54 protein-coding genes and 3 tRNA genes (2 of these 57 cut by a window edge) are annotated in these 55,477 nt (G+C 67.3%); 26 read left to right on the forward strand and 31 right to left on the reverse strand.

All coding sequences use genetic code 11. The annotated features are described in order from the left end of the window. Positions 1–182 carry the 5' portion of a GNAT family N-acetyltransferase gene (locus tag BM297_RS01955; protein WP_092427754.1) on the reverse strand. Its footprint begins 244 nt before the window's first position, so 182 of the gene's 426 nt are visible here — the first part of the coding sequence; it begins with the start codon at positions 180–182; the stop codon falls past the left edge of the window. Positions 183–282: 100 nt separating this feature from the next. Between BM297_RS01955 and BM297_RS01960 the strand changes: the two genes are divergently transcribed. The 3 genes from BM297_RS01960 (at position 283) to BM297_RS01970 (ending at position 2,522) form a co-directional block, all read left to right on the forward strand. Beyond that, positions 283–912, forward strand: a complete 630-nt coding sequence (locus tag BM297_RS01960; RefSeq protein WP_092427756.1) for a DUF1780 domain-containing protein — start codon at positions 283–285, stop codon at positions 910–912. 77 nt (positions 913–989) lie between these two features. After that, a complete protein-coding gene (locus tag BM297_RS01965; RefSeq protein ID WP_090305185.1) occupies positions 990–1,163 on the forward strand; it encodes a DUF3094 family protein in 174 nt (57 codons plus the stop codon). Positions 1,164–1,223: 60 nt separating this feature from the next. Then, positions 1,224–2,522 (forward strand): NAD(P)/FAD-dependent oxidoreductase, encoded by a 1,299-nt coding sequence (locus BM297_RS01970; RefSeq protein WP_092427758.1) that lies wholly within the window; start codon positions 1,224–1,226, stop codon positions 2,520–2,522. A 166-nt stretch (positions 2,523–2,688) separates the two neighbouring features. Here BM297_RS01970 and BM297_RS01975 read toward each other — a convergent pair. The 3 genes from BM297_RS01975 to BM297_RS01985 all read right to left on the reverse strand — a co-directional run bounded on the left by BM297_RS01975 (position 2,689) and on the right by BM297_RS01985 (position 2,930). Further along, a tRNA-Lys gene (locus BM297_RS01975) sits at positions 2,689–2,763 on the reverse strand. Positions 2,764–2,768: 5 nt separating this feature from the next. Further along, positions 2,769–2,845, reverse strand: a tRNA-Pro gene (locus BM297_RS01980). A gap of 9 nt (positions 2,846–2,854) precedes the next feature. Next, positions 2,855–2,930, reverse strand: a tRNA-Asn gene (locus tag BM297_RS01985). A 193-nt stretch (positions 2,931–3,123) separates the two neighbouring features. Between BM297_RS01985 and BM297_RS01990 the strand changes: the two genes are divergently transcribed. Continuing rightward, positions 3,124–5,493: a DUF1631 domain-containing protein gene (locus tag BM297_RS01990; protein ID WP_092427760.1), complete on the forward strand. Its 2,370-nt coding sequence runs from the start codon at positions 3,124–3,126 to the stop codon at positions 5,491–5,493. 108 nt (positions 5,494–5,601) lie between these two features. Here BM297_RS01990 and clpB read toward each other — a convergent pair whose 3' ends face one another. The 3 genes from clpB to rluD form a co-directional block, all read right to left on the reverse strand. Next, a complete protein-coding gene (clpB, locus tag BM297_RS01995) occupies positions 5,602–8,166 on the reverse strand; it encodes an ATP-dependent chaperone ClpB (protein WP_092427762.1) in 2,565 nt (854 codons plus the stop codon). A 210-nt stretch (positions 8,167–8,376) separates the two neighbouring features. Next, positions 8,377–9,126, reverse strand: a complete 750-nt coding sequence (pgeF, locus tag BM297_RS02000; protein WP_092427764.1) for a peptidoglycan editing factor PgeF — start codon at positions 9,124–9,126, stop codon at positions 8,377–8,379. After that, complete coding sequence (rluD, locus tag BM297_RS02005; RefSeq protein ID WP_092427913.1) at positions 9,123–10,085, reverse strand: 23S rRNA pseudouridine(1911/1915/1917) synthase RluD; 963 nt, start codon at positions 10,083–10,085, stop codon at positions 9,123–9,125. The genes pgeF and rluD overlap by 4 nt, the downstream gene beginning before the upstream one ends. A 146-nt stretch (positions 10,086–10,231) precedes the next feature. Here rluD and BM297_RS02010 point away from each other — a divergent pair, with 146 nt between their 5' ends. Continuing rightward, on the forward strand, positions 10,232–11,245 hold the full coding sequence (locus BM297_RS02010; protein WP_092427766.1) for an outer membrane protein assembly factor BamD: 1,014 nt from the start codon (positions 10,232–10,234) through the stop codon (positions 11,243–11,245). Positions 11,246–11,425: 180 nt separating this feature from the next. Here the strand turns inward: BM297_RS02010 and BM297_RS02015 are convergent, their stop codons facing one another. Next, a complete protein-coding gene (locus tag BM297_RS02015) occupies positions 11,426–13,060 on the reverse strand; it encodes an NAD+ synthase (RefSeq protein WP_092427768.1) in 1,635 nt (544 codons plus the stop codon). Positions 13,061–13,245: 185 nt separating this feature from the next. On the opposite strand from BM297_RS02015, the gene BM297_RS02020 reads away from it, so the two are divergent. From BM297_RS02020 to BM297_RS02040, 5 genes are all read left to right on the forward strand, one after another. After that, entirely contained in the window at positions 13,246–13,476 is a 231-nt protein-coding gene (locus BM297_RS02020) for a PP0621 family protein (protein ID WP_092427770.1), read from the forward strand. Beyond that, positions 13,463–15,055: a sensor histidine kinase gene (locus BM297_RS02025; protein ID WP_245768183.1), complete on the forward strand. Its 1,593-nt coding sequence runs from the start codon at positions 13,463–13,465 to the stop codon at positions 15,053–15,055. Before BM297_RS02020 ends, BM297_RS02025 begins: the two co-directional genes overlap by 14 nt. Before the next feature lie 2 nt (positions 15,056–15,057). Beyond that, positions 15,058–16,401, forward strand: a complete 1,344-nt coding sequence (locus tag BM297_RS02030; RefSeq protein ID WP_092427772.1) for a sigma-54-dependent transcriptional regulator — start codon at positions 15,058–15,060, stop codon at positions 16,399–16,401. A gap of 331 nt (positions 16,402–16,732) precedes the next feature. Further along, on the forward strand, positions 16,733–18,070 hold the full coding sequence (gene gdhA, locus BM297_RS02035) for an NADP-specific glutamate dehydrogenase (protein ID WP_092427774.1): 1,338 nt from the start codon (positions 16,733–16,735) through the stop codon (positions 18,068–18,070). A gap of 190 nt (positions 18,071–18,260) precedes the next feature. Continuing rightward, positions 18,261–19,115: a response regulator transcription factor gene (locus BM297_RS02040; protein WP_092427776.1), complete on the forward strand. Its 855-nt coding sequence runs from the start codon at positions 18,261–18,263 to the stop codon at positions 19,113–19,115. 207 nt (positions 19,116–19,322) lie between these two features. Here the strand turns inward: BM297_RS02040 and BM297_RS02045 are convergent, their stop codons facing one another. The 15 genes from BM297_RS02045 to BM297_RS22250 all read right to left on the reverse strand — a co-directional run bounded on the left by BM297_RS02045 (position 19,323) and on the right by BM297_RS22250 (position 32,563). Then, positions 19,323–20,369 carry a tetratricopeptide repeat protein gene (locus BM297_RS02045; protein WP_245768178.1) on the reverse strand — a complete coding sequence of 349 codons (1,047 nt, stop codon included), beginning with the start codon at positions 20,367–20,369 and terminating at the stop codon, positions 19,323–19,325. Between the two features lie 19 nt (positions 20,370–20,388). Continuing rightward, positions 20,389–21,351 carry a type II secretion system F family protein gene (locus BM297_RS02050; RefSeq protein WP_092427780.1) on the reverse strand — a complete coding sequence of 321 codons (963 nt, stop codon included), beginning with the start codon at positions 21,349–21,351 and terminating at the stop codon, positions 20,389–20,391. Between the two features lie 31 nt (positions 21,352–21,382). After that, a complete protein-coding gene (locus tag BM297_RS02055) occupies positions 21,383–22,369 on the reverse strand; it encodes a type II secretion system F family protein (RefSeq protein ID WP_092427782.1) in 987 nt (328 codons plus the stop codon). Between the two features lie 2 nt (positions 22,370–22,371). Beyond that, entirely contained in the window at positions 22,372–23,802 is a 1,431-nt protein-coding gene (locus BM297_RS02060) for a TadA family conjugal transfer-associated ATPase (protein WP_092427784.1), read from the reverse strand. Further along, positions 23,792–25,030 carry an AAA family ATPase gene (locus BM297_RS02065; RefSeq protein WP_092427786.1) on the reverse strand — a complete coding sequence of 413 codons (1,239 nt, stop codon included), beginning with the start codon at positions 25,028–25,030 and terminating at the stop codon, positions 23,792–23,794. Before BM297_RS02065 ends, BM297_RS02060 begins: the two co-directional genes overlap by 11 nt. After that, positions 25,024–25,545: a TadE/TadG family type IV pilus assembly protein gene (locus BM297_RS02070; RefSeq protein WP_092427788.1), complete on the reverse strand. Its 522-nt coding sequence runs from the start codon at positions 25,543–25,545 to the stop codon at positions 25,024–25,026. The genes BM297_RS02065 and BM297_RS02070 overlap by 7 nt, the downstream gene beginning before the upstream one ends. Next, a complete protein-coding gene (locus BM297_RS02075) occupies positions 25,545–26,012 on the reverse strand; it encodes a TadE/TadG family type IV pilus assembly protein (protein WP_092427790.1) in 468 nt (155 codons plus the stop codon). Before BM297_RS02075 ends, BM297_RS02070 begins: the two co-directional genes overlap by 1 nt. A 52-nt stretch (positions 26,013–26,064) precedes the next feature. After that, positions 26,065–27,420, reverse strand: coding sequence for a pilus assembly protein TadG-related protein (locus tag BM297_RS02080; RefSeq protein WP_092427792.1), 1,356 nt, complete (start codon positions 27,418–27,420; stop codon positions 26,065–26,067). A 31-nt stretch (positions 27,421–27,451) separates the two neighbouring features. After that, positions 27,452–27,721, reverse strand: coding sequence for a hypothetical protein (locus BM297_RS02085; RefSeq protein ID WP_092427794.1), 270 nt, complete (start codon positions 27,719–27,721; stop codon positions 27,452–27,454). Positions 27,722–27,735: 14 nt separating this feature from the next. Beyond that, a complete protein-coding gene (locus tag BM297_RS02090; RefSeq protein ID WP_092427796.1) occupies positions 27,736–29,247 on the reverse strand; it encodes a type II and III secretion system protein family protein in 1,512 nt (503 codons plus the stop codon). A gap of 82 nt (positions 29,248–29,329) precedes the next feature. Continuing rightward, entirely contained in the window at positions 29,330–30,139 is an 810-nt protein-coding gene (cpaB, locus tag BM297_RS02095; RefSeq protein WP_092427798.1) for a Flp pilus assembly protein CpaB, read from the reverse strand. Next, positions 30,136–31,488, reverse strand: coding sequence for an AAA family ATPase (locus tag BM297_RS02100; protein ID WP_245768179.1), 1,353 nt, complete (start codon positions 31,486–31,488; stop codon positions 30,136–30,138). The genes cpaB and BM297_RS02100 overlap by 4 nt, the downstream gene beginning before the upstream one ends. 37 nt (positions 31,489–31,525) lie before the next feature. Next, entirely contained in the window at positions 31,526–32,020 is a 495-nt protein-coding gene (locus BM297_RS02105) for an A24 family peptidase (protein WP_092427800.1), read from the reverse strand. A gap of 59 nt (positions 32,021–32,079) precedes the next feature. After that, a complete protein-coding gene (locus BM297_RS02110) occupies positions 32,080–32,271 on the reverse strand; it encodes a Flp family type IVb pilin (RefSeq protein WP_092427802.1) in 192 nt (63 codons plus the stop codon). Between the two features lie 160 nt (positions 32,272–32,431). Then, on the reverse strand, positions 32,432–32,563 hold the full coding sequence (locus BM297_RS22250) for a hypothetical protein (RefSeq protein ID WP_281250231.1): 132 nt from the start codon (positions 32,561–32,563) through the stop codon (positions 32,432–32,434). 195 nt (positions 32,564–32,758) lie between these two features. Between BM297_RS22250 and cueR the strand changes: the two genes are divergently transcribed. Beyond that, positions 32,759–33,172 carry a Cu(I)-responsive transcriptional regulator gene (gene cueR, locus BM297_RS02115; protein ID WP_092427804.1) on the forward strand — a complete coding sequence of 138 codons (414 nt, stop codon included), beginning with the start codon at positions 32,759–32,761 and terminating at the stop codon, positions 33,170–33,172. 139 nt (positions 33,173–33,311) lie between these two features. Further along, complete coding sequence (locus BM297_RS02120) at positions 33,312–34,634, forward strand: lytic murein transglycosylase (protein ID WP_092427806.1); 1,323 nt, start codon at positions 33,312–33,314, stop codon at positions 34,632–34,634. Positions 34,635–34,814: 180 nt separating this feature from the next. Here the strand turns inward: BM297_RS02120 and hemH are convergent, their stop codons facing one another. Further along, positions 34,815–35,840 carry a ferrochelatase gene (gene hemH / locus BM297_RS02125; RefSeq protein WP_092427808.1) on the reverse strand — a complete coding sequence of 342 codons (1,026 nt, stop codon included), beginning with the start codon at positions 35,838–35,840 and terminating at the stop codon, positions 34,815–34,817. Positions 35,841–35,852: 12 nt separating this feature from the next. Next, complete coding sequence (locus BM297_RS02130; protein ID WP_092427810.1) at positions 35,853–36,755, reverse strand: TIGR01777 family oxidoreductase; 903 nt, start codon at positions 36,753–36,755, stop codon at positions 35,853–35,855. A gap of 195 nt (positions 36,756–36,950) precedes the next feature. Here BM297_RS02130 and BM297_RS02135 point away from each other — a divergent pair, with 195 nt between their 5' ends. The 11 genes from BM297_RS02135 (at position 36,951) to BM297_RS02185 (ending at position 46,933) form a co-directional block, all read left to right on the forward strand. Continuing rightward, positions 36,951–37,946, forward strand: coding sequence for an NAD(P)/FAD-dependent oxidoreductase (locus tag BM297_RS02135; RefSeq protein ID WP_092427812.1), 996 nt, complete (start codon positions 36,951–36,953; stop codon positions 37,944–37,946). Between the two features lie 7 nt (positions 37,947–37,953). Continuing rightward, complete coding sequence (locus BM297_RS02140; protein WP_092427814.1) at positions 37,954–38,169, forward strand: TIGR02450 family Trp-rich protein; 216 nt, start codon at positions 37,954–37,956, stop codon at positions 38,167–38,169. Between the two features lie 162 nt (positions 38,170–38,331). Beyond that, positions 38,332–39,291 (forward strand): YbgA family protein, encoded by a 960-nt coding sequence (locus BM297_RS02145; protein ID WP_092427816.1) that lies wholly within the window; start codon positions 38,332–38,334, stop codon positions 39,289–39,291. A 14-nt stretch (positions 39,292–39,305) separates the two neighbouring features. Further along, on the forward strand, positions 39,306–40,271 hold the full coding sequence (locus BM297_RS02150) for a MerR family transcriptional regulator (protein ID WP_092427818.1): 966 nt from the start codon (positions 39,306–39,308) through the stop codon (positions 40,269–40,271). A 12-nt stretch (positions 40,272–40,283) separates the two neighbouring features. Beyond that, positions 40,284–41,720, forward strand: a complete 1,437-nt coding sequence (gene phrB, locus BM297_RS02155) for a deoxyribodipyrimidine photo-lyase (RefSeq protein WP_092427820.1) — start codon at positions 40,284–40,286, stop codon at positions 41,718–41,720. Positions 41,721–41,736: 16 nt separating this feature from the next. After that, a complete protein-coding gene (locus BM297_RS02160; RefSeq protein ID WP_092427822.1) occupies positions 41,737–42,174 on the forward strand; it encodes a nuclear transport factor 2 family protein in 438 nt (145 codons plus the stop codon). Continuing rightward, positions 42,171–42,956 (forward strand): SDR family NAD(P)-dependent oxidoreductase, encoded by a 786-nt coding sequence (locus BM297_RS02165; RefSeq protein ID WP_092427824.1) that lies wholly within the window; start codon positions 42,171–42,173, stop codon positions 42,954–42,956. Before BM297_RS02160 ends, BM297_RS02165 begins: the two co-directional genes overlap by 4 nt. After that, complete coding sequence (locus BM297_RS02170) at positions 42,953–44,200, forward strand: NAD(P)/FAD-dependent oxidoreductase (RefSeq protein WP_092427826.1); 1,248 nt, start codon at positions 42,953–42,955, stop codon at positions 44,198–44,200. The genes BM297_RS02165 and BM297_RS02170 overlap by 4 nt, the downstream gene beginning before the upstream one ends. Continuing rightward, on the forward strand, positions 44,197–44,994 hold the full coding sequence (locus BM297_RS02175) for a DUF1365 domain-containing protein (protein ID WP_092427828.1): 798 nt from the start codon (positions 44,197–44,199) through the stop codon (positions 44,992–44,994). Before BM297_RS02170 ends, BM297_RS02175 begins: the two co-directional genes overlap by 4 nt. Further along, positions 44,981–46,255 (forward strand): SAM-dependent methyltransferase, encoded by a 1,275-nt coding sequence (locus BM297_RS02180; RefSeq protein ID WP_092427830.1) that lies wholly within the window; start codon positions 44,981–44,983, stop codon positions 46,253–46,255. The genes BM297_RS02175 and BM297_RS02180 overlap by 14 nt, the downstream gene beginning before the upstream one ends. Before the next feature lie 156 nt (positions 46,256–46,411). Continuing rightward, positions 46,412–46,933: a DUF2878 domain-containing protein gene (locus tag BM297_RS02185; RefSeq protein ID WP_092427832.1), complete on the forward strand. Its 522-nt coding sequence runs from the start codon at positions 46,412–46,414 to the stop codon at positions 46,931–46,933. Between the two features lie 90 nt (positions 46,934–47,023). Here BM297_RS02185 and BM297_RS02190 read toward each other — a convergent pair whose 3' ends face one another. The 6 genes from BM297_RS02190 to hemA form a co-directional block, all read right to left on the reverse strand. Next, positions 47,024–47,539 carry an acyloxyacyl hydrolase gene (locus tag BM297_RS02190; protein WP_092427834.1) on the reverse strand — a complete coding sequence of 172 codons (516 nt, stop codon included), beginning with the start codon at positions 47,537–47,539 and terminating at the stop codon, positions 47,024–47,026. A gap of 131 nt (positions 47,540–47,670) precedes the next feature. Then, positions 47,671–48,465, reverse strand: a complete 795-nt coding sequence (murI, locus tag BM297_RS02195; RefSeq protein WP_092427836.1) for a glutamate racemase — start codon at positions 48,463–48,465, stop codon at positions 47,671–47,673. After that, positions 48,455–49,213 carry a molybdopterin-synthase adenylyltransferase MoeB gene (locus BM297_RS02200; RefSeq protein ID WP_092427838.1) on the reverse strand — a complete coding sequence of 253 codons (759 nt, stop codon included), beginning with the start codon at positions 49,211–49,213 and terminating at the stop codon, positions 48,455–48,457. The genes murI and BM297_RS02200 overlap by 11 nt, the downstream gene beginning before the upstream one ends. Beyond that, on the reverse strand, positions 49,203–50,063 hold the full coding sequence (gene prmC, locus BM297_RS02205; protein ID WP_092427840.1) for a peptide chain release factor N(5)-glutamine methyltransferase: 861 nt from the start codon (positions 50,061–50,063) through the stop codon (positions 49,203–49,205). The genes BM297_RS02200 and prmC overlap by 11 nt, the downstream gene beginning before the upstream one ends. A gap of 149 nt (positions 50,064–50,212) precedes the next feature. Further along, positions 50,213–51,295 carry a peptide chain release factor 1 gene (prfA, locus tag BM297_RS02210; RefSeq protein WP_092427842.1) on the reverse strand — a complete coding sequence of 361 codons (1,083 nt, stop codon included), beginning with the start codon at positions 51,293–51,295 and terminating at the stop codon, positions 50,213–50,215. Between the two features lie 58 nt (positions 51,296–51,353). Next, positions 51,354–52,622, reverse strand: coding sequence for a glutamyl-tRNA reductase (hemA, locus tag BM297_RS02215; RefSeq protein WP_092427844.1), 1,269 nt, complete (start codon positions 52,620–52,622; stop codon positions 51,354–51,356). Positions 52,623–52,798: 176 nt separating this feature from the next. Here hemA and BM297_RS02220 point away from each other — a divergent pair, with 176 nt between their 5' ends. The 3 genes in view from BM297_RS02220 to ispE are tightly spaced (at most 23 nt apart) and all read left to right on the forward strand, a layout consistent with a single transcriptional unit that may run on beyond the window. Then, positions 52,799–54,532, forward strand: coding sequence for a tetratricopeptide repeat protein (locus tag BM297_RS02220; RefSeq protein ID WP_092427917.1), 1,734 nt, complete (start codon positions 52,799–52,801; stop codon positions 54,530–54,532). Further along, positions 54,529–55,146, forward strand: coding sequence for a lipoprotein insertase outer membrane protein LolB (gene lolB, locus BM297_RS02225; RefSeq protein WP_092427846.1), 618 nt, complete (start codon positions 54,529–54,531; stop codon positions 55,144–55,146). Before BM297_RS02220 ends, lolB begins: the two co-directional genes overlap by 4 nt. Before the next feature lie 23 nt (positions 55,147–55,169). Continuing rightward, on the forward strand, positions 55,170–55,477 hold the start of the coding sequence (gene ispE, locus BM297_RS02230; RefSeq protein ID WP_092427919.1) for a 4-(cytidine 5'-diphospho)-2-C-methyl-D-erythritol kinase. Its footprint extends 559 nt past the window's final position; only the first 308 of its 867 coding nucleotides appear in the window; its start codon is at positions 55,170–55,172; its stop codon lies off the right edge, out of view.

Raw genomic sequence — 55,477 nt, forward strand, 5'->3', positions numbered from 1 at the left:
GCCAGCAGGCAGCCGACAATGCGGCCGTCCGTCTCGGCGACCAGGCTGAGGCCGGGGTTGCGCGCCAGATAGGCGCAGAACGGCGCACAGGCGTCCTCGTCGCGCAGCTGGATGCCCGGGGTCCCGGCCCAGAGCGCATGGAGGGCGGCATGGTCGGCAGGGGTGGCTTCGCGCAGGTGCATGGCTACTCCGAGGGTCGGCACGCATCAGTCTACACCGCCGGTACGCATCCCAGAGCGACCGGCACTGCCGAAGAGGAGAGGCGCCGACTACACTTGGGGCATGGACGAGCGCGACTTCCTGCACCATCTGGTGCGCCAGGCCGAGGCGGCCACCGACTTTCTCTCCAACGGCCGCAAGTGGGAACGCGAGCGCTGGGTCTGTCAGCGCCTGTTGCAGGCGCTGAACATCACCCATCGCCAGGAGGACTTCACCAGCCCGGCGCAGCAGCCGCCTGACGTGCTGTACCGCGACGCCAGCTTCGAGGTGTTCTTCGTCATCGACGAGGGCCGCCGCCTGAACGACGAGTGGCGCGAGGAGCTGGAGCGCCGCCGCGCCGCCCGCAGCCTTGCCCAGTTGCAGCGTCGCGAGCCGAAGCCGCGACGCATACCCTTGGCCGAAGTGCAGCAGCGCCTTGGCGCGACCCTGCGCAAGAAGGCGCACAACTACAACGAGCGCGGCATCGACCTCGGCGAGCTGGACCTGCTGGCCTACGTCAGTTTCAAGCGCGAGGTCCCCGACTTCAACAGCACCTTCCCGCCGCCCAGCGAGTACCTGCGCCAGGGCTGGCGCTCGCTGTCGATCGTCGGCCCCAACTATGCCCGCGTGCTGTTCGCCCATGCCGACGCGCCGGCCTTCCTGCGTGACAACCAGGCGCGAACCCTGCTGTTCGACGTGGAAATGGGCTTCTGAGCGCCTTGCGCCCCTGCGGCATTGAGCCGCAGGGGGAGCCGAGCATAGAATGGCCCACTCCTTATTCCGAGACTGCCATGTCCAGCCGTCTGAACCCCGAAGACCAGCGCCGGGTCGAGCACTACCTCAGCTCCCCGCAGCATCAGGTCAAGCGCCAGCCGTTCCGGCCGTGGCGGCTGATGCTCGCCCTGCTGGCCGTGGTCATCGGCCTGGGCCTGCTGAGCCGCCTGCTGAGTTCGCTGGTCACATGATCGCACCCGTACGCCGCCGCCAGTCTCCCCCGGTTTTTCCAAGCCTTGAGAGACATCCTCATGACCCACCACATCGTGATTGTCGGCGGCGGCGCCGGCGGGATCGAACTGGCCACCCGCCTGGGCCGCAACCTGGGCAAGCGTGGCCAGGCACGCATCACCCTGGTTGACGCCAACCTCACCCACATCTGGAAACCGCTGCTGCACGAGGTGGCCGCCGGCTCGCTGAACTCCTCGGAGGACGAGCTGAACTATGTCGCCCAGGCCAAGTGGAACCACTTCAAGTTCCAGCCCGGACGCATGTGCGGCCTCGATCGCGCGCGCAAGACCATCCAGCTGGAGGCCAAGCTCGACGCCGCCGGCGTCGAGTTGGTCCCCCCGCGCGAGATCGCCTACGACACCCTGGTGCTGGCCGTCGGCAGCAAGACCAACGACTTCGGCACCCAGGGCGCCGCCGAGCACTGCCTGTTCCTCGATTCGCGCGACCAGGCCGAGCGCTTCCACAACCTGCTGCTCGACCAGTACCTGTGCGCCCACGCCCATCCGCAGCAGGAGGGCGCCGGACAGATCAACGTGGCCATCGTCGGTGCCGGCGCCACCGGCGTCGAACTGGCCGCCGAACTGCACCATGCCGCACTGCTGCTGGCGGCCTACGGTCTCGACGGCATCCGCCCGGAAAATCTCAACCTGACCCTGATCGAGGCCGGCCCACGGGTGGTCCCCGCCCTGCCCGAGCGCATCAGCCGTCCGGTACACAGCACCCTGGAGAAGCTGGGCATCAAGGTCCTGGTCGGCTCGCCGGTCCAGGAGGTCACCGCCGAGGGCCTGCGCACCGCCGACGGCAACTTCATCCCGGCCAGCCTCAAGGTCTGGGCCGCCGGCATTCGCGCCCCCGACTTCCTGCGCGAGCTGGACGGCCTGGAAACCAACCGGATCAATCAACTGGTGGTACTGCCGACCCTGCAGTCGAGCCGCGACGAGCACATCTTCGTGCTCGGCGACTGCGCCGCCTGCCCGATGGGCGACGGCAAGAACGTGCCGCCGCGCGCGCAGGCCGCCCACCAGCAGGCCTCGCTGCTGGCCAAGTCGCTGGCGCGTCGCCTGGAGGGCAAGCCGCTGCTGGAATATCGCTACCGCGACTATGGTTCGCTGATCTCGCTGTCGAGCTTCAGTGCGGTGGGCAACCTGATGGGCAACCTGACCGGCGACGTGATGCTGGAGGGGCGTCTGGCACGCTGGTTCTACGTGTCGCTCTACCGCCTGCACCAGATGGCGCTGTACGGCACCTTCCGCACCCTGCTGCTGATGCTCAGCGACCGCCTCGGCCGCAGCACCGAGCCGCGCCTGAAGCTGCACTGACGGCAGAGTCCCGGCTTGGGTGGATGGCGCCGCTGGCGGCGTAACCACCCAAGCCGGCGCAGCGCCAGGAGAGCGACCGCGGCGCGAACACAAAACGCGGACAAACAAAAAAGCTGGAAGGCCTTGCGGCACTTCCAGCTTTTCAGTCCTTCCGAAGAAGGCAAGATGGTGGGTCGTGTGGGATTCGAACCTACGACCAATTGGTTAAAAGCCAACTGCTCTACCACTGAGCTAACGACCCAAAACTGGTCGGGGTAGGGGGATTCGAACTCCCGACATCCTGCTCCCAAAGCAGGCGCGCTACCGGACTGCGCTATACCCCGTCTGGAAGTTGGCTCCGCGACCTGGACTCGAACCAGGGACCCAATGATTAACAGTCATTTGCTCTACCGACTGAGCTATCGCGGAACGGTAATACTTCCAACCCCTCTACAGGTTTCGGCGTTGCCGATTTCCCGTATCAGTGGCGCGGCATTCTACGCACTTAAAATTGTCCGTCAACCCTGCGGCGAGGTTTTTTTTCAGTGCTTGGCATAACCCCCTCCACTTGCTATATGTGCACCACTTCCGAAAGTGCAGGGCGCTGGCCCGCCAGACCATCATGAGCCATACGCCACCGCCAGATCTCCCCACCCCCACCGCCCTCGCCGGCCGCAGCATCCAGCCACGCTTCGGCCAGCTTGAGCAGGCGTGCCGCCAGCAGGTGATGAACCACCTCGACCAGCACCTGACGCGCACCTTCGAACAGGTCGACGATGCCCTGTTCAGCCTGGCCGACAGGGCCGCCAACAATCACCAGCAGGTGCTGTTCTTCGACGGCATGCGCGAGGTCCGCAAACAGCGCACCGCCATCGTCCGCCATTTCCATCAGCAGCTTTCCAGCGACTTCGCCGCCTACCTCGCCGGCCGCAGTGCCGCGCGCGCGGCCCCCCCCCCCAGTGCACGCGACCAGCTGTCGCTGGTCGCCCACGAGGAGCACGAGGAAGACCTGCTGCTGGACAAACTGGTCAAGCGCTGCCACAGCCGCTGTGTGGCGCTGCTGCGCACGCTGGAGCAACGCCTGGCGCAGCTGAGTCCCGCGCCGGAGACGGCCCTGCAGCAGGAGCTGCCCTTCGGTCCACGCGCCATCGCCGCGGCCTTTCGCCAGGCACTGGCCGGCGAGCCGTTGCCATTGCCGCTGCCGATCCGCCGCATCCTCTATGAGCTGTTCGAGCAGCAGGTCATGGGCTCGCTCGACACCCTGTACGACGCACTCAACCAGCAGCTGATCGAGGCGGGCATCCTGCCCAAGCTCAGCGACACGCCGGCGCGTGCGCACAAGCCGGCAGCACCCGCCAACGCTCCGGGCAGCCCGCGTCCAGCCGTCGCGAGCCGCCAGCGCTCCGGCGGCAGTTGGCCGGAAGCGACCGGCAGCAGCAGCGAGCAGCTGTTCCATGGCGTCACCCGACTGCTCAGCCGGCGCCACACTGGCACTGGCACTGGCACTGACACTGGCACTGGCACTGGCACTGGCACTGGCACTGGCACTGGCACTGGCACTGGCACTGGCACTGGCACTGGCGACAGCGTGGGCGAGCACCACGCCCCGGTAAACCTCGGCGCTCCGCCCGCCGCGACCGGCACCTACAGCGCCACCGAGCTGATGGCCGCCCTGACCCGCCTGCAGCAGGTCAGCGCCCGCGAGATCACCCACCAGCTGCAACAACCGCAGGATGCCGGGCAGATCAAGGCGCGCCTGTACGCCGAACTGGAAGCCGCCTGCACCCTGCCCGAGCGGCCGCAGCTGAGCGACGAGGATGCGGACATCATCGATCTGGTGGGCATGCTGTTCGCCTTCATCCTCGACGACCCCGCCCTGCCCGATCGCTGCAAGACCGTACTCTCGCACCTGCACACGCCCTACCTGAAGCTCGCCCTGCGTGATCGCCGCCTGTTCACCCACGGCGACCACCCGGCGCGCCAACTGCTCGACAGCATGGCCAAGGCCGGCACCCGCTTCGTCGAGGACAGCGATGCCAGCGGCCTGCTGGCGAAGATGCAGGAAATCGTCGAGCGCATCATTCAGGACTTCAGCGAGGATCGCACGCGCTTCTCCCATCTGCTCGAGGACTTCGAGGCGCATCTGCGCCGCCTGCAGCGACGCATCGAGCTGCGGGAGCGGCGCACGCTGGACACCGCTCGCGGCCGCGACCGCCTGCATGTCGCCCGCCAGCGGGCCGCCGCACAGATCCGCCAGGTGCTGCGCGGCCGCGCGCTGCCGCGCCTGATGCAGGAGCTGCTGGAAAACGGCTGGCGCGACGTGCTGACCCTGATCCATCTGCGCGCGGGCGAGCAGAGCGAGGACTGGCAGAGCGCCTGCCAGGTCGCCGAACAACTGGCCTGGAGCTGCACACCGCTGAGCCGCAGCGAGCGCGAACGCATGCAGCGGGCGCGCCTGGCCCTGCTGGAACAGCTGCGCGAAGGGCTGCAGCAGCTGGGCAGCCTGCCCGAAGCCGACATCCGCGGCCTGCTGCAGGACGTAGTCGCCTGCCAGCACGCCGTACAGGCCCGGCAGCCCGAGCTGGTCGACGGCCTGCAGGCCAGACTGCCGAAGAACCTGCTGGGCGCCCAGCTGCAGCCCCCGCCGGAAGACGATCGGCCCGCCAGCGCGGTGCCGTCCGAGGCGCTGGAAGCCCAGCTGCAACGACTGCAGGCCCTGCCGTTCGGCAGCCTGTTCGGCTTCCACGAGGATGGCCAGGTTCGCCGCCTGCGCCTGTCCTGGGTCAGCCCGGCCACCCGCCACTACCTGTTCATCGACCCCAGCGGCGAGCACAACCGCACCTGGCCGGCCCCACGCCTGGCGCAGGCGCTGCACGATGGCAGCGTGCAACTGCTCGGCGAGCCGAGCGACACGCCGCTGATGGAACGCGCCCTGCAGGCGATCTACCGGGTCCTGCAGCGCCTGGAAGAAGACCAGCAAGCCGACGCCTGAGCCGTCTCCAGCCCCATCGACAAGAAAAAAGAAAGGCACGGCCCTCGCGGCGCCGTGCCCTTTGCTCATCCGGGTGGCCGGGGCTTCCCCGGCCACCTCGCCCCCCCTTCAGGCGAAGACGATCTGCTCGCCCTCGACCCGGGCATGGATGGTCGCCCCGGGGGCGAACTCGCCGGCGAGGATCTGTTGCGCCAGCGGGTTCTCGATCCAGCGCTGGATCGCGCGCTTGAGCGGCCGCGCGCCGTACACCGGGTCGTAGCCGACGGCGACCAGCTTCTCCAGCGCCTCGGGCGTCAGCTCCAGCGCCAGCTCGCGCTCGGCCAGCCGCTGGCGCAGGCGACCGAGCTGGATCTCGGCGATGCCGCCGATCTGCTCCTTGCCCAGCGGATCGAACACCACCACCTCGTCGATGCGGTTGATGAACTCCGGCCGGAAGTGGTGACTCACTGCATCCATCACCGCCGCACGCTGCGCCTCCGGGTCGCCGACCAGCTCCTGGATCTGCATCGAGCCGAGGTTGGAGGTCATCACCACCACGGTATTCTTGAAGTCCACGGTACGGCCCTGACTGTCGGTCAGACGGCCATCCTCGAGCACCTGCAGCAGCACGTTGAACACGTCCGGGTGGGCCTTCTCCACCTCGTCCATGAGGATCACCGAGTACGGCTTGCGGCGCACCGCCTCGGTCAGGTAGCCGCCCTCCTCGTAGCCGACGTAGCCGGGCGGCGCACCGATCAGGCGGGATACCGAGTGCTTCTCCATGAACTCGGACATGTCGATGCGCACCATGGCCTCCTCGGTATCGAAGAGGAACTCGGCCAGCGCCTTGCACAGCTCGGTCTTGCCCACCCCGGTCGGGCCGAGGAACAGGAACGAGCCGCTCGGCCGGTTCGGGTCGGCGAGGCCAGCGCGCGAGCGGCGCACCGCGTTGGACACCGCCACCACCGCCTCGTGCTGGCCGATCACCCGCTTGTGCAGTTCGGCCTCCATGCGCAGCAGCTTGTCGCGCTCGCCCTCCATCATCTTGGCCACCGGGATGCCGGTCCACTTGGACACCACCTCGGCGATCTCCTCGTCGGTGACGCGATTGCGCAGCAGCTGCTTCTCGCGCGGCTCGCGCTCATCCACCGTGGCCAGCTTGCGCTCCAGCTCGGGGATGGTGCCGTACTGCAGCTCGGCCATGCGCTGCAGATCGGCACGCCGGCGCGCCGCCTCCAGATCGGCCTTGGCCTGCTCCAGCTGCTGCTGGAGCTGCGCCGAGCCCTGCACCTCGGCCTTCTCCGACTTCCAGATCTCCTCGAGGTCGGCGTACTCGCGCTCGAGCTTGGCGATGTCCTCCTCCAGCTTGGCCAGGCGCTTTTTGGTCGCCTCGTCGGTCTCCTTCTTCAGCGCCTCGCGCTCGATCTTCAGCTGGATCAGCCGGCGATCCAGGCGGTCCAGCTCCTCGGGCTTGGAGTCGATCTCCATGCGGATGCGGCTGCCGGCCTCGTCGATCAGGTCGATGGCCTTGTCCGGCAGCTGGCGGTCGGTGATGTAGCGATGGGAGAGCTTGGCGGCGGCGATGATCGCGCCGTCGGTGATGGTCACCCCGTGGTGCACCTCGTAGCGCTCCTTGAGGCCGCGCAGGATGGCGATGGTGTCCTCCTCGCTCGGCTCGTCGACCAGCACCTTCTGGAAACGGCGCTCCAGCGCGGCATCCTTCTCCACGTACTGGCGGTACTCGTCGAGGGTGGTGGCGCCGACGCAGTGCAGCTCGCCGCGCGCCAGCGCCGGCTTGAGCATATTGCCGGCGTCCATCGAACCCTCGGCCTTGCCGGCGCCGACCATGGTGTGCAGCTCGTCGATGAACAGGATAACCCGGCCTTCCTGCTTGCCCAGCTCGTTGAGCACCGCCTTGAGGCGCTCCTCGAACTCGCCGCGGAACTTGGCGCCGGCGATCAGCGCGCCCATGTCCAGGGAGAGCAGGCGCTTGTCCTTGAGGCCGTCCGGCACCTCGCCGTTGACGATGCGCTGGGCCAGGCCTTCGACGATGGCGGTCTTGCCCACGCCCGGCTCGCCGATCAGCACCGGGTTGTTCTTGGTACGGCGCTGCAGGACCTGGATGGTGCGGCGGATCTCGTCGTCGCGACCGATCACCGGATCGAGCTTGCCCTCCTCGGCACGCTTGGTCATGTCGACGGTGTACTTGTCGAGCGCCTGGCGCGACTCCTCGGCGTTGGGGTCGTTGACCGCCTCGCCGCCGCGCAGGTTGCTGATGGCGTTCTCCAGCGCCTGCTTGCTCACCCCCTGGGCGAGCAGCAGCTTGCCCAGGCGGGTGCCGCTGTCCAGCGCGGCGAGCAGCACCAGCTCGCTGGAGATGTACTGGTCACCCTTCTGCTGGGCCAGGCGGTCGGCCTGGTTGAGCAGGCGCGCCAGGTCCTGCGACATGTTCACGTCGCCGGTGGGATTCTGGATCTTCGGCAGGTCGTCGAGCGCCTTGCTCAGCGCCTGGCGCAGGGCGGCAATGTCGAAGCCGACCTGCAGCAGCAGCGGCTTGATCGAGCCGCCCTGCTGCTCGAGCAGGGCCAGCAGCAGGTGCAGCGGTTCGATGGCGGAGTGATCGCGGCCCACGGCCAGGGACTGGGCGTCGGAAAGCGCCAGTTGCAGCTTGCTGGTCAAACGGTCGATACGCATGGTTTCGTCCTTCGTAAGCAACGGCGGACCGGGCAACAGGCACCCGACAGCACAGCGAGTCCGCCAGGGGATTCGGTTGCAGGATAGATGAGGACGATTGGCGGCGATTCAAGGGGCGGGAACTTGACCGGAGTCAAGCGGGACGCAGGGCGTCCGCGGATGCGTTCCCACGCAGGAGCGTGGGAACGATCGGCACACCACAAAGCGCCCTCAGTGCGAGGATGGCTCCAGCCAGATCAGGCTGGCCAGGCGCCCGGTACGCGGTTCGCGGCGGTAGGAGTAGAAGCGTTCGGCATCGCTGAAGGTGCACAGCCCGCCGCCGTACACCGCGGTGACGCCGATGGCCGCCAGGCGGATGCGCGCCAGCCGGTAGAGGTCGGCCATGAAGCGCTCGGGATTGACGCTGGGCACGAAGGCCTCGGCCGCCTCGGCATGCTGCGCGACGAAGGCCTCGCGCACCTCGGCGCCGACCTCGAAGGCCCGCGGGCCAATGGCCGGACCCAGCCAGACCAGCACCTCGGACTGCGGACAGCCCAGCGCGGCAACGCTGGCCTCCAGCACCCCGGCGGCCAGGCCGCGCCAGCCGGCATGCGCCGCCGCCACGCGGCTGCCGGCGCGGTCGCAGAACAGCACCGGCAGGCAGTCGGCGGTCATGATGGTGCAGGCGACGCCCGGGGTGGCGCTCCAGCTGGCGTCGGCCTCGGCGACCCGCGCCGGGTCGGCCTCGACCACCGCCACGCCGTGCACCTGACTGAGCCAGGCCGGCCGGCAGCCGAGCAGCGCCTGCAGGCGCCGGCGATTTTCGGCGACGGCGGCGGGATCGTCACCGACGTGATCGCCAAGATTGCAGCTGTCGAACGGCGCCTGGCTGACGCCGCCGGCGCGGCTGGTCACGCAGGCGCGCACCTTGGCCGGCGCCGGCCAGTCGGGCACCAGCAGATCCGACCAGGCGAGACTCATCCGATAAACGCCTCGCGGTCGCCGCGCAGCAGATTGAGCAGCTCGACCAGGTCGTCCGGCAGCGGCGACTCCCAGCCCATGCGCTCGCCGCTCACCGGGTGATCCAACTCGAGGAAGCGCGCATGCAGCGCCTGGCGCGGATACTCGCGCAGGGCCTGGACCAGCACCGGGTTGGTGGCTGGCGGAATGCGGAAGCGCCCGCCGTAGATCGGGTCACCGACCAGCGGGAAATTGACGTGGGCCATGTGCACGCGAATCTGGTGGGTGCGCCCGGTCTCCAGCTTGACCCGCACATGGGTATGCGCGCGGAAGCGCTCGAGCACGCGGTAGTGGCTGACCGCCGGCTTGCCGGTACTGGTCACCGCCATCTTCTGGCGCTGCTGCGAGTGGCGACCGATGGGCGCATCGACCTTGCCGCCGGCAGTGACCACGCCTTGCACGATGGCCTCGTAGACGCGGCTGACGCTGCGCGCCTGCAGCTGGGTGACCAGCTTGGTGTGCGCCTCGAGGGTCTTGGCCACCACCATCAGGCCGGTGGTGTCCTTGTCCAGACGGTGGACGATGCCGCCGCGCGGCACGCTGGCCAGCTCGGGCCAGTGATGCAGCAGGGCGTTGAGCAGGGTGCCGTCGGCGTGCCCGGCGGCCGGATGCACCACCAGCCCGGCGGGCTTGTCCAGTACCAGCAGGTGGTCGTCCTCGTAGACGATGTTCAGGGCGATATCCTGCGCCCGGTACTCGACCTGCGCGTCGCGCTCGGCCTCCAGCTGCAGCACAGCACCGCCGTGGACGACGTCGCGCGGGCGCAGCACGGCGCCGTCCACGGTCAGCCGGCCATCCTTGATCCAGCCGGCCAGGCGCGAGCGCGAATGATCGGGAAAGACCTGGGCGGCGATCTGGTCAAGACGTTGCCCGCCCAGCTCGGACGGCACCTCGGCACGCAATTGAATGATTTCGGACATGGCGGACATCGGGGAGGGCCGTGCGGCTTTGGTTTCAGCCACAGGCTTGTGGTTAAATACGACGAATTTCCCCCAGAGGATTCTGGGGTGCCAATCATATCAGGCCGGCCCCCGTCACGCACCCGGCCCCAGGGAACCCAAGCGCCATGCAAGTGAAACACCTGCTGCTGATCGCCACCCTCGCCCTCACCGCCGCCTGCTCATCGAAGCAGGTGATCGACGAAAACCTCAACGAGGCCGAACTGTACCAGCAGGCGCAGGAGCACCTGGACAACGACAGCTATACCAGTGCCACGGACACCTTCAAGGCCCTGGAGTCGCGCTACCCGTTCGGCCGCTACGCCGAGCAGGCCCAGCTCGAGCTGATCTACGCGCACTACAAGAACCAGGAACCGGAAGCCGCCAAGGCTGCCGCCGAGCGCTTCATCCGCCTGCACCCGCAGCATCCCAACGTCGACTACGCCTGGTACCTCAAGGGCCTGTCCTCCTTCGACCAGGACCGCGGCCTGCTGGCGCGCTTCCTGCCGCTGGACATGACCAAGCGCGACCCCGGCGCCGCGCGCGACTCGTTCAACGAGTTCGCCCAGCTGGTCGCCCGCTACCCGAACAGCCGCTACGCCCCGGATGCCAAGGCGCGCATGATCTACCTGCGCAACCTGCTGGCCGCCTATGAAATGCACGTGGCGCACTACTACCTCAAGCGCCAGGCCTATGTCGCCGCCGCCAACCGCGGCCGCTACGTGGTGGAGAACTTCCAGGAGACCCCGGCGGTCGGCGACGGCCTGGCGGTGATGACCGAAGCCTACCAGCGCCTCGGCCTCGACGATCTCGCCGCCACCAGCCTGGCCACCCTCGAACTCAACTACCCGGAGCACCCAACCCTGGAGAGCGGCGCGTTCGTGCCCAGCGAGAAGGAAGCCGACACCCGCTCCTGGCTGAGCAAGGCCACCCTCGGCCTGATCGAGAGCGAAGCGCCGCTGCCGCCGGGACAGACCCGCGCCAGCCAGGACGTGCAGCGTCAGTACGAGGAAGCCCTGGAAGCCATTCCCGAGGAGCTGCAGCCGGAGAACGCCAGCGACCACGCCCCGGTCGCCGAAGACGACGATGCGCCGCGCAAGCGCTCCTGGTGGAGCCGCCTGAGCTTCGGCCTGTTCGACTGAGCCGCAACGCCGGAATACAAAAGGGAGGCCACTGGCCTCCCTTTTTGCTTTTACGCGCCGCCCCGCCGAGCGCGTCGGGTCAGGCCGCAGGCCATAACCCGACACCCGGCCGCCAGGCCGGCAAGGCGGGACTCCTGTCGGCATCCTTGTCGGGTTACTCCGCCTCGCGGCTAACCCGACCTACTCGCCCAGCCGCCAGCCCGAGGTGATCGGGTAACGGCGGTCGCGGCCGAAGCCGCGCTGGGTGATGCGCGGGCCGATGGCCGCCTGGCGGCGCTTGTACTCGTTGAGATCGACCAGACGCAGGATCCGGCGCACGGTATCGGCGGCGAAGCCGCGGGCGATGATGGCATCGGCCGACTGGTCCTCCTCGACGTACAGGCGCAGGATCTCGTCGAGTACCGGATAGGGCGCCAGCGAGTCCTCGTCCTTCTGGTCGGGCGCCAGCTCGGCCGACGGCGGCCGGTCGATGACCCGCTGCGGAATCACCTCGCCGTTCAGGCGGTTGCGATACTCGCAGAGGCGGAACACCAGGGTCTTGGGCACGTCCTTGAGCACGTCGAAGCCACCGGCCATGTCGCCGTACAGCGTGCAATAGCCGACCGCCACCTCGCTCTTGTTGCCGGTGGTCAACACCAGGTAGCCCTTCTTGTTGGAGATCGCCATCAGCAGGGTGCCGCGGCAGCGCGCCTGCAGATTCTCCTCGGTGGTGTCGCGCGCCAGACCGGCGAACACCGGCGCCAGGGTGCCCATGAACGCCTCGACCATCGGCGCAATCGGCAGCACGCTGTAGGCCACCCCCAGGGTGCGCGCCTCGGCCTCGGCATCCTCGAGGCTGATCTGCGCGGTGTAGCGGTAGGGCATCATCACCGCCTCCACCTTATCGGCGCCGAGGGCGTCCACCGCCACCGCCAGGGTCAGCGCCGAGTCGACGCCGCCGGACAGGCCGAGCACCACGCCCTTGAAGCCGTTCTTCTGCACGTAGTCACGCACGCCGAGCACCAGCGCGCCGTACACGCTGGCCTCCTCGCCGGCCAGCGCCACGCAGGCGCCGGGCTGCGGCTGCACCAGTTCCTCGTCGATCTGCAGTTCGGCGAGGAACAGGCCTTCCTCGTAGGCCGGGGCGCGCTGCAGCACATGGCCGCTGGCTGCCACCACGCAGGAGCCGCCATCGAACACCAGCTCGTCCTGGCCACCGACTTGGTTGACGTAGACGATCGGCATGCCGCCCTCGCGCGCCCGCGTCGCCAGGGTCGCCTCGCGCACCACCTGCTTGCCGAGGTGGAACGGCGAGGCATTGAGGTTGAGCATCAGCCGCGCGCCGGCGTCACGCGCCGCGGCCATCGGCTCGGCATGCCAGATGTCCTCGCAGATGGTCAGCGCCACCGGCACGCCGGCGATCTCCACCACGCACGGCTGGTCGCCGGCGTCGAAATAGCGCTTCTCGTCGAACACCTGGTAGTTGGGCAGCTTCTGCTTGTAGTAGCGGGCCACCAGCTGGCCATCATCGAGCAGCGCGCAGGCGTTGTAGCGCCGCGCGCCCTCCACCCAGGGGAAGCCGAGCAGCACGCGGATGCCGCGCACCTCGCGGGCCAGACGCTCCAGCGCGGCTTCGATGCGCAGCTGCATGCTGCCTCTGAGCAGCAGGTCTTCCGGCGGATAGCCGCACAGCGACAGCTCGGGAAACACGATCACATCGGCCTGCCACTGTTCGCGGGCGCGCCCGGCCGCCTCGATGATGCGCTCGACGTTGCCGTGAATGTCGCCGACGCGCAGGTTGAGCTGGGCCATCGCGACCCGCAGGACTTGACTCATGCTGCTCTCCAAATGAAGGGGGCAGACGCCGCGGACTGCAAGAGTCCCGCCGCGCCTGCGGCAAGGGCTGCATTGTCCCGCAACGGCCGCAGCCGACACAACGCACAGTCGCGGCCGGCGGCGCTGGGCTCGCGCCGCCGGCGACGCTACACTGGCGCCCGATTCCGCTTGCCCACGAGAGCATTATGGCTCGCCTACTGATCCTGCTTGCCCTGTTCGCCCTGGCCTGGTGGCTGTGGCGCAGCTTCACCCGCGCGAAGAAGGCCCGCCCGCCCGCCGCGCCCAAGGCCCAGCCGATGGTGCGCTGCGCCCACTGCGGGGTACACGTGCCGCAAGCCGAAGCCCTCGCCCACGACAACCGCTGGTATTGCAGCCGTGCCCACCTCGAACAGGACAACCCCCCTGGACCGCGCTGACTTCTGGTCGCCGAGCACCGAGCAGGGGCAGCGCATCCTGCGCCTGTACCACCTCTATCGTCTCAGTGTCGGCCTGGCCCTGGTGCTGCTGGTCACCAGCAACATGCACCGCGAACTGCTGGACATGGCCGATCCCCAGCTGTTCCGTATCGGCAGCTGGGCCTACCTGGCGACCAACGTGGTGCTCGGCGTGCTGCTGCAGCAGACCAATCGCCCCCTGCAACTGTTCGGCCTGGCGCTGTTCGACGTCAGCCTGCTCAGCGCTCTGTTCTACGCCGCCGGCGGCATCCCCAGCGGCCTGGCGCCGCTGCTGGTGATCTCGGTGGCGATCGCCAACAGCATCCTGCGCGGGCGCCTCGGCCTGCTGATCGCCGCACTGGCCAGCAGCGGCCTGATCTACCTGACCTTCTATCTCAGCCTCAGCCGCTCGGCGGCCACCGCCCAGTACGTGCAGGCCGGCGCCCTCGGCACCCTGTGCTTTGCCGCCGCGCTGATCATCCAGGCCCTCGGCCGGCGCCTGCAGCAGAGCGAAACCCTGGCCCGCAGGCATGCCGCCGACGTCGCCGACCTGCAGGCCCTCAACGCGCTGATCCTGCAGCGCATGCGCACCGGCATCCTGGTCCTCGACCCGCAGCTGCGGGTGCTGCTGGCCAACCCCAGCAGCCAGACCCTGCTCGGCCAGAGCCAGCTGGCCACCCAGCGCCTCGACGCACACTGCCCCGCCCTGCTCGAGCGCCTGCAGCAATGGCAGGAAAATCCGGCCCTGCGCCCGCAGAGCCTGCAGGCCTTCGCCGAAGGCCCGGTGCTGCAGCCCAGCTTCGTGCCGCTGCGCCGCAAGGGCGAGCGCGACATCCTGGTGTTCCTCGAGGACGTCTCGCAGATCGCCCAGCAGGCGCAGCAGCTCAAGCTGGCCTCGCTCGGCCGCCTGACCGCCGGCATCGCCCACGAAATCCGCAACCCGCTCGGCGCCATCAGTCACGCCGCCCAACTGCTGCAGGAAGCCGAGGACCTCAGCGCGCCGGACCGCCGCCTGACCCAGATCATCCTCGACCACTCGCGGCGGATGAACCTGGTGGTGGAGAACGTCCTGCAACTGTCGCGCCGCCGCCAGGCCGAACCGCAGCTGCTCGACCTGCGCTACTGGCTGCACCGCTTCGCCGGCGAACTGCGCGAAACCCAGCGCGGCGACTCCGCGGTCAACCTGCAATGCGTGTCCGGCTCGATCCAGACCCGCATGGACCCGCAGCAGCTGACCCAGATCCTCACCAACCTGGTACAGAACGGCCTGCGCCACAGCGCTCGCAAGCACGGCAAGGGCCAGGTCTGGCTGCACCTGTTTCGCGACAGCGCCACGCAGCTGCCGGTGCTGGAGATCAGCGACGACGGCGACGGCATTCCCGCCGACCAGCTGGGCAACCTGTTCGAGCCGTTCTTCACCACCGAAAACAAGGGCACGGGCCTTGGCCTGTACATCTCCCGCGAGCTGTGCGAAAGCAACCGCGCCCGCCTCGACCACGTTCCCCGTGAAGGCGGCGCCTGTTTCCGCATCACCTTCGCCCACCCGAAAACCGCGAGCTGAGCATGGCGCAACGAGCCCTGATCGTCGACGACGAACCCGACATCCGCGAACTGCTGGAAATCACCCTCGGCCGCATGAAGCTGGACACCCGCTGCGCGCGCAACGTCAAGGAAGCCCGCGAGTGGCTGGCCCGCGAGCCGTTCGACCTGTGCCTGACCGACATGCGCCTGCCCGATGGCACCGGCCAGGAACTGGTCCAGCTGATCCAGCAGCGCTATCCGCAAACCCCGGTGGCGATGATCACCGCCTACGGCAGCCTGGACACCGCGATCAACGCCCTCAAGGCCGGCGCCTTCGACTTCCTCACCAAGCCGGTCGACCTCGCCCGCCTGCGTGAACTGGTGGCCACCGCCCTGCGCCTGCGCAGCCCCGCCCAGCCCGGCGACGGCAGCGTCGACAGCCGCCTGCTCGGCGACTCGCCGCCGATGCGCCTGCTGCGCAAGCAGATCGCCAAGCTGTCGCGCAGCCAGGCGCCGGTGTACATCAGCGGCGAGTCTGGCAGCGGCAAGGAGCTGGTGGCGCGGCTGATCCACGAGCTCGGCCCGCGCAGCGAACAGCCGTTCGTGCCGGTCAACTGCGGCGCCATCCCCTCCGAGCTGATGGAAAGCGAGTTCTTCGGACACAAGAAGGGCAGCTTCACCGGCGCGGTGGAAGACAAACCCGGCCTGTTCAAGGCCGCCGACGGCGGCACCCTGTTCCTCGACGAGGTGGCCGACCTACCCCTGGCGATGCAGGTCAAACTGCTGCGCGCCATCCAGGAGAAGGCCGTGCGCGCGGTCGGCGGCCAGCAGGAAGTGGCGGTCGACGTGCGCATCCTCAGCGCCACCCACAAGGACCTCGCCGGCGAGGTCGCCGCCGGCCGCTTCCGCCAGGACCTCTACTACCGCCTCAACGTCATCGAGCTGGGCGTACCGCCGCTGCGCGAGCGCCGCGAGGACATCGCCCTGCTCGCCGAACGCAGCCTGCAGCGCCTGGCTGCCGAGTGCGGCCTGGACGCGGCGCAGCTCAGTGACGAGGCGCTGGAAAAACTGAAGAACTACCGCTTCCCCGGCAACGTGCGCGAACTGGAAAACATGCTCGAGCGCGCCTACACCCTGTGCGAGGACGACGTCATCCAGGCCAGCGACCTGCGCCTGGGCGACGCTCCCGCCCCCGGCAGCGGCGAAAGCGCTGGCGGCAACCTGACCCAGATTGACGACCTCGAGGACTTCCTCGAGAACATCGAGCGCCAGGCGATCATGCAGGCCCTCGAGGAAACCCGCTGGAACCGCACCGCCGCCGCCCAGCGCCTCGGCCTGTCGTTCCGCTCGATGCGCTACCGGCTGAAGAAGCTCGGCATCGATTGATGCCTGGCCTCAGAGCAGGCCGCCCCACCGCTCCCCGCCCCTGCCGATATGGCGGCCTGCACTCAGGCCGCCTGCACCTGCGTGCGCGTCCAGCAGCCAGCCGCAACCACACAACGCACCTTTTTAACCCACCAGCAAAGCCAAAATGGTGCGCGCGATTGGAATAAAAACCCGCCAGCACCCGCTCAAGACAGCGCTAATTTACAGAAAAGCACCAAAAAGATTCATCCAAGCGTCACTTTGCACTACCGTAAAGCACTCTTGACTGTTAAATTTCCCCGCCCGCCGCATACGGCAGACCTCATTCGTAGAAAACCTCCGAGGCATCCCCATGTCCCAGTCCCTTGACGCCTTCCTGTCCCAGCTCAAGCAGCGCGACCCCAACCAGCCGGAATTCCACCAGGCGGTCGAAGAAGTGGTACGCAGCCTGTGGCCGTTCCTGCAAAGCGAGCCGCGCTACCTGAAGGCCAACATCCTCGAGCGCATGGTCGAGCCGGAACGCGCCATCCTGTTCCGCGTACCGTGGGTCGACGATCAGGGCGTGGTCCGCGTCAACCGTGGCTACCGCGTACAGATGAGCAGCGCCATCGGCCCGTACAAGGGCGGCCTGCGCTTCCACCCGTCGGTCAACCTCGGCGTGCTGAAGTTCCTCGCCTTCGAGCAGGTGTTCAAGAACTCGCTGACCTCCCTGCCCATGGGCGGCGGCAAGGGCGGCTCCGACTTCGACCCGAAGGGCAAGAGCGACAACGAAGTGATGCGCTTCTGCCAGTCGTTCATGAGCGAGCTGTACCGCCACATCGGTGCCGACCTCGACGTACCGGCCGGTGACATCGGCGTCGGCGCCCGCGAAATCGGCTTCATGTACGGCCAGTACAAGCGCCTGGCCAACGAGTTCAGCTCGGTGCTGACCGGCAAGGGCATGAGCTACGGCGGCAGCCTGATCCGTCCGGAAGCCACCGGCTACGGTTGCGTGTACTTCGCCCAGGAAATGCTCAAGACCCGTCACGAAAGCTTCGATGGCAAGCGCGTGGCGATCTCCGGCTCGGGCAACGTGGCCCAGTACGCCGCACTCAAGGTCATGGAACTGGGCGGCAAGGTCATCTCCCTGTCCGACTCCGCCGGTACCGTGCTGATCGAGGCCGGCCTGAACCAGGAGCAGTTCGAGTACCTGATGGACCTGAAGAACGTCCGTCGCGGCCGCATCGAAGAGATGGCTGCCCACTTCGGCCTGCAGTACCTGGAAGGCCAGCGCCCGTGGGGCCTGGTGTGCGACATCGCCCTGCCGTGCGCCACCCAGAACGAACTGGACGCCGAAGACGCACGCACCCTGATGAAGAACGGCTGCATCTGCGTGGCCGAAGGCGCCAACATGCCGTCGACCCTGGCAGCCGTGGACCTGTTCGTCGAGGCCGGTATCCTCTACGCCCCGGGCAAGGCCTCCAACGCCGGCGGCGTGGCCGTGTCGGGTCTGGAAATGAGCCAGAACGCCATGCGTCTGCTGTGGACCGACGGCGAAGTGGATGCCAAGCTGCACAGCATCATGCAGAACATCCACCACGCCTGCGTCAGCTACGGCGAGGAGAATGGCCGCATCAACTACGTCAAGGGCGCCAACATCGCCGGCTTCGTCAAGGTTGCCGACGCCATGCTGGCCCAAGGCGTGGTCTAAGGCCCCCGCCTGGCGACACCGTCTGAGCAGTACAGAACAAGCCGGCCGCTGTGCCGGCTTTTCTTTGTCCGCGCTTTTTTATTCCAAAACAAAAAACTTACACACTCTATTAGATTGATTGGATCTATTTCAGCCACTGCGGATGATCTTGAATTGATAGCAGAAGCAAATCAGTCGAGTAATCAGTGGAATGAGTGCCAAGGCCGCGAGCAAGCCCCGTCTGTTGTGGTTCGACCTGAGCAGCGCGCAGAGCGCCGAGCAGTGCATCGAGCAATTGGCTCCGCCGTGTCAGGTCACCCTTGGCTATGGGCTCGGCAGCCTGCCCGCAGCGGACGAGAAGAACCCGCCGGACATGATCTGCGTGCAATTCGACCGTCCCGACAGCAGCGGTCTGAACCTGCTGCTGGAGATCAAGCGCCGCGCGCCCTCCATCCCGATCACCATGCTCACCGTGCAGCACTCCGAGGAACTGGCCGTCTGGGCGTTCCGCTCGGGCGTCTGGGAGTATCTGACGTTGCCCTTGTCCAGCGCCGAGCGCCAGCGCTACCTCAAATCCCTGCGCGACCTCCTCGACCTGCGCCGGCGCCCGCCAGGTAGCCAGCGCCTGCGCCCGGTACGTACCGAGCAACTGCCCGACTGCGTGCGCCTGAACCGCTCACAGCATAGCCACCAGCCGCTCTACGCCGCCCTGGCGCATATCGACAATCACTTCCGGGAGCGGATCGAAGAGAAGGAAATGGCCGACCTCTGCGCCATGACCGTGGTGCGCTTCAGCCGCCTGTTCAAGCAGAACTGCGGCATCGGCTTTCAGGAATACGTGATGCGCAAGCGCATGCAGGCCGCCGAAGAGCTGCTGCTCAACAGCGAGATCCCTGTCTCCAGCGTGGCCTACATGGTTGGTTTCAAGGATCCATCCTACTTCGCCCGCGCCTTCCGCCAGCACTTCGGCCACAGCCCGAGTGCCCTCCGGCAGGCTCAGCCAGCGGAAACGACAACAGCGCAAGTCGAGCGACTGGATGGCGGGTCAGCGGATCTGCTGCAGTAGTAGTAGTAGTAGTAGTAGTAGCAGAACGCCGACCCTCGGAGGTAGCACCCGTAGGGTGGGTTAGCCGCGCAGCGGCGTAACCCACCAACGCCCCCACCGACGATGCCGACAGCAGTGTCCATTGCCGACCTCGCGGCCGGTTGGTGGGTTACGGCCTGAGGCCTAACCCACCCTACGTGCTCGAAAAGCCTGGCTCCCGCTGAACCCTCAAGGCATCTCCACCTGCCGCGCTGCCGGCAGGCTGACACTGGAAACCACCGGCGCCAGCGGCACCTGCAACTCGCCCACACTGCCCCCCTCCTGGCGGATGCGGCGAATCTGCTGCACGCGCTTGAGGTTCTGCGAAGCCACTTCATAGTGGGCCGGCGACAGGTCGATGGCGCTGCGGAAGAAGCGTTCGGCATCTTCCAGCTTGCCCTCGATCAGGCAGATATAGCCGACATCGTTGCTGGCCTCGGCGCGCGGCTCGACCTGCTCGAAGGCCGACAGCGCCTCCTCGTATTGCCCCATGCGCGCCAGCAGCATCCCGTAGTTGCGCCACGCCGGTTTGTAGCTGGCATCAAAGCCCAATGCCTGCCGATACGCCGCGCGGGCGGCCGGCCAGTCGCCGGCCAGATAGTGCGAATAGCCCTGGCTGTTGGCGACCATGGCCGAACGCGGGCTGATCTGCATCGACAGTCGGTAGTACAGCTGCGCCCGCTCGAAGTCGTTGCCCAGGTCAGCCAGCACGCCGAGGCCGGTGTACACCCGCAGCGGCGATTTCTCGTCCACCATCAGCCGACTCAGGTCGGTCAGCTCGCCTGGCGGCACCACGTCACCAAAACGCTGCTGGTCCAAGCGCAGCGCACTGCCGAGCGTCTGCTGCGCCTGCGGATAACGGCGCTGACCGATCTCCAGCGTGCCGAGCTCGCTCAAAGCCTCGAGATTGGCCGGATCGTTCTTCAGCACATCGCGGAAGGCCAGCTCGGCCAGTTGACTGTTGCCCCGCTCGCGATGGATGCGCCCCACCCACACCAGCGCATCGTAACGCTTGGCATCCAGTTCGCTGGCGCGCAGGAACTGATACAACGCCTGATCGGTATCGCCGGCCGCATAGGCTGCGCTCGCCATGCGCATGGCCTGCTCCGCCGTGTCGGCCCCCTTCTGAACCTTGTAGAGCACCGAGCGGCCGCCGTCGTACAGCTCATTGCGGCTCTTGCCGACACTCTCCCCCGTGGTCTGGCAACCTGCCAGCGTGGCTGCAAGCGCTGCCAAAAGTGCGATCCTGCGCATATCACAATCTCCCGAATGCCTTGAGAACGCCGACGATCACCGGCCCGATGACGACCAGGAAGAAGCTCGGCCACAAGCAGAAGATTAGTGGAAAGATCAGTTTGGTACCGAGTTTTGCCGCTTGCTCTTCTGCGGCTTGGGTGCGCCGGTCGCGGAACTCCTCGGCATAGATGCGCAGGGTATCGGCCACGCTGGTACCGAAGCGGATGCTCTGCGCCAGCAGGCTGACCAGGCCGTTGATGTCCTCCAGCCCGGTGCGGTCGGCCAGATGGCGCAGCGCCTCGGTGCTGGAGATGCCGGCACGGATCTCGGCATTGACCAGCGCCAGCTCCTCGGCCAGTTCGCCATGGCTAACCGACAGCTCCTCGGCAACCCGCTCGATGGATTGAGGCAGCGCCAGACCGGACTCGACGCAGACCACCAACAGATCGAGGGCATCGGGAAAGGCGGCGCGCAGCGAGCGCATCCGCGCCTGCTTTCGTTTGTCCACATAGACAGCCGGCACAATCCAGCCCACCCCCGCCGCGCCTACCAATAATAGGATGGCCTGCAGGAACGAAGCCCCCTTGATGAACGGCAAGGCCAGCACGGCAATCCCAACCAGCACCAGCATCAGCAGCAGCCGCGCCGCCCAGTAGGCCTGGGCAGCCGAAGGCTGACGGTAACCGGCGTGCACCAGCAGGGTGCGGGTCGGTGAGTTGTGCCAATCCTGATTGCCGGCAAAACGCTCTCCCACCTGCTCTAGCATCAGTTGCAGGCTGCTGGGTGCCGCGCGTCCGGCACTGGAATGACCACGCTTGAGGACATTCAGCCTGCGCTGTACTGGGTTCTGCAACCCAACTACCAGCAATCCCAGGGTCACCAGCGCCAGCACCGCGCTCAGCCCCACCGCACCGACGAATAACACCCGTGCCAACTCAGGGTTGCCCACCACGCTGTCGAGCAAGCTCAGTAGATAGTCCATTTGCAGTCCCTCCCCACAGTCCGCCCAGGCTTCAGACCTCGATGCGGATGATCTTTTTGATCCAGAAAATCCCCAGCAGCATGGCAAAGAAGGACCCAGCGATCAGCTTGTGCCCAATCGGCTCCTTGAGCAGCATTGGCAGATAGTTTGGCGAGCTAACCATCAGCGCGATGGTCAACACGAACGGAATAGCGACCAGTACCCACGCAGACATGCGGCCCTCGGCCGAGAGCGTCTTGACCTTGCGCTGAAAGCGGAAGCGGCCGCGGATCAGCGAACTCAGGCGCTGGAGAATCTCGGTGAGGTTGCCGCCAGTTTCCCGGTGCAGCAGGATCGAGGTCACGAGCATCATCACCGTCATGCTCGGCATGCGCTCGAGCAGCCCCAACATGGCCCGGCGCACATCGTTGCCGTAGTTGATGTCGGCAAAGGTCAGACCGAACTCGTGGGCTACCACGCCCTTCTGCTCGTCGGCCACCAGGCGCAGAGTTTCGTTGAACGGATGCCCGGCCTTGAGGGCGCGGACCATGGAGTCCAACGCATCCGGTAGCTGCTCCTCGAACTCGGCGAAGCGTTTGCTACGGTCGCTGGAGATCTTCAGGATCGGCACCCAGAACAGCACAACCCCGGCTGCCAGTGCCGCCCACCACAGCGGAAACAACAGCCACACCAGCATGGCACCGCCTGCGGCCAGCGCCAGGCCAAGCAGGATCACCCGGTAGGCCCGCACCTCACGGCCACTCTGGTCGATCATCTCGGCCAGCTTTTCCATCCCTGGCAGCTGCTCCAGCGCTGCTTCCAGCGGCGACAGGCGTTTGAGGTACTTCTGACGCAGTATTGTCTGCATGTTCGGCACATCGCTGGCACGCTCGAGCACATGCAGTCGCTCGCGAATGCGCTTGCGCACCTTGCCCGCCTCGCCGAACACCGGCACCGCCAACCCCTGGCTGAGCAGGAAGACCGACAGGAAGATCATGCCAAGAAAGATCAGGATGAATTCCGTGGGGATCTGGCTCATGGCTATTGACCCTCCATCCACTCCGGTCGGAACAGGCTGAGCGGCAGATCGATGCCGCGCTTGGCCAGCACATCGCGGAACGCCGGCACCATGCCGGTGGGCTTGTAGTCGCCCAGCACCTCACCCTGCTCGCTGATGCCGCGGCGCTCGAAGGTGAAGATCTCGGTCATGGTGATGATCTCGCCTTCCATGCCGTTGATCTCCTGCACGCTGACCAACCGGCGCTTGCCGTCCTCCTGGCGCTCGAGCTGCACCACCACGTCGATGGCCGAGGCGATCTGCTGGCGCAGCGCCTTGATCGGGAAGGTCGCGCCGGTCATCGCTACCATGTTCTCGATACGCCCCAAGGCATCGCGCGGGGTATTGGCGTGGATGGTGGTCAGCGAACCGTCGTGGCCGGTGTTCATCGCCGCCAGCATGTCCAATGCCTCGGCACCGCGCACCTCACCGATGACAATGCGGTCGGGGCGCATACGCAGACTGTTGCGCACCAGCTCGCGCTGGTTCACCTCGCCACGACCCTCGATATTCGGTGGGCGGGTTTCCAGACGCACCACATGGGGCTGCTGGAGTTGTAGCTCGGCCGAGTCCTCGATGGTGACGATGCGCTCGTTGTGCGGAATGAAGCTGGACAGCACGTTAAGCATGGTGGTCTTACCGGTGCCAGTACCCCCGGACACCAGCACGTTCATCCGGCCGCGGACAATGGCTTTGAGCACCAGGGCAATCGCCGCCGTCAGGGTGCCGCGCTCGATCAGGCTCTCGGTATTGAGCAGGTCGACGGCGAAGCGGCGGATCGACATGCTCGGCCCGTCGATGGCCAGCGGCGGGATGATGGCGTTGACCCGCGAGCCGTCCTTGAGCCGTGCATCCACCAGCGGCGAGGACTCGTCGATACGCCGCCCCAGGGCGGAAACGATGCGGTCGATGATGTTGAGCAGATGGGCGTCGTCGCGAAAGTGCACATCGGTCCGCTGCAACTTACCGAAGCGTTCCACGTAGACCGACTTGGCCCCGTTGATGAGGATGTCCGACACCGTGCTGTCGGCCAGCAGCGGCTCCAGCGGGCCGAGACCGAGCACCTCGTCGGTGATCTGCTTGATGATCAGCTGGCGACTGGCCACGCTGATCGGCGCCGAGTGATCGTCCAGCAAGCGCAGGCAGATCTCGCGAATCTGCTTGGTTGCCTCGGCCGGCTCCAAGCTGTCCAGCAGCGACAGGTCCATGACCTTGAGCAACTGCTCGTAGACCTTCTCGCGCCACTCCACCTCCAGCGGGTTGAGCTGGGTGCGGGTGCTGTAGTTGTTCAGCGGCACGGCCTCTTCCCAGGCCATATGCTCGCGCTCGTGACTGGTGGTTTCGCTGGTGCTGGCAGTCACCGCCGCAGGTTTCTGCGGCGACTGGCGTAGACGATTGCGCAATTCATTGAGCATGGCTGGCTCCCCCGAACAGGCGACTCACCGCGCGCTTGAACAATCCGCCACGTTGGACTTCCGGGCTGCCCTGCAGATCCTCGGCGATCTGCTTGAGTGCCAGGGTAATGGCGGCGCGCGGTGCATGGATGGCCAGCGGCACGCCGGCGTTCTGGCTCTCGCTGACCACATTGAAATCGTTGGGCAACAGCAGCAGATCCGGGCAGCGCAAGGCCTCCTCGATATCCTTGAGACTGACCGCAGCGTTTTTGTTGTAACGATTGACCAGTACCTGCAGGCGGCTGGACTGGATACCCATGTCTTCACGCAGGATGCGCAGCAGACGATCGGCATCCTTGAGGTGGCTGATGCTCTGCTGTAAAACCACCAGCACTCTGTCGGCGTTCTCCAGCGTGGTGCCGGTGAGGTGGTCGATCTGCCGCGGCAGGTCCACCACCACCCAGTCGTAGGTGCTGCGTGCCAGGTGCAGCAGGGCCTCCAACTGCTCGGCATGGATATCCTGGGGCAGACACAGCTCACTGCTACGCCCGCCCAGCACATGCAGGTTGGTATCGTAATGGGTGCAGAAGCCGCGCAGCGCCAGGCTGTCCATCTCGCCGATCTGCTGCAGCACTTCGACGTGGCTGTGGCTCGGCTGCACATCGAGATAGTGCGCCACGCTGCCGAACTGCAGATCGAGGTCGATCAGCAGCACGCTGGCATGCTGGCTCAACTGCTGGGCCAGGTTGCAGGCCACCAGGGTCGCCCCGGAGCCTCCCTTGGCATTCATCACCGCCAGCAACTTGCCGTGGCCGCCGCTGCTGGAACGCTTTTCCTGAACCATGCGCAGCAGCGCAGCGGTCAACTCCTGCGGGTTGAGCGGTTCGGGGAGAAAGTCCCGCGCCCCGGCCTGCATGGCCAGACGCAGGCCCTCGGCCTGATCCAATGCACCGCACACCAGCAGCGCCGGGCGCTCGGCGGGCGGACGCTGCATCAAGGCAGCCAGCTCCTCGCGCCACATGGCGCTGACCCGCAACAGCAGCAGGTCGGGCACATGCTCGAGGCTGTGCAGCGGATCGCAGTGGCCATTGCTGACCAGTCGTGTCGTGACCTGCAGGCACGGTACATGCCGGCAGATCTCCTGCAGATCCTTGAGCGCCTGGGCATCCCGGCTGCTGATCAGCAATTTCAATCCCTGCCGCGATGAGTTATCCATCATCGCTAACGGCACTTCCTTTGAGTTCAGCATGGAGTGATCTCCGGAACGACGCCTTCCTCGGCATGCCTGCCGAGGCTTTCGCGGGGAATAGTCGACCTGAATGCCGGCAGGGTAATCGCCCTGTCGAATCCAGGAATAAATAACTCGAGGGGAATCAGCAACTCGAAGGGGAAATTGTCCACCCGTAGCTGCACATAGCGGATGGCACGAAAACCGTTGGCGCTAGTCAGGTCGTTCGGACTGCCAACGACAGCACCGTTCTCGTCCAGATAGATCAGGTTCAGATCGGCGGTTTCCAGGCTGCCAATCAGCGAGCTGGCGCCGGCGTTGTCGATGTCGTTGAAGATGGCCCGGCGCAGGATGCGCTCGTCGCGAATGTCACAGACCGCCGCCAGCCGGGCACCCCGCCGTACCACTTCATCCAGGGCATTGACGGTGAAGTACAGGCGGCCCATCTCCAGCACTCCGAACAACAGCACAAAGAGCAGCGAACCAATGATGGCGAACTCCACTACGTATACACCGCGCATGCGTTTCGCGTTCATCACAGCCCCCTCATCACGGTGGTTGCCACCAGCGGGAAGCTCAGCGGAATGGCGTCACCAAGCAGCGCCGGCAACCCCTCACCGATAACTGGCCGGAACATATAGCTAATGCGCACCTGCACATGCTCGGTGCCAACCGTGCTGACCTGTACGTCGACCGTGGTCAAACCGGGTACTACTTCATTGCCCGGCCGCGGCGCGGGCGCACCATAAACGGCGAGGTTCTTGGTGCGGGCCTCCAGTACAGGGCCGATTTCCACCTGTCCGAGATTGCTGTTCCAGGCCTTGCCGGCGAGGTAGCGCACTGCATCGCGGTTGGCCTGCAGCAGATTGTTGTAGTGGTAGAGCATGCGTCCGAACTCGGCGATGGCGAGCAGCAGCAACAGTAGCAGCGGCAGGGCAATGGCAAACTCGACCATGGCCACACCTCGCTGGCTCTGGCTGTGCTTGTCTGTACGACCTTGCATAATCACCTTCCCTTGCCAAGACAGGCTCGGCAGGCTTGCGTTCAACCACCGATCAGGAGTCGGTACTCGGCGTACTACTGTCGTCGACATAGGTTTTATACAGCTGGATGATCGCCGGACCGGTATCCTCGGTCGGCACCGGTCCTGCAACGCCATCGCCTTCGCATTCCTTGACGAACTGGCCGAACACTTGGGCCGAGACGCCCTGCTGGGCAACCGTCTGCAACATGAAGAAACACCCAAAATCCAGCACAGGCACATCGACCTGACCTCCCGACGCCCCATCGCAGTTGCCGATCACGATATTGAGCATGCGTCGCTCGTAGGCCCCTGCGCAGGAGCCGGACGCGGCACAGGCCGCGCTGTCCGTCTTCCAGTCATTGAGGTCGTACAGTGGAGTTCCGCCAGCCGACAGATCCCCACCGCTGGAGGTAACTGGCTGCCCTTGGTACTCCACCTGGGCCGGCGACGTGCTGTCGTTGTAGGTCATCTTCGGGTCGTTGAACTCGGTGACCCAGTCCGGCGGATAATCGGTAGCATTCATGCCCGGACCGTTGTACACGCCGAAGCGGGTATTCAGACCCTGGGCCACGGGGCCGACCGTATTGCCGGGCTCGGTGCCGACCTCGTCGCCCACCACGTTGCACTTCTCGATACCGCCAGCCAAGGCGGTGCGCAGGTCGTTGGCGCCGGAAGAGCCATCCAGGCGCAGCAGTTGGAAGTTACCCGGGCCGATGGCCGGCTCATTGCCAGCCGCGCTCTTGAGCACTTCCAGTTCGCCATATTCATACCCCCAGTAGGAGGCTCCGCCGTTTTCCGCAGGATCCTCTCCTGGGTCGCCGCAGACCATGATGGGTTCGATCTTGCAGGGGCTGGCCGAAGGGCTCGGCCCTGCGGTGGCAATGGCGGCCACCACCTTGTCGCCCACACCGCCAAAGACCTGGGCGACTCCCCACAGGAACCCCGTCAGGGGGTAGTTCGGCACCGATACGCGGACGTACCTAGCATCGGCCGGCCCCGGAAAGGAGAAGGGGCCGTAGACGCTGTTGGAAAGCGTAACCACGGTATAACCCGCAACCGCTGGCGCTGTTGCCCCAATCGCCTGGCCCAGCTCACCGTTACCCTCGGCCGCAGCATTGCGGGCCAAAGTATCCAATGCGGCATCGCGAGCCAGGGTAGAGGCATTGCCGCTGCCGAAAGACTGCTGCAACGTCTTGGCACCGCTCAGCGCAGCAGCATCCACGGCATTCTGCAGGCGTGTCTTGTTCAGCAGCATGTGGCCGCCATCCAAAGCCAAGGCTCCCATCAGCATTATGGCCACCAAGGCAATGACCACCAGCACTATTACGGCCCCCTGCTGCCTGACCGGCCAGTGCTGTTTGAGGTTTCGTTTCGTCAGGGGGCTCATACCGGGTTCCTCACGAGTAGTTATGTCAACGTCAATTGCCTATGTTGATTTGAATCGGCTGCGCTACCTGACCGGCATCACCGGTAACACCGCGATAGTTGTCCATCACCTGTTCGGTCAGCGGGCCATCGATGCCCGTTGACGAAACTTCCGTTCCCGGATTGGCAGCCAACTCCTTATCGGCAATTTGCTGGTAGGTGGTGGCATACACCGTGGACCCCAGGTCGCCGACCCGCCCCTCCTCGTAGGTCATGCACCCCGTCAGGGTGGTCAGCAACATCAGAGGAATCAGTGCTTTCATGGTCTGTGCTCCCTTCAGTCCAGATCGTGGCCGAAGCGGCCTTCGCTTACGCCCAGTGTCACCGGAATGTTGCGTCCCGGGCCGTTGCCCTTGGTCTTGCCGAGCAGATAGAAGTCCAGATCATTGGGCTCGACGAAGCGCTCGGTCGGCAGGCGTACCGCCTTGGCATCAATCGGTTTGGCCAAGTACGGTGTCACCATGATCACCAGCTCAGTTTCGCCGCTCTGGTACTGCTGGCTGCGGAACAGATGCCCCAGTACCGGCACATCGCCCAGACCGGGAAACTTGCTGACGAAGTCACGCGTGGTTTCGTTGATAAGGCCGGCGATAGCGATGGTCTGCCCGTTGCCAAGCTCCACGGTGGATTGCGCACTGCGCTTGGTGATTGACGGAATGACTTGGGCCACGCCCCCCCCCAGTATGCTATCCAGACCAGTATCCAGGGCCAGGGCATTGGCGTTGGAAAGTTCGCTGACCGAGACATTCAGGTTGAGGTTGATCCGCCCTGAGTCGAGCACCACCGGGAGGAATTTCACTCCCACACCAAACTCTTTGTACTCGATGGTGATGCCGTCATCCTCGGTGACTGGAACAGGGAACTCGCCACCGGAGATGAACTCTGCCTGCTGCCCAGTCAATGTGGTCAAGGTCGGCTCAGCCAATACCTTCGCTGAACCATTGTCTTTGGCCGCCTCCAGCACGACGTTGAACAGGAAGTTTTCGGAAAGGAACTGCCCAAGGATTCCCTTGCCATCACCGAACAGGGTCGTCGGGTTGAGGAAGCCATCCTCGTCGAAACCAAGACCTTGCCCATTATTGAAGCCCCCCGTCGACCAGCGACTAGAAGAGCCAAAGTCCAGGGCGTTGAAGCGCACGCTGAGGTTCTTGAACAGGCTGCGCTGCATTTCGGCCACCTTGACCTCGAGCATCACCTGCTGGCTGCCGCCGACGGTAAGCAGGTTGATCACCTCCAGCGATTTGGTCGGGGCTGCCTTGGCGGCTTCACCTTCCCCCTGAACGATGCTTTGGCTCTGTGCCGTATAGGTTTTGGCTACCTTGACCGCGGTATCCATCGCCGCCGCGCTGGACACCTGGCCACGCAGCACAAGCGCGCCCTGGGCGCTGAACACCGAGATTTTCTCGTTGGGCATCAGTTCGTGGAGCTTGCTCTTCAGCGCGCCGAGATCGTGCACAACCTCCAAATCGAGGCTGTCGATCAGCCTGCCCTGGCCATCCCACAGCAGCACGTTGGTGCTGCCCAGCGAACGGCCGAGCAGGTACAGCTCGCGCGGGCTGGTGACCAGCACATCGGCAATTTCCGGATTGCCGATGGAAACCTTGCGCACCGGCGCACTGGTGGTAAGTACTCGCGACTTGTAGATGGGTACTTCGACATTGGTGATGGCGCCACCCGGAAAGCCGGCGTCCACCGCGTTGGGCTCAGCGGCCTGCACCGCCAGCGACAGCAACAGCCAGGCGCCAACCGTGCACAGCGCGTGCGCCCCCAGCCTGTGGATCGTGTCCATGTCCTGCTCCTTAGTCTTTATCAACGCTTGCCTGCATTCTTCGGGCGCCACACCCCAGGCACCCTGCTGTCGAGCAACCCCGCTAACGCTGTACGTTCACCCGCTCCACCTCGGTGCCACGAATGATGGTGACCTGTCCCATGCCATCCCCACTGCTGCGGCGCACAATCACCCGCTTCGGCGCAGGCGGCGGCGCTACAGCCACCACCGGCTCAGGCTTGGCCTCGGGCTTCTTCTGCTCATCCAGCGGATTGCGCAAAGCCAGTTGCAGCTTTCCTTCGGTTTGCGCCTTGACCAGCACCTCGGCCTCTTCGGAGGTCATTTCCAGCGTCACAGCGCGCACCACCACCGGTTGGGTCTTATCGGTGCTGGCTGTCTGGTCCACCGCCAGCACGCGCAGATCCTCAAGAATGGTTTCCGACTTGGCCTCGTTGCTACCGCCTGAAGTCTTCTTGGTGGCCAGCACGTCCACCCGGTTGCCGGGCAGGAGGAAGCCGCCAACACCCACCACATCGTCAACCCGCACCGAGATTGCCCGCTTGTTGGGCGCAATCAGGGAGGCCAGGGTGCTGCCCCCCAGATGTTCGGCCAGCCGCGCCGCACGGAGGATGTCGCCCTGCAGCAGGGTGAAGGTGGCGATCCGGCCAGTGGCCTTCTCCACCGTGTCGAAGGCATCGCTGGGAGCCGAGCCCTTGGGCATGGCCACCAGTTTGACGTGCTGTGGCTCGACCATCTGGCCGAAGGGAATCTCCACCGCAGCCACTACCACGTTCTCCATGTTGGAGTCGGTGGTGATATTCATTCGAGCGGTCAGCCAGGTATTGGCCATCCAGGCTGCGCCAAGCCCGAGCAGTACCGACAGCGCGATCAACGACAATGTGCGAGAGCTCATGGTGTGTCTCCTTGCTCAGCGCCCCCGAGCCTGACGAAGTAGTTGTGCCAGGCCCATTCCAGCTCCTGTGGCGTCAGCGCACCGGAGCTCCCCTGATAACGCTGCCGGTCGCGTGCCATACCGAGCAGGTCGCGCGGGTGGCAGGGTGCCAGCGGCACCTTTTCCGGCTGGTGCAGCCCTTCGATCACGTAACGCAATAGCAGCGGATCGAAGGGGATGCCGAGTTTTTCAACTTCCTGGCGCCAGATCCGCTCGTACTCGTCGCGGTTCAGGTGGTCGAAATGCAGCTTGTAGCCAATGCGACGCAGGAAGGCCTCCTCTGCCAGTTCCAGCGGGTTGAGGTTGGTGGAAAACACCAGGATCAGGTCAAAAGGTAGTTCACAGTGGCGACCGCCGCCGAGGTTGAGAAAATCTTTTTTCTCCTCCATCGGCACAATCCAGCGGTTGAGCAGCTGGGCCGGCGCCATGCGCTGGCGACCCATATCGTCGATGATGAACATACCGTTGCTGGCCTTGAGCTGCAGCGGCGCCTGGTACTGGCGGGTATAGGGGTCGTAGCGGATATCCAGCTGATCCATGGTCAGCTCGCCGCCAGTGATCACCACCGGGCGCTTGCAGCGCAGCAGTCGGCGATCGTGCCCCTGGTCCAGGCGCAGGCTCGGACGGGGCAGATCGTCCACCCGTTCGTGCACCTGCGGATCGAAAACTTCGATGATCGCCTCGCCGATGGCGATGGCCTGGGGAATCCAGATCGCTTCGTCGAACAGGCGGATCAGCTTGCTGCTGATGTAGGTTTTGCCGGTGCCGGCAGGGCCGTAGATCATGATCGCCCGCCCGGAATTCAGCGCCGCGCCGAGTTGGTCAAGCAGGCCGTTGTGCAGCACCACCCCCTGGAAGGCGGCCTGCATGGCCTTAGCGTTGACACCGCCATGGTGGATGGTTTGCGCCAGGAGCAACTCCCGATAGCGCTCCACCGGATAGGGCGCTGGGCCGATATAGCCGCTGCGCGCCAGCGCATCGCGGGCTGCGCCGCGGCCACGCTCGGTAAGCCCGTACCGCAGACCACCGCCCACGCCGTTGTTCTGGCCGAGCACCTCGATCCGGCCATCCTTGCGCAGGAAGGCCAGCAACTCGTCTAGTACCGGTCCGGCCAGCGCCAGGCGCTCCATCAGTTTGGCCGTATCCAGGCTGCCGGCGTCATACAGATGTTTGCAGAGCAGATCGATCAACAGCGGCTCGGAAAGACCGGTTTCCGCCACCGTGCGTGGCTGTGTCACGTTGAAAGTATTGTTCTTACCGGGACCACTCAGCCCGGCCTCCTCGATCCTGGCAATCCCCGGCAAGTTCATGGCCTGCTCCCTGGTATTTATTGATTTTTTTACATGATCAGATCGGTGTCCAATACAGACTCAGCAAGGTTCCGGTTGCGATGGCGATGGCATAAGGGAATCGATGCCTGGAAGCATCGTCAATTCCCGGTGGAATATTGCTTCGCACAACAATCATGGCCAAGTATCGCGATCCAAATCTTCCAAGCTGCCCTTTATAAAGCAGATACAACACCCCCATCACCCCACCAGCAACCAAACTGTATGATGCAGCCCACGCAGCACTACCACCATCTAAAAAGCTACCAACCACAGCCATTAACTTGACATCTCCAGCAGACATTCCACCAAAAATGTAGAGCGGCAAAAACATAAAAAACCCGACTAGAAAGCCCTCCCCAGCTATCCGCAAGCCGAACCATCCAACCATAGCGAATTGTAAATAAACCCCTGCCAGCAGCCCCAGAAAGAGATAATAATTGGGGAGCCGGTGACTTACAAAGTCATAAATCACGGCCCCCAGAAGGAGCGCTGATACCATAATAATCAGCATCGCGCCTCACCATTTAAAGTTAATATCTAATTTATAGCCACCAAACACATAATTACAAATCAGCATGTAGTACCATTCACTGCCTTGTCCAAGCAATCGATTGCTGTAGAAACGCTCGTACCGAGGGCCACAAACGCAGCAACAGCTCCCAAGGTAATCAGCCCCCCTGCTACCGCATATTCAACAATAGTCAAACCCTCTTCATCCTTGATAAACTTGATCACTGCCTGCTTGATTGTTTGAAGTTCCATTTTTCCCTACCCCTTCAGTTCGTCAATTTGGTCACGGCAGTTCGTTTGCCGTGATTTGAAGTTAGTCGGGGCAACCGGGAGGGGTTAGGAGTTTTTTGCCAATCGCAGGTACTTTTTTGCGGTGCGGCGTGCCAGGCGGAGGAAACGCGACGCAGCCGGGTCAGGTGTAGGCCCCGTCTTTCTGCGGCAAGTGCTTGAATTGGGGCAGGAAAAAGCGGGACAGCGCATGGCTGGTGTCGATCCTGGGCTGGTGAAAGAGTGCGCCCGCCGCGGGCAATCCTGTGATGCTCATCACATTCTTTCGAGTGCTCCGCCTTGGGCGATACAGGGCGAAGGACTGCCAGAGCATCAAGAGCTTCGCCCCGAGGTCGGGCCTCCCACAAGGGCAGGCGTCGCGTACCGGCCAAGGCACTTGACCCTGCCCCCATGGCAAGCTCGATCATGGTCATCGATTGCCAACCTATCCCGATCCTGCGGAGAGACCGCCATGAACATCGGCCAAGCCGCCAGCCAGTCCGGCCTCAGCGCCAAGATGATCCGCCACTACGAAAGCATCGGCCTGCTGCAGCCGGCCGGACGCGGCGACAACGGTTATCGCCGCTATGCCGAGCAGGATCTGCATCGCCTGACCTTCATCAAGCGCGCCCGCGATCTGGGCTTCTCGCTGGAGGAGATCGGCCGGCTGCTGCAGCTGTGGCAGGATCGCCAACGCGCCAGTGCCGATGTGAAGGCGCTGGCGCTGCAACATATCGCCACGCTCGAGGGCAAGATCGCCGAGCTGGTCAGCCTGCGCGACACCCTCGGCGAACTGGTCGAGCACTGCCAGGGGGACGAGCGTCCGGACTGCCCGATCCTGAAAAGTCTGGAGTGCGGAGCCCATCGCGGCGCACGATGTGACTGAGCCATTGCCGGCGCAACGCCAGCATATAAAGGCCCTGCGAACCGACGGATGCCCGCCGGCTGCGGCATGTCGGCCGACGCAAAGCCCTCTTGCACATGTTAAGGTTGGCCCCTGTTCAGCTTTGCCGTGGAACCTGTCCATGCCGAATCCCATCGCCGGGCGTCAGCCGCGCCATCGTCTGCTCGGCAGCTGTGCGCTGTTGCTGACTCTGGTACAGCTCAGTGCCTGTGCCGAGCCCCCCGCCAACCGCATCGAGCTGGCGGCGCCCAAGGTCGCCACCGCGGCGCCTGCGCTGTCGCAGACCATCGCTGCGCCGGCTGCTCCCGTGGTGCAGTTGAGTTTCAGCGAATGGCGTGATGCCTTCCGCCGCGAGGCCCTGGCTGCCGGCATCCAGGCCGGCACCTTCGAGCGCGCCTTTGCCGGCGTGGTCCCCGATCCGGCGGTGATCCGCGCCGACCAGAGCCAGCCGGAGTTTGCCCGGCCGGTGTGGGAATACCTCGACAGTGCCGTTTCCGCCCTGCGCGTGCACCGCGGCCAGCGCCTGCTCGCCGAGCATGCCGCGACCCTGCACGCCATCGAGCAGCGCTATGGCGTGGATCGTCACACCCTGGTGGCGATCTGGGGCATGGAGAGCAACTTCGGCAGCAACATGGGCAACATGAACGTGATCCGCTCGCTGGCCACCCTCGCTCACGAGGGCCGCCGGCCGCAGTTCGCCCACGACCAACTGCTCGCCGCCCTGACGATCCTCGAGCAGGGCGACGTGCAGGCGCGCAACATGCTGGGCTCCTGGGCCGGGGCGATGGGCCAGACCCAGTTCATCCCGACCACCTACCAGAGCTACGCGGTCGACTTCGACGGCGACGGCCGCCGCGACATCTGGGAGTCCACGCCCGACGCGCTGGCCTCCACCGCCAACTACCTGAGCGCCTCCGGCTGGAAGAGCGGGCAGCGCTGGGGCATGGAAGTACGTCTGCCGAAGGACTTCGACTACGCACTGGCCGACCCGGATCAGCGCAAGTCGCTGGGCGAATGGCTGCGCCTCGGCGTGCGCCCGCAGCATCCTTACAACACCGTGCGCGACGACAGCCAGATGGCCGCGCTGCTGCTGCCGGCCGGGCATCGCGGCCCGGCGTTCCTGGTCATGGACAACTTCCGCAGCATCCTCAAGTACAACAACTCGACCGCCTACGCGCTGGCCATCAGCCTGCTCGGCGAGCGCTTCCACGGTGGCGGGCAGGTGCTGGCCAACTGGCCGCGCAACGAACGGCCGCTGTCGCGCAGCGAGCGCATCGAGCTGCAGGAGCGCCTGGTCCAGCGCGGCTTCGATCCGGGCGTGCCGGACGGCATCATCGGCGCCAACACCCGCCGCGCGGTACGCGCCAGCCAGCAGCAGCTCGGCTGGCCGGCCGATGGCCATCCGAGCTATCGCTTGCTGGAGCAGTTGCGCCAGCTGCCGTGAACGGCACGCAGCAACAAGAAGGGCGACCCGCGGGTCGCCCTTCTTGTTTACGGCCAGCGCCTCACACCTCAAGCACTTTGGCAGAAGGCCCGCCCCCGGGGCGATGCTCTTTGCCCCGGGCGGTCCTGCGGCCCGCATCGCCGCGAGGTCGCGCCTCCTACAGACGTGGGCTTTACCCCCTCACAACGCCCTGGGCGTGCGCTCGCACAACTTGACCAGCGCCGTCACCCACTGCGGATGGTCGTTGAGGCACGGCACCAGCACCAGCTCCTCGCCGCCGGCCTCGCGGAACTGCTCGCGGCCGCGGTCGCCGATTTCCTCGAGGGTTTCGATGCAGTCGGCGACGAAGGCCGGGCACATCACCAGCAGCTTCTTCACCCCGCGCCTGGCCAGCGCCTCGAGGGTCTCTTCGGTGTAGGGCTCGATCCACTTGGCGCGGCCCAGGCGCGACTGGAAGGACAGCGACCACTGGTCGTCGGTCAAGCCAGCCTGCTCGGCAAAGCCGCTGCTGGTGCGCAGGCACTGGGCGCGGTAGCAGCTGTCGAGCACCGTGCCGGTGGCATGCAGGCAGCAGTCTTCGGCCTTCAGGCAGTGCGCGCCGGTCGGGTCGCTCTTGTGCAGATGACGCTCGGGCAGGCCGTGGTAGCTGAGCAGCAGGTGGTCGAAGCCCTCCTGCAGATACGGCCGCGCACTCTCGGCCAGCGCCGCGAGGTATTCGGGCTGGTCGTAGAACGGCGGCAGCACGTCGATCGCGAAGGGCAGGTCGCGGGCACGCTGCACGCGCCGGGCCTCCTCCACCACGGTGGTCACCGTGCTGTCGGCGAACTGCGGGTACAGCGGCGCAAGAGTCACCCGGCTGACGCCGGACTTGGCCAGACGCTGCAGGACCGTGTCGATGGACGGCTCGCCGTAGCGCATCGCCAGTTCCACCGGCCCCCGGCTCCACTGCTCGGCGACCTTCTGCTGCAGGCGCTGGCTGAGCACCACCAGCGGCGAGCCGTCTTCCCACCAGATCGAACGATAGGCCTCGGCCGAGGCGGCCGGGCGCTTGATCAGGATCATCGCCACGATCAGCCGGCGCAGCGGCCAGGGCAGGTCGATGACGTAGGGGTCCATGAGGAACTGGTTGAGGTAGCGGCGCACGTCGGCCACTTCGGTGGAGGCTGGCGAGCCCAGGTTGACCAGCAGCAGCGCGTGATCGGTCATGCAATGTCCTTGTCAGTGACGACCCAGCAGATCGGCCAGCGCCGCCTCCAGGTCGGGAAAACGAAATTGGTAGCCGGCATCCAGGGTGCGTCGGGGCTGCAGGTGCTGGCCGCCGAGCAGCAGATCGGACATCTCGCCGAGCGCCAGGCGCAGCACGCAGGCCGGCGCCGGCAGCAGTGCCGGGCGGCGCAGCACGCGCCCCAGGGTACGGGCGAACTCGGCGTTGCGCACCGCATTCGGCGCGCAGGCATTATAGGGACCGCGGCATTCCTCGTGCTGCAGCAGGAAGTCGATCAGGTGGACCTCGTCCTCTATATGGATCCACGGCATCCACTGCCGGCCGCTGCCCATGCGTCCGCCGAGGCCGAGGCGGAACGGCGGCAGCAGGCGCGCCAGCATGCCGGCATCGCGCGCCAGCACCGGGGCGGTGCGCACCAGCACCACGCGGATGCCCAGCTCCTCGGCGCGCAGCGCGGCCTCCTCCCAGGCGAAGCACAGTTCGCTGGCGAAATCCTCGCTGCCCGCGGGGCTGTCCTCGTCGAGACGACGCTCGCCGCCGTCGCCGTACCAGCCCACCGCCGAGCCGGACACCAGCACCCGCGGCTTGAGCGGGCGGCTGGCCAGCCAGTCGACCAGCTGGCGGGTCAGATCGATGCGGCTGTCCCAGAGCAACTGGCGCCGCTTGGTGGTCCACGGCCGGTCGGCGATCGGCGCGCCGGCCAGGTTGACCACCGCGTCCAGCGCCTCGCCGGCCTCCAGCTCGTCGAGGCGGCCGATACCCCGCGCCCCGCTGCACAGCTTCGCCACCTTCTCGGGGCTGCGACTCCAGACCACCAGTTGATGTCCTTGCGCCGCCCACAGGCGACACAGCGCGCGGCCAATCAGGCCAGTGCCGCCGGTCAGCAGAATCCGCATCGAGGTATCTCCGGGTCGTTGGGCATGCGTCAGTTCACAGTCTGGTCCACACTGCAATTACCGGCCAGGCCAACGTGGCCTGTGAACAATCCGGGTTCATGGCTGGATTGGACCAGAAGATTCTGTACAATTCAATGATGATGTATAAGTTTGGTCCAAGGATTAGCCTGTAGTCTCAGCATTTGAGGTGACGTCATGAACACTCCCATCGCCATCATCGGCAGCGGCATGGCCGGCCTGTCGGCGGCTCACGCCCTCACGGCGGCGGGTCTCTGCGTCCAGCTGTTCGACAAGAGCCGCGGCAGCGGCGGACGCATGGCGAGCAAGCGCAGCGAAGTCGGCGATCTCGACCTGGGCGCGCAGTACTTCACCGCCCGCGACCGCCACTTCGTCGATATCGTGCAGCAGTGGCAGGAAAACGGCTGGCTGGCCGAGTGGAAGCCGGCGCTGTACCAGTCCCATGGCGGTCAGCTGAGCCTGTCGCCGGACACTCAGCTGCGCTTCATCGGCGTACCGCGCATGAGCGCGTTGACCCGCAACTTGCTCGGCGAGCTGCCGGCGACCTTCGCCTGCCGCATCACCGAGGTGTTTCGCGGCGAGCAGCACTGGCACCTGGTCGATGCCACCGGCCAGAGTCACGGTCCGTTCAGCAAGGTGATCGTCGCCGTGCCGGCGCCGCAGGCCGCCGCGCTGCTCTCCGCCGCGCCCAAGCTGGCCGCCAGCGTGGCCAGCGTGGCGATGGAGCCGGTATGGGCGGTGGCCCTGGGCTTCGACAAGGCGCTGGATACTCCGGTGGAAGGCTGCTTCGTGCAGGACAGCCCGCTGGACTGGCTGGCGCGCAACCGCAGCAAGCCCGGACGCGCCAGCCGCCCGGACACCTGGGTGCTGCACGCCACCAGCGCGTGGAGTCGCCAGCACATCGACCTGGCGCCCGAGGCGGTGATCGAGCAACTGCGCTGCGCCTTCGCCGAGCTGATCGGCTGCGCCGTGCCGGAAGCCGACTTCAGCCTGGCGCATCGCTGGCTGTATGCCCGCCCGGCGCATGCCCACCAGTGGAGCGCGCTGGCCGATGCCGACCTCGGCCTGTACGTGTGCGGCGACTGGTGCCTGAGCGGCCGGGTCGAGGGCGCCTGGCTGAGCGGCCAGGAGGCGGCCCGCCGCCTGCTCGAACACCGCGAACACAACTCCTGAGCCGGCCATGCAGCGGATCAACCCCGCCAAGCTGCACCTCTCCAAGTGGACGGCAGTGCAGCCGGTCAATCGCGAGAAGCACTTCCTGGTCACCGAACTGTACCGTGACGAGGAAGGCGTGGTGCTGGCCATCGAACTGCAGGCGGTGCTCACCGGCCGCAGCCAACGCTGCGACTGGCGCACTTTGAAGGACGCCAGCCACTGGCGGATGGGCTGGCACTGACCGCGCCGTCGCGCCCTTGATCGCCACAAATCATTACAAAAGCTGTACAAAGTATTTGACCTGTACAACACATGCCCTATGATGAGGCTGTGTTGTACAGAAATCACTGCTTGTACAGGTTGCGCCCGCGCTGCTGTACAAGCCGCAGCCCAGGTGCCCGCCATGACCGCCGCCCAGCCACCCCGCCTCAAACTCGCCATCAGCGCCTGCCTGCTCGGCAACGAGGTGCGCTACAACGGCGGCCACAAGCAGTCGCAGCTGTGCAGCCAGACCCTGGCGCGCTACTTCGACTTCCAGCCACTCTGCCCGGAAATGGCCATCGGCCTGGGCGCCCCGCGCGAGCCGATCCGCCTGGTCGGCGATGCCCAGGCGCCGCGCGCGGTCGGCACCGTCACCCGCACCCTCGACGTCACCGAGGCGCTGGTCGGCTACGGCGAGCGCATGGCCAGCCAGCTTGCCGACATCAGCGGGCTGATCGTCATGCAGAAGTCGCCGTCCTGCGGCATGGAACGGGTCAAGGTCTACCAGGACGACGGCCGCCCGGCCGAGAAGGGCCAGGGCCTGTTCACCGCGACCATCGCCCGCCTGCGCCCGGAGTTGCCGATCGAGGAAGACGGCCGCCTCAACGATCCGGTGCTGCGCGAGAACTTCATCGCCCGCGTCTATGCCTACGGCGACTGGCAGCGCCTGTGCGCCGAGGGCCTGACCCGCAAGGCGATCATCGCCTTCCACTCGCGGCACAAGTACCTGCTGATGGCCCACAACCCGCTCAAGTACCGCGAGCTGGGTCGCCTGCTGGCCGGCATCGGCGAGCACGATCCCGCCGAGCTGGGCCCGCGCTACTTCAGCGCGCTGATGGCGGCGCTGCAGAAGTGCGCCACCCGCGGCACCCACGCCAACGTCCTGCAGCACCTGTCCGGCTACCTGCGCCGCGCCCTGCCCAGCGAGGAGCGCCGCGAGATCCAGCAGCTGATCGAGCAGTACCGCGCAGGCACGGTGCCGCTGGTGGTGCCGCTGACCCTGCTCAAGTACCACTTCCGCCGCCACCCGGACCGCTACATCGCGCTGCAGGCGTACATGCAGCCGCACCCGCATGAACTCGGCCTGCGCAACGCGATATGAACGGAGCACCGGCCATGCACGACCACTCGCCCCAGCCCCTCCCTGAAGGCCCACTCGCCGAGGACGCCGCGCTGACGCCCGAGCAGCAGGCCGAAGGCTGGCTGCCGATCCGCGAGGTGGCGCGGCAGACCGGGGTCAACCCGGTGACCCTGCGCGCCTGGGAGCGCCGCTACGGCCTGATCGTGCCGCAGCGCACCAGCAAGGGCCACCGCCTGTATGGTCAGGCGCACGTCGAGCGCATCCAGGCGATCCTCACCTGGCTCAACCGCGGCGTGGCGGTCAGCCAGATCCGCGACCTGCTCGACCACGACGCGCCGCCCGCCGGCAGCGCCGACGGGCCTTGGGACGCCCTGCGCGGCGAGCTGCTCGAGGCCGTCGCCACGCTGGCCGAGCGCCGCCTCGACGATGCCTACAACCGCGCCCTGGCGCTGTATCCGCCGCAGCCGCTGTGCCGCCACCTGCTGCTGCCGCTGCTCGCCGAGCTGGAGCAGCGCTGGCAGGGTCAGTTCGGCGCGGCGCTGGAGCGGGTGTTCGTCCGCTCCTGGCTGCGCAGCCGGCTCGGCGCACGGGTCTACCACAACAACCGCCAGCTGCAGGGCGCCCCGCTGCTGCTCGCCAACCTGTCGGAACTGCCGATGGAACCCGGCCTGTGGCTGTGCGCCTGGCTGCTCAGCGACAGCCAGTGCCCGGTCGAGGTGCTCGACTGGACGGTGCCGGCGGGCGAGCTGAGCCTGGCCGTCGAGCGCCTGCAGCCACGCGCCGTGCTGCTGTATTCCAGCCAGGCGCTGGACAGCCAGCAGCTGCGCCGCCAGCTGCCGCGCCTGCATGCCGGCTGTGGCGTGCCGCTGCTGCTGGCCGGACCAGCCGCGCAGATCCACCGCGACGAGCTGGCCGCCCTCGAGCGCCTGGCGCTGGTCGACTCGCCGCTCGACGCCCACCACTACCTGCACCAGCGCGGCCTGTTCGCCGCCGCCTCCTGAGGATCGAAGCCCATGACCCGCCTCGTCTGGCTGCGCAGCGACCTGCGCGTGCGCGACAACACCGCTCTGGCCGCCGCGGCCGCCGCCGGCAACGGCCCGCTGCTGGCGGTCTGGCTGATCACGCCGGCGCAGTGGCGAGCCCACGACGACGCGCCGTGCAAGGTCGACTTCTGGCTGCGCAATCTCGCCGAACTCTCGCGCAATCTCGCGGCGCTGAACATCCCGCTGCTGCTGCGCAGCGCCGAGCGCTGGGACGACGCGCCCGCCGTGCTGCTGCAACTGTGCCGCGAGCACGCCATCGAGGCGGTGCACGCCAACGCCGAATACGGCGTGCACGAACAGCGCCGCGACCAGGCGGTGGCCGCCGCCCTGCAGGCTGCCGGCATCGCCTGGCACAGCCATCTCGACCAGCTGCTGTTCGCCCCCGGCAGCGTGCTGACCAAGAGCGGCGGCTACTTCCAGGTGTTCAGCCAGTTCCGCAAGGTCTGCTATGCGCGCCTGGCGCAAAGCCTGCCGGCGCTGCAGGCGTTGCCGCGCATCCAGGCGCCGAACGGCATCGCCGGCGATCCCGTGCCGACCGCCATCGACGGCTTCCCCACGCCCAGCCAGAGCCTGCGCCAGCTGTGGCCGGCCGGCGAGGCGGCGGCGCACCGCCAGCTGGCGACCTTCGCCGACCAGCACCTGCAGTGGTACCACAACGAGCGCGACTTCCCCGCCAAGCCCGGCACCAGCGGCCTGTCGCCCTACCTGGCCGCTGGCGTGCTGTCGCCGCGCCAGTGCCTGCACGCGGCGCTGGCGGTCAACGGCGGCGAGTTCGCCGACGGCAATCCCGGGGTGGTCACCTGGATCAGCGAGCTGCTGTGGCGCGAGTTCTACAAGCACATCCTGGTCGGCTACCCGCGCGTTTCGATGGGCCGCGCCTTCCGCCGCGAGACCGAAGCGCTGGCCTGGCGCGATGCGCCGGAAGATCTGGAGGCCTGGCAGCAGGGCCGCACCGGCATTCCCATCGTCGATGCGGCGATGCGCCAGCTGCTGGCCACCGGCTGGATGCACAACCGCCTGCGCATGGTCGTCGCCATGTTCCTGACCAAGAACCTGTTGATCGACTGGCGGCACGGCGAGCGCTGGTTCATGCGGCAGCTGATCGACGGCGACCTGGCCGCCAACAACGGCGGCTGGCAGTGGAGCGCCTCCACCGGCACCGACGCGGCGCCCTACTTCCGCATCTTCAATCCGCTGACCCAAGCGGAGCGCTTCGACCCGGACGGCACCTTCGTCCGCCAGTGGCTGCCCGAGCTGGCCGGCGTGGACAAGCGCGACATCCACAACCCGGCGGCGCTGGGCGGGCTGTTCGGTCTGCCCAACTACCCGCGGCCGATCGTCGACCTGGCCCGTTCGCGCGAGCGCGCCCTGGCGGCGTTCAAGGCGCTGGATACGCAGCCCGCCTGAGCGGAGGAGCACGACCATGAGCGATTTCCTGCACGCCTTCGCCCGCCGTTTCGCCGCGCTGGACAAGGACAACCTCGCGCACCTCGGCGAGCTGTACAGCCTTGATGCGCTGTTCATCGATCCGCTGCACGAGATCCGCGGCCTGGCGGCGCTGCAGCGCTATTTCGCCGAGCTGTACGCCAACGTGCGCGACCTGCACTTCGAGTTCCACGGTTTCGACACCGTGCGCGAGGGCGGCAACGAGGGCGAAGGCTACCTGCGCTGGACCCTGAGCTACCGCCACCCGCGCCTGGCCGGCGGCCGGCTGATCCGCGTCGCCGGCTGCTCGCACCTGCTGTGGAACGACGGCAAGGTCTACCGCCACCACGACTATTTCGACGCCGGCGCGCTGCTCTACGAGCACCTGCCGGTATTCGGCCGGGTCATCGCCTGGCTGAAGAGGAGGCTGGCATGAACACCCCCACCCACGACGGCAAACGCATCTGGCTGACCGGCGCCAGCAGCGGCATCGGCGCCGCCCTGGCCGAGCAGTTGCTGCAGCGCGGCCAGCGCCTGGCGCTCAGCGCGCGGCGCCGCGAGCCGCTCGACGCCCTCGCTACGCGCTGGCCCGGGCAGGTGCTGGTGCTGCCGGGCGATCTCACCGATCCCGTGGCGGTCGGCGCCATCGCCGCGCAGATCGACCAGGCCTGGGGAGCGCTGGACATGGCCATTCTCAACGCCGGCACCTGCGAGTACCTCGACGTGCGCGCCTTCGAGGCGGCGATGGTCGAGCGGGTGGTGAACAGCAACCTGCTGGCCGCCGCCCACTGCATCGAGGCCGCCCTGCCGCTGCTGCGCCGCGGTCACCAGCCGCTGCTGGCCGGGGTGGCCAGCGCGGTGACCTTCCTGCCGCTGCCGCGCGCCGAGGCCTACGGCGCCTCCAAGGCGGCGCTGCGCTACCTGCTGCAGTCGCTGCGCATCGACCTGGCCGCCGAGGGCATCGCCGTCACCCTGATCAGCCCCGGTTTCGTCGACACCCCGCTGACTCGGCGCAACGACTTCGCCATGCCGATGCGCTGGCCCGCCGAAAAGGCCGCCCGGCATATCGCCGCGCGGCTGGAACAACGCCCGCTGGAAATCGCCTTCCCCACGCCGTTCATCGCCCTGTTGCTGCTGCTCGCCCACCTGCCCGGGCGCCTGCAACTGGCCCTGACGCGGCGCATGAGCCGCACTTCGCCCAAGGATGCCACCCGATGAAAATCGCCATTGTCGGCACCGGCATCGCCGGCCTGACCACCGCCCACCTGCTCGCCCGCCAGCACCAGCTGAGCGTGTTCGAGGCCGGCGACTGGATCGGCGGGCACACCCATACCGTGGACGTGACGGTGGACGGCCGCAAGCACGCGGTGGATACCGGCTTCATCGTGTTCAACGATTGGACCTATCCCAACTTCATCCGCCTGCTCGACCGGCTGGGGGTCGCCTCGCAGCCGACCGAGATGAGCTTCTCGGTGCACGAACCGAGCAGCGGCCTGGAGTACAACGGCAACACCCTCAACAGCCTGTTCGCCCAGCGCAGCAACCTGCTGTCGCCGCGCTTCTGGGGCATGCTGCGCGACATCCTGCGCTTCAACCGCGAGGCGCTGGCGGATCTCGGCAGCGGCCGCCTGCCGGCCGACATCACCCTCGGCCGTTACCTGGCCGAGCGCGGCTATGGCCAGCGCTTCATCGACCACTACATCGTGCCGATGGGCGCGGCGATCTGGTCGATGTCGCTGGCCGGCATGCTGGAGTTCCCGCTGGAGTTCTTCGTGCGCTTCTTCAAGAACCACGGCCTGCTGTCGGTGAACGACCGGCCGCAGTGGCGGGTGATTCAGGGCGGCTCGCGCAGCTACATCGAGCCGCTGATCGCGGGCTTTGCTGACGCCATCCGCCTCAACTGCCCGGTGCTGATGGTCGAGCGCGACGCCGACGGGGTGACGGTGCACAGCGCCGCCGGCCGCGAGCGCTTCGACCGGATCGTCTTCGCCTGCCACAGCGACCAGGCGCTGGCGCTGCTCGCCGCGCCGAGCGCGGCGGAGCGCGAGATCCTCGGCGCCCTGCCCTACGCCGACAATGACGTGCTGCTGCACACCGACATCCGCCTGCTGCCGCGTCGTCCGCTTGCCTGGGCGAGCTGGAACTACCGCCTCGGCGGCGACCCGCGCCAGCCGGCGGCGCTGACCTACAACATGAACATCCTCCAGGGCATCCGGGCGCCACAGACCTTGTGCGTCAGCCTCAACCAGAACGCGGCCATCGACCCGCAGCGGGTGCTCGGCCGCTTCAACTACGCCCACCCGCAGTACAGCCTGGCCGGCATGGCCGCCCAGGCGCGCTGGCGCGAACTGCACGGCGCCCAGCACAGCTACTACTGCGGCGCCTACTGGGCCAACGGCTTCCACGAGGACGGCGTGGTCAGCGCCCTGCGCGTCGCCGAAGCCTTCGGGGAACGACTGTGAACAGCGCGCTGTACAGCGGCTGGGTGCGCCATCGCCGCGTGCGGCCGCGGGCGCATGCGTTCCGCTACCGCATCGGCCTGCTGTACCTCGACCTCAGCGAGCAGGACGCGCTGTTCGGTCTGTCGCCGCTGGTCGGGCCTGGCCGCTTCGCGCCGCTGTCGTTTCGCCAGGGCGACTACCTGCCGCAGCTCACCGGCCAGGGCATGGCGCTGAGCGATGCGGTGCGCCAGTGCGTCGGCCAGGCGCTGGGCCAGGCGCCGCAGGGGCGCATCTGCCTGCTCACCCAGCCGCGCTGCTGGGGGCTGACCTTCAACCCGGTGAGTTTCTTCTACTGCTTCGACGAAGGCGGCCAGCTGGCGGCGATCCTCTGCGAGGTCAGCAACACGCCCTGGCGCGAGCGCTACCACTACGTGCTGCCGGCCGCGGGCAGCGGCAGCCAGCACTTCGCCGTGGCCAAGGCCTTCCACGTCTCGCCGTTCCTGCCGCGCGAGCTGGAGTACCGCATGCATTTCAGCGCGCCGGGGCGGCGCCTCGGCGTGCACATGGAGGACCACGACGCCGAGGGCCGCCTGTTCGACGCCACCCTCAGCCTCGAACGCAGCCCGCTGGATCGCGCCGGCCTGCATCGCCACCTGCGCGCCTTCCCGTGGATGAGCGCGAAAACCGTGCTCGGCATCTACTGGCAGGCCCTGCGCCTGGCGCTCAAGCGCGTGCCGCTGTTCTCCCACCAGCCGGCGGACGGCGACTGCCGCGTCGCCACCCGGATCCAGGAGCAAGCCCATGAAGACCTCTAGCCTGACCGCCTCCCGCGCCCGCCTGGCCGACGGCCTCGCCGCCGGCCTGCTGCGCCGCGCCGTGCTGCGCCAGCTCGGCCAGCTGCGCCGTGGCCGCCTGCTGCTGGTCGAGGGCGACGAGCGGCACAGCTTCGGCGACCCGCACGCCGCGCTGCACGGCGAGATCCACATCCACGACAGCGCCGCCTGGGGCCTGGTCGCCGGCAACGGTTCGATCGGCGCCGGCGAGGCCTACATCCACGGCTACTGGAGCAGCCCGGAGCTGACCGCGGTGATCCGCGTGCTGGTCGCCAACCTCGCGGTGCTCGACGCCCTCGAGGGTGGCCTGGCCGCCCTCGGCCGCCCCGTGCTGCGCGCCCTGCACTGGTTGAACCGCAACTCGCGGGCCGGCGCGCAGAAGAACATCGCCGCCCACTACGATCTCGGCAACGAGCTGTTCGAGGCCTTCCTCGACCGCACCATGATGTACTCGGCGGCGATGTTCCTCTCCCCCGCCGACAGCCTCGAGCAGGCGCAGCTCAACAAGCTGGAGCGCATCTGCCAGAAGCTCGACCTCCAGCCCAGCGACCACCTGCTGGAGATCGGCACCGGCTGGGGCAGCATGGCGCTGTACGCGGCCAGCCACTACGGCTGCCGGGTGACCACCACCACCCTGTCGCGCGAGCAGCACGCCTACACCGCGCGGCGCATCGCCGAGATGGGCCTGGAAGGTCGCGTCACCCTGCTGCTCAAGGACTACCGCGAGCTCGACGGCCAGTTCGACAAGCTGGTGTCGATCGAGATGATCGAGGCGGTCGGCCACCGCTACCTGCCCGAGTACTTCCGCCAGTGCGCGCAGCTGCTCAAGGCGGACGGGCTGATGCTGCTGCAGGCGATCACCATCCGCGACCAGCGCTACCGCCAGGCGTGCAACAGCGTCGACTTCATCCAGCGCTACATCTTCCCCGGCGGCGCGCTGCCGTCGATCGAGGCGATGCTGACCAGCGTCAGCCGCGACACCGACATGAACCTGCTGCACCTCGAGGACTTCGGCGCCCACTACGCACGCACCCTGCGCCACTGGCACGACAACCTGCGCCAGGTGCGCGGCCACCTCGAGCAGCTCGGCTACGACGAGCACTTCTACCGGCTGTGGGAGTTCTACCTGTGCTACTGCGAGGGCGGCTTTCTCGAGCGCAGCATCGGCACGGTGCAGATGCTGCTGGCCAGACCCGAGGCGCGGCCGGCGCCGCTGCTGGGCCAGCTGGAGCGCAGCGGCTGAGGCACCAGTCGTGCAGGCTGCGCTGTGCAGGGTGGGTCAGCCGCGCAGCGGCGTGCCCCACCAAGGATGCCGCAGGCATCCCCTTGCCGCCCTGCGCGGCTGGCCCCGACCAGCCGAGGCAGCGACAATGCCGCCCCCATTCGCAAGGTCGTGACCATGAACCGCAAACTGCTGCTCAACGCCCTGCTGTTCCAGGCCGGCTGGTTCGCCTGTGTGTTCTCCACCCAGCAGCCGTTGCTGCTCGGCGTGCCGGTCATCGTGCTGCTGGCGCATTTCCTGTGGGTCGCCGATTGGCGCTCGGAAGGCCGCCTGGTGGCCAGCGTGCTGCTCGCCGGCAGCGCTCTGGACAGTCTGCTGCTGCAGTTCGGCGTGTTCGACTTCGGCGACGACCCGGCGCGGCGGCTGGTGCCGCTGTGGCTGGCGCTGCTCTGGGCCCTGTTCGCCACCACGCTGAACCACTGCCTGGCCTGGACCGCGCGGCCCTGGTGGCTGGGCAGCCTGCTCGGCGCCGTGGCCGGGCCGCTGTCCTACTGGGCAGGCGCCAGCATCGCCGGGGTCGGGTTGCCGCTGGGCAGCGCGCCGACCCTGCTGCTGCTCGCCGGCCTGTGGGCGCTGCTGATGCCGGTGCTGCACGGCTTTGCCGCGCTGTACCGCGAGCAGGCGCGGCTGCGCGGCTGAAGCACTCAGACCTCGGGGTGGTGCTTTGCCTGTTTGGCGGACCTGCGGCCCGCATCGCCCCGGGGTCGGGCCTCCTACCGATACAGCGCCTCAGAACGAGGTGCGGTAGTGCAGGGTGTAGGTCTCGGCGCCGTCGTTGGGCTTCTTGATTCCGGCGTTGGAGTAGTGGATGGCGCGCACGCCGATCTCCTGGCCGGCGAAGCGCAGGCCGAAGCCGATGCGGTCCTCGAACTGGAAGGAGGTGCTCAGGTCGTGGCTTTCGTGCTCGGTGCTGTCGAAGAAGGCCGCGCCGATGCCGGCCTCGACGTAGGGGCGCACGCTATCGCCGGCGAACTCGTAGACGAACACCGGGGCGAACGACAGGCTGTGGTTGCTGGCCGACTCGTCGCCGGACCAGTAGGTGTAGCCGGCGTCCCAGTAACCGGTCAGGCGGCCGGTGGAGCTCTGCCACCAGCTGCGCTCAAAGTCGCGCTGCAGGCCCAGGCGCACCACCTCGGTGGACTCGCGGGTCACCCCGCCGGCCAGGGTCACGTCCCAGGCACTGGCCGGCGCACTCGCGCCCAGGGCCAGGGCCACGACGGCACCGATGCTCAGCAATCGCTTCATGGTCGGAACTTCCTTATTTTCGTTGTTGTGGAGGCGAATCCTCTGACCGCCGGTGCACCGCGCGCAGTGCCCGGCAGTGGCAATCTGCTTGCAGTATAGGAGCCGTTCGTCGGAACGAAAATGGCGCGGCGTCAGCGCTCCAGCGCGCCAACCGTCGCCGCCGCACCCCACAGCACCGGCAGCACGCGCGCCAGAGCGGCCGGCTCGCCGCTCGACCAGAAGCGCGCCGGCTGCGCCGGGCCGCTGGCCAGCAGGCCACGCTCGGCCAGCAGACGCTCGAGCTGGCGCGCCACTGCGGCGCCGGTGTCGATCAGCTCCACCCCGGCCGGCACCAGCTCGCGCAGCAGCGGCTTGAGGAAGGGGTAGTGGGTGCAGCCGAGAATCAGCGTGTCGCAGCCGGCCGCCAGCAGCGGCTGCACGTAGGAGGCGAGCAGCGCGCGGGTCTGCGCCGCCTGCAGGGCGCCCTGCTCGACGCATTCCACCAGCCCCGGGCAGGGTTGGGTGACCACCTGCAAGTCGTGGGCGAAGCGATCCAGCAGGGCGGCGAAGCGCGCACTCTTCAGGGTGCCGGTGGTGGCCAGCACGCCGACCACGCCGCTGCGGGTGGCCGCCGCGGCCGGCTTGACCGCCGGCTCCATGCCGACGATGGGCAGCCCGGGGTGGCGCTCGCGCAGCTCGGCCACCGCCGCCACGGTGGCGGTGTTGCAGGCCACCACCAGCGCCTTGGCGCCCGCGCCGAGGAGGAAGTCGGCGATCAGCCGGCAGCGCTCGCGGATGTATTCGGGACTCTTCTCGCCGTAGGGCACGTGGCCGCTGTCGGCGACGTAGAGCAGCGACTCGGCCGGCAGGCGCGCGCGGATCTCGCCGAGCACCGACAGACCGCCGACCCCGGAGTCGAACACCCCGATCGGCGCCTCACTCGACATGGCGGCCCCCGCAGACGGCGCACTGCGGGTCGCGCTTGACGCGCAGCTCGCGGAAGCGGCTGGTCAGCGCATCGACCAGCAGCAGGCGGCCGACCAGCGGCTCGCCGAAGCCGGCCAGCAGCTTGAGGGTTTCCAGCGCCTGGAGGCTGCCGACCAGGCCGACCAGCGGGCCGACCACGCCGGCTTCGCTGCAGGTCAGCTCGTCCTCACTACCCGCGCCGTACAGGCAGTGGTAGCAGGGGCTGGCGGCGTTGCGCGGATCGAACACCGCCAGCTGGCCCTCCAGGCGGATCGCCGCGCCGGACACCAGCGGCGTGCCGGCGGCGACGCAGGCGGCATTCACCGCGCTGCGGGTGGCGAAGTTGTCGCAGCAGTCGACTACCACGTCGACCGCCGCCACCGCCGCCGCCAGACTGTCGGCGTCCAGCGCCTGGCGCAGCGGTCTGAGCGCCACGTGCGGGTTAATGGCGGCGAGGCGGGCCATGGCCGAGTCGACCTTGGCCTGGCCGACGCTGGGCGTGTCGTGGATCACCTGGCGCTGCAGGTTGGTCAGGTCGACCGCGTCGAAGTCGGCCAGGTGCAGCTCGCCGACGCCGGCCGCCGCCAGGTACAGCGCCACCGGCGAGCCGAGGCCGCCGAGGCCGACGATCAGCACGCGGCCGTTCTTCAGCCGCAGCTGGCCGTCGATGTCGATCTGTTTCAGCAGGATCTGCCGGCTGTAGCGCAGCAGTTCGTCGTCACTCAACATGCGGTTCACCAAAAGAGGGCTCGCCATTCCAGCGGCCGAGGGTGATGCGCTGGTTGCCGCCCAGATCGCGGCGGCTTTCCACTTGCGTGAAGCCGCGGGCCGCGAACAGGGCGCGCACCGCTGCGCCCTGATCGTAGCCGTGCTCGAGCAGCAGCCAGCCGCCGGGCTCGAGATGCTCGGGGGCCGCGGCGACGATCTGGCGGATGTCGTCCAGCCCATCGGTGCCGGCGACCAGCGCGCTGGCCGGCTCGAAGCGCACGTCACCCTGGGCCAGATGCGGATCATCGGCGGCGATGTACGGCGGATTGCCGACGATCATCGCGAAGCGCTGCCCGGCCAGGGCGGCGAACCAGGCGCTCTCGACGAAGCGGGCATTGGCCAGCTTGAGGCGCGCGCGGTTGCGCTCGGCCAGCAGCACCGCCTCGAGCACGCGGTCGACGCCGAGCAGCTGCCAGACCGGTCGTTCGCTGGCCAGGGCCAGGGCGATGGCGCCGGTGCCGGTGCCCAGATCGAGCACGCGGGCCGGGCCGCCGGGGCACAGCGTCAGCGCGGTTTCCACCAGCAGCTCGGTGTCCGGACGCGGGATCAGGGTGTGCGGCGCCACTTCCAGATCCAGGCTCCAGAAGCCCTGCTGGCCGAGCAGGTAGGCCACCGGCTCGCCGCCGCGGCGGCGCTCCAGCAGGGCGGCGAAACGCGCAGCGGTCGCGGCGTCCACCGCTTGTTCGGGCCAGGTGCGCAGGTAGCTGCGCGACTTGCCCAGGCAGAAGGCCAGCAGCAGCTCGGCGTCCCGCCTGGGGCTGGGCGAGTCGGGCAGCTCGGCGGCGTGCAACAGGGATTCGATGGTGGGCATGGCAGCGGCGTTCTCCGGCGGAGGCGCGTTCGAATGTAGGGTGGACAACCGCACAGCGTTGTCCACCAGAAGCGACGGTGACGGCGGTAGAAAAGCGCTGCGCGCGTTTCTACCCTACGGCCTGGCGATCAAGCCACCGGCGCGCAGCATCAATCGCCCAGCGCCGCCAGCTGGTCGGCCTGGTATTCCTGCAGCAGCGGCTCGATCACCTGCTCCACCGCGCCGCCCATGATCTCGTTCAGCGAGTACAGGGTCAGGTTGATGCGGTGGTCGGTGACCCGACCCTGCGGGAAGTTGTAGGTGCGGATGCGCTCGGAACGATCCCCGGAGCCGACCAGCAGCTTGCGCGTCTCGGAGATTTCCTTGTGCGCGGCGGCGTCCTGCTGGTCCTGCAGGCGGGCCGCCAGCCAGCCCATGGCGCGGGCGCGGTTCTTGTGCTGCGAGCGTTCTTCCTGGCACTCGACCACCATGCCGGTCGGCAGGTGGGTGATGCGCACCGCCGAGTCGGTCTTGTTGATGTGCTGGCCGCCGGCGCCGGAAGCGCGGTAGGTGTCGACGCGCAGGTCGGCTGGGTTGATCTCGATGGCCGCCTGCTCGTCGGGCTCGGGCAGCACCGCCACGGTGCAGGCCGAGGTGTGGATGCGCCCCTGCGATTCGGTTTCCGGCACGCGCTGCACCCGGTGGGCGCCGGACTCGAACTTGAGCTTGGCGTAGACGTTGTCGCCCTCGACGCGGGCGATCACCTCCTTGTAGCCGCCGTGCTCGCCCTCGCTCTCGGAGAGGATCTCGACGCGCCAGCCCTGGCGCTCGGCGTAGCGCGAGTACATGCGGAACAGGTCGCCGGAGAAGATCGCCGCCTCGTCGCCGCCGGTGCCGGCGCGGATCTCGAGGAACACGTTGCGCCCGTCGTTGGGGTCCTTGGGCAGCAGCATGCGTTGCAGGCGGCTCTCCAGCACCTCGAGCTGCGCCTTGGCCGCGGTCACTTCCTCCTCGGCCATCGCGCGCAGGTCGGGATCGCTGTCCTTGAGCAGCGCCTGGGCGCCCTCGAGGTCGCCCAGCACCTTGCGGAACTCGCGGAAGGCGGCGTTGACCGGCTCGATCTCCGCATATTCGCGGGAGTAGGCGCGGAATTTGGTCTGGTCGCTGATCACCTCGGCGTCGCCGAGCAGCGCGGTCAGCTCCTCGAAACGGTCCTGCAGGGTATCGAGCTTGTTCAGCAGCGAGGCTTTCATCGGTGGTTTCACCATGGCCGGCGCCACGCCGGTCGATCGGCGCGGCGCGCACGGGCGGTTAGCGGTTGTGCCCGGCCCCGTCGAGGTCGAGCAGTTCCTGGGCTACGGCCAGCGCATCGTGGCGGCCGGCGGCGGAAAACTTCTTCAGCTGCACGCTGGGCGCATGCAGCAGCTTGTTGGTCAGGCCACGGGCCAGCTGGGCCAGCACGTCCTCGGCCGGGATGCCGTTGCCGAGCTGGCGCAGGGCCTTGGCCAGCTCCTCGTCGCGCAGCTGTTCGGCGCGCTGGCGGTAGCCGCGCAGCAGGTCGACGCTGTCGCGCTCGCGCAGGCGCGCCATGAACTCGTCGACCCCGGTCAGCACCAGCTCCTCGGCGGCGCGCGCAGCGCCCTGGCGGCTGCGCAGGTTCTCGGCGATGACCTCGTGCAGATCGTCGACGGTGTACAGGTAGACGTCGTCCAGTTCGCCGACTTCCGGCTCGATGTCGCGCGGCACGGCGATGTCGACCATGAATACCGGGCGGTGCTTGCGCTTCTTCAGCGCGCGCTCCACCGCGCCCTTGCCGAGAATCGGCAGCGGGCTGGCGGTGGAGCTGATGACGATGTCGCTGTTGACCAGTTGCTCGGGAATGTCGGCCAGCAGCACGGCCTGGCCGCCGACCTCCTCGGCCAGTTGGCTGGCGCGCTCGAGGGTGCGGTTGGCCACCACGATGCGCCGGATGCCCTGCTCGTGCAGGTGGCGGGCGACCAGGGTGATGGTCTCGCCGGCGCCGATCAGCAGCGCCTGGCTGCGCGGCAGGTCGCTGAAGATCTGCTTGGCCAGGCTCACCGCGGCGAAGGCCACCGACACCGGGTTCTCGCCGATGCGGGTGTCGGTGCGCACGGTCTTGGCGGTGCTGAAGGTGGCCTGGAACAGCCGGCCGAGCAGCGGGCCGAGGGTGCCGGCCTCGCGGGCGCTGGCGTAGGCGTCCTTCATCTGGCCGAGGATCTGCGGCTCGCCGAGGATCATCGAGTCCAGCCCGCAGGCCACGCGCATCATGTGGCGCACCGCGTCGTTGTCCTCGTGGATGTAGGCACAGGCGCGCAGTTCGTCGAGGCTGAGGCCGTGGTAGCCGGCCAGCCAGGCGAGGATCGCCTCGGCCTGCGCCTCGTCCAGCGCCAGGTACAGCTCGCTGCGGTTGCAGGTGGAGAGGATCGCCGCCTCGCGGCACGGCGTCACCCGGCACAGCTGCTGCAGGGCCTCGACCAGCTGCTCGGGGCCGAAAGCCACGCGCTCGCGGACCGCCACGGATGCGGTTTTATGGTTGATGCCGAGGGCGAGAAAAGCCATGCGGGGCTGCTGAGGTGGCCTGGAAGCCGACAATTGTCCTACTTAGGCCGGTGCAGGACAACTGCCTGACGTAGCCGCTCCCCTCGGCCCGACGATGACGCCCGGCAAGCATGGGATTGACGGGGCGCTTGTGGCATGATTGGCCGACTTGCCGGTGAGCCCGCCTAATGCCTGCCATGAACAAATCCTTCGCGTTGTTGAGCGCCTTCGCCCTGCTGGGTGGCTGCCAGATTCTGCCCTCCGCCCGCCCCGACGCGGCGGCGCCGACAACCGAGACCGCCACCCCGCCGAGCGCGGCCGTTGCCGCCGTACCCAGCGCCCCGTTCAGCCGCGACACCCTGTACAGCCTGCTGGTCGCCGAACTGGCCGGACAGCGCGACCGCTTCGATATCGCCCTGGCCAACTACGTCGAGCAGGCCCACGCCACCGGCGACCCGGCGGTGGCCGAGCGCGCCTTCCGCATCGCCGAGTACCTGGGCGCCGACGAGGCCGCGCTGGAAACCGCCCTGCTGTGGGCCGACAGCGCCGAGGACAACCTCGATGCCCAGCGCGTCGCCGCCGTCCAGCTGGCCCGCGCCGGTCGCCACGACCAGGCCATGCTGTATATGGAGCAGGTGCTGCAGGCCAAGGGCGACACCCACTTCGACTTCCTCGCCCTGAGCGCCGCCCAGCTCGACCCCGAGGCCAGGGCCGGCCTGCTGCAAAGCTTCGAGCAGCTGCTCGCGCGCTACCCGGACAATGCCCAGCTGGTATTCGGCCGCGCCGTGCTGCTGCAGCAGGACGGCCGCAGCGAGGAGGCCCTGGCCAGCCTTGAGGCACACCCCGCCGGCAGCCGCGAGGTCGCCCCGCTGCTGCTGCGCGCCCGTCTGCTGCGCTCACTGGAGCGCAGCGAGGAGTCCCTGCCGCTGCTCAAGGACGGCCTGCGCCGGCACCCCGACGACAAGCGCCTTCGCCTGACCTATGCCCGCCAGCTGCTGGAGGCGCAACAGCTGGAGGCGGCGCGCGCGCAGTTCATCGAGCTGCAGCAGCGCTTTCCCGAGGACGACGACCTGCGCCTGTCGCTGGCCCTGGTCAGCTTCGAGGCCAAGGCCTGGGACGAGTCACGCGCCCTCCTCCAGGAACTGATCGAGCGCGACAGCCATGTCGACGCCGCCCACTTCAACCTCGGCCGCATCGCTGAGCAGGAAAGCGACAGCCGCGTCGCCCTGCGTGAGTACGCCGAGGTCGGCCCGGGCAACGACTACCTGCCGGCGCAGGTGCGCCGCACCGAGCTGCTGGTCAAGGCCGGACGCAGTGGCGAAGCCGAACGCCTGCTCGCCAGCGAGCGTGACAGCCAGCCCGACTATGCCCTGCAGCTGTACCTGATCGAGATCGAGAGCCTGACCAAGCAGCAGCGCCTCGACGCCGCCTGGCAGCGCATCAGCGCGGCCCTCGAGCAGTTCCCGGAGGATCTCAACCTGATCTACACCCGCGCCATGCTCGCCGAAAAGCGTGGCAACCTGGCCGGCCTGGAACAGGACCTGCGCTTCATCATCGAGCGCGAACCGGACAACGCCATGGCGCTCAACGCCCTCGGCTACACCCTGGCCGACCGCACCACCCGCTATGCCGAGGCCCACGAGCTGATCACCAGGGCCTACGAACTCAATCCCGACGACCCCGCGATCCTCGACAGCCTGGGCTGGGTCAACTACCGCATGGGCAACCTGACCGAGGCCGAGCAACTGCTGCGCCAGGCCCTCCAGCGCATGCCCGACCATGAGGTCGCCGCCCATCTCGGCGAAGTGCTGTGGGTCAGCGGCCAGCAGGACGCGGCGCGCAAGGTCTGGCGCCAGGCGCTGAGCGATACGCCGGACAGCAGCGTGCTGCAGGAAACCCTCAAGCGCCTGACCGGCAAGGTGCAGCCATGAACGCGCGCAGCCTGCTGCTGCTCGCCGGCCTGCTGCTGCTCGCCGGTTGCGCCGGTATCGGCCCGCGCGAGGACCTCGGTGGCCAGGGCGAAGCCGCCAGCTGGCGCAGCCACAAGGCCCAGGTCGCCAGCATCGACGGCTGGCAGATCAGCGGCAAGGTCGGCATCCGCGCACCACAGGACTCCGGCAGCGGCACGCTGTTCTGGCTGCAGCGCCAGGACTACTACGACATTCGCCTGTCCGGCCCGCTCGGTCGCGGCGCCGCCCGCCTGACCGGCCGCGAGGGCGACATCCAGCTCGAGGTGGCCAACCAGGGCCGCTACCAGGCCGAATCCCCGGAGGCGCTGCTGGAGGAACAGCTCGGCTGGCGCCTGCCGGTCTCGCACCTGCTGTGGTGGGTGCGCGGCCTGCCCGCGCCGACCAGCAAGAGCCGGGTGACCCTGGATGCCGACAGCCACCTGTCCCAGCTCGAGCAGGATGGCTGGCGGGTCGAATACACCAACTACCGCCTGCAGCACGGCTACTGGCTGCCCGAGCGGCTCAAGCTGTTCGGCCAGAACCTCGACATCACCCTGGTGATCAAGGAGTGGCAGCCCCGCCGCCTCGGCCTGTAACTGCCCACCGCCCCATGACCGACATGCACGAAGCCACCCTGATCCTGCCGGCCCCGGCCAAGCTCAACCTGTTCCTGCACATCCTCGGCCGCCGTCCCGACGGCTATCACGAGCTGCAGACGGTGTTCCAGTTCCTCGACCACGGCGACGAGCTGGGCTTTCGCCGGCGCGACGACGGCGAGATCCGCCTGCACAGCGACATCCCCGGCGTGCCCCACGACAGCAACCTGATCGTGCGCGCCGCGCGGCGCCTGCAGGAGGAGTGCGGCACCGGTCTGGGCGCCGACATCTGGCTGGACAAGCGCCTGCCCATGGGCGGCGGCATCGGCGG

It is taken from the genome of Geopseudomonas sagittaria, from assembly GCF_900115715.1.
Classification (GTDB): domain Bacteria; phylum Pseudomonadota; class Gammaproteobacteria; order Pseudomonadales; family Pseudomonadaceae; genus Geopseudomonas; species Geopseudomonas sagittaria.

Coding starts and splice junctions, on each gene's coding strand:
- BM297_RS02220 (WP_092427917.1), top strand. CDS start 52,799: ATGAACAAATCCTTCGCGTTGTTGAGCGCCTTCGCCCTGCTGGGTGGC.
- BM297_RS02105 (WP_092427800.1), bottom strand. CDS start 32,020: ATGCTGATTATTATGGTATCAGCGCTCCTTCTGGGGGCCGTGATTTAT.
- BM297_RS02030 (WP_092427772.1), top strand. CDS start 15,058: ATGGCGCAACGAGCCCTGATCGTCGACGACGAACCCGACATCCGCGAA.
- rluD (WP_092427913.1), bottom strand. CDS start 10,085: ATGTCCGAAATCATTCAATTGCGTGCCGAGGTGCCGTCCGAGCTGGGC.
- clpB (WP_092427762.1), bottom strand. CDS start 8,166: ATGCGTATCGACCGTTTGACCAGCAAGCTGCAACTGGCGCTTTCCGAC.
- BM297_RS02200 (WP_092427838.1), bottom strand. CDS start 49,213: ATGTTGAGTGACGACGAACTGCTGCGCTACAGCCGGCAGATCCTGCTG.
- BM297_RS02050 (WP_092427780.1), bottom strand. CDS start 21,351: ATGGACTATCTACTGAGCTTGCTCGACAGCGTGGTGGGCAACCCTGAG.
- BM297_RS02145 (WP_092427816.1), top strand. CDS start 38,332: ATGACCGCCGCCCAGCCACCCCGCCTCAAACTCGCCATCAGCGCCTGC.
- gdhA (WP_092427774.1), top strand. CDS start 16,733: ATGTCCCAGTCCCTTGACGCCTTCCTGTCCCAGCTCAAGCAGCGCGAC.
- BM297_RS02150 (WP_092427818.1), top strand. CDS start 39,306: ATGCACGACCACTCGCCCCAGCCCCTCCCTGAAGGCCCACTCGCCGAG.
- BM297_RS22250 (WP_281250231.1), bottom strand. CDS start 32,563: ATGAGCATCACAGGATTGCCCGCGGCGGGCGCACTCTTTCACCAGCCC.
- murI (WP_092427836.1), bottom strand. CDS start 48,465: ATGTCGAGTGAGGCGCCGATCGGGGTGTTCGACTCCGGGGTCGGCGGT.
- BM297_RS02165 (WP_092427824.1), top strand. CDS start 42,171: ATGAACACCCCCACCCACGACGGCAAACGCATCTGGCTGACCGGCGCC.
- BM297_RS01990 (WP_092427760.1), top strand. CDS start 3,124: ATGAGCCATACGCCACCGCCAGATCTCCCCACCCCCACCGCCCTCGCC.
- cueR (WP_092427804.1), top strand. CDS start 32,759: ATGAACATCGGCCAAGCCGCCAGCCAGTCCGGCCTCAGCGCCAAGATG.
- BM297_RS02140 (WP_092427814.1), top strand. CDS start 37,954: ATGCAGCGGATCAACCCCGCCAAGCTGCACCTCTCCAAGTGGACGGCA.
- lolB (WP_092427846.1), top strand. CDS start 54,529: ATGAACGCGCGCAGCCTGCTGCTGCTCGCCGGCCTGCTGCTGCTCGCC.
- BM297_RS02180 (WP_092427830.1), top strand. CDS start 44,981: ATGAAGACCTCTAGCCTGACCGCCTCCCGCGCCCGCCTGGCCGACGGC.
- hemH (WP_092427808.1), bottom strand. CDS start 35,840: ATGACCGATCACGCGCTGCTGCTGGTCAACCTGGGCTCGCCAGCCTCC.
- BM297_RS02080 (WP_092427792.1), bottom strand. CDS start 27,420: ATGAGCCCCCTGACGAAACGAAACCTCAAACAGCACTGGCCGGTCAGG.
- BM297_RS02065 (WP_092427786.1), bottom strand. CDS start 25,030: ATGCTGAACTCAAAGGAAGTGCCGTTAGCGATGATGGATAACTCATCG.
- BM297_RS01960 (WP_092427756.1), top strand. CDS start 283: ATGGACGAGCGCGACTTCCTGCACCATCTGGTGCGCCAGGCCGAGGCG.
- BM297_RS02020 (WP_092427770.1), top strand. CDS start 13,246: ATGGCTCGCCTACTGATCCTGCTTGCCCTGTTCGCCCTGGCCTGGTGG.
- BM297_RS02075 (WP_092427790.1), bottom strand. CDS start 26,012: ATGCAAGGTCGTACAGACAAGCACAGCCAGAGCCAGCGAGGTGTGGCC.
- BM297_RS02070 (WP_092427788.1), bottom strand. CDS start 25,545: ATGAACGCGAAACGCATGCGCGGTGTATACGTAGTGGAGTTCGCCATC.
- BM297_RS02135 (WP_092427812.1), top strand. CDS start 36,951: ATGAACACTCCCATCGCCATCATCGGCAGCGGCATGGCCGGCCTGTCG.
- prfA (WP_092427842.1), bottom strand. CDS start 51,295: ATGAAAGCCTCGCTGCTGAACAAGCTCGATACCCTGCAGGACCGTTTC.
- BM297_RS02160 (WP_092427822.1), top strand. CDS start 41,737: ATGAGCGATTTCCTGCACGCCTTCGCCCGCCGTTTCGCCGCGCTGGAC.
- BM297_RS02040 (WP_092427776.1), top strand. CDS start 18,261: ATGAGTGCCAAGGCCGCGAGCAAGCCCCGTCTGTTGTGGTTCGACCTG.
- hemA (WP_092427844.1), bottom strand. CDS start 52,622: ATGGCTTTTCTCGCCCTCGGCATCAACCATAAAACCGCATCCGTGGCG.
- BM297_RS01965 (WP_090305185.1), top strand. CDS start 990: ATGTCCAGCCGTCTGAACCCCGAAGACCAGCGCCGGGTCGAGCACTAC.
- BM297_RS02015 (WP_092427768.1), bottom strand. CDS start 13,060: ATGAGTCAAGTCCTGCGGGTCGCGATGGCCCAGCTCAACCTGCGCGTC.
- BM297_RS02100 (WP_245768179.1), bottom strand. CDS start 31,488: ATGAACTTGCCGGGGATTGCCAGGATCGAGGAGGCCGGGCTGAGTGGT.
- BM297_RS02185 (WP_092427832.1), top strand. CDS start 46,412: ATGAACCGCAAACTGCTGCTCAACGCCCTGCTGTTCCAGGCCGGCTGG.
- BM297_RS02010 (WP_092427766.1), top strand. CDS start 10,232: ATGCAAGTGAAACACCTGCTGCTGATCGCCACCCTCGCCCTCACCGCC.
- BM297_RS01970 (WP_092427758.1), top strand. CDS start 1,224: ATGACCCACCACATCGTGATTGTCGGCGGCGGCGCCGGCGGGATCGAA.
- BM297_RS02170 (WP_092427826.1), top strand. CDS start 42,953: ATGAAAATCGCCATTGTCGGCACCGGCATCGCCGGCCTGACCACCGCC.
- BM297_RS02055 (WP_092427782.1), bottom strand. CDS start 22,369: ATGAGCCAGATCCCCACGGAATTCATCCTGATCTTTCTTGGCATGATC.
- BM297_RS02060 (WP_092427784.1), bottom strand. CDS start 23,802: ATGCTCAATGAATTGCGCAATCGTCTACGCCAGTCGCCGCAGAAACCT.
- prmC (WP_092427840.1), bottom strand. CDS start 50,063: ATGCCCACCATCGAATCCCTGTTGCACGCCGCCGAGCTGCCCGACTCG.
- BM297_RS02130 (WP_092427810.1), bottom strand. CDS start 36,755: ATGCGGATTCTGCTGACCGGCGGCACTGGCCTGATTGGCCGCGCGCTG.
- cpaB (WP_092427798.1), bottom strand. CDS start 30,139: ATGAGCTCTCGCACATTGTCGTTGATCGCGCTGTCGGTACTGCTCGGG.
- BM297_RS02090 (WP_092427796.1), bottom strand. CDS start 29,247: ATGGACACGATCCACAGGCTGGGGGCGCACGCGCTGTGCACGGTTGGC.
- BM297_RS02085 (WP_092427794.1), bottom strand. CDS start 27,721: ATGAAAGCACTGATTCCTCTGATGTTGCTGACCACCCTGACGGGGTGC.
- phrB (WP_092427820.1), top strand. CDS start 40,284: ATGACCCGCCTCGTCTGGCTGCGCAGCGACCTGCGCGTGCGCGACAAC.
- pgeF (WP_092427764.1), bottom strand. CDS start 9,126: ATGAGTCTCGCCTGGTCGGATCTGCTGGTGCCCGACTGGCCGGCGCCG.
- BM297_RS02120 (WP_092427806.1), top strand. CDS start 33,312: ATGCCGAATCCCATCGCCGGGCGTCAGCCGCGCCATCGTCTGCTCGGC.
- BM297_RS02110 (WP_092427802.1), bottom strand. CDS start 32,271: ATGGAACTTCAAACAATCAAGCAGGCAGTGATCAAGTTTATCAAGGAT.
- BM297_RS02190 (WP_092427834.1), bottom strand. CDS start 47,539: ATGAAGCGATTGCTGAGCATCGGTGCCGTCGTGGCCCTGGCCCTGGGC.